General features: G+C 71.9%; 52 protein-coding genes and 1 pseudogene (1 of these 53 only partly in view). 32 read left to right on the top strand and 21 right to left on the bottom strand.

Going from position 1 to position 57,171, the window contains the following annotated elements; translation table 11 throughout:
- Positions 1-198 precede the first annotated feature (198 nt).
- Together ACH4XV_RS43935 and ACH4XV_RS43940 are read left to right on the top strand one after the other, a co-directional pair.
- A complete protein-coding gene (locus ACH4XV_RS43935; protein ID WP_395799431.1) occupies positions 199-939 on the top strand; it encodes a DUF6544 family protein in 741 nt (246 codons plus the stop codon).
- Between the two features lie 95 nt (positions 940-1,034).
- Positions 1,035-1,520, top strand: coding sequence for a pyridoxamine 5'-phosphate oxidase family protein (locus ACH4XV_RS43940; RefSeq protein ID WP_395799433.1), 486 nt, complete (start codon positions 1,035-1,037; stop codon positions 1,518-1,520).
- Between the two features lie 26 nt (positions 1,521-1,546).
- Here the strand turns inward: ACH4XV_RS43940 and ACH4XV_RS43945 are convergent, their stop codons facing one another.
- Both ACH4XV_RS43945 and ACH4XV_RS43950 read right to left on the bottom strand, forming a co-directional pair.
- Entirely contained in the window at positions 1,547-2,815 is a 1,269-nt protein-coding gene (locus ACH4XV_RS43945) for an APC family permease (protein WP_395799435.1), read from the bottom strand.
- 164 nt (positions 2,816-2,979) lie between these two features.
- Positions 2,980-5,697 carry a GNAT family N-acetyltransferase gene (locus tag ACH4XV_RS43950; protein WP_395799437.1) on the bottom strand — a complete coding sequence of 906 codons (2,718 nt, stop codon included), beginning with the start codon at positions 5,695-5,697 and terminating at the stop codon, positions 2,980-2,982.
- A gap of 192 nt (positions 5,698-5,889) precedes the next feature.
- Here ACH4XV_RS43950 and ACH4XV_RS43955 point away from each other — a divergent pair, with 192 nt between their 5' ends.
- Positions 5,890-6,798 (top strand): universal stress protein, encoded by a 909-nt coding sequence (locus ACH4XV_RS43955; RefSeq protein WP_395799439.1) that lies wholly within the window; start codon positions 5,890-5,892, stop codon positions 6,796-6,798.
- Between the two features lie 83 nt (positions 6,799-6,881).
- Positions 6,882-7,841 carry a universal stress protein gene (locus tag ACH4XV_RS43960; RefSeq protein ID WP_395799441.1) on the top strand — a complete coding sequence of 320 codons (960 nt, stop codon included), beginning with the start codon at positions 6,882-6,884 and terminating at the stop codon, positions 7,839-7,841.
- 293 nt (positions 7,842-8,134) lie between these two features.
- Here ACH4XV_RS43960 and ACH4XV_RS43965 read toward each other — a convergent pair whose 3' ends face one another.
- From ACH4XV_RS43965 to ACH4XV_RS43975, 3 genes are all read right to left on the bottom strand, one after another.
- Positions 8,135-10,357, bottom strand: coding sequence for a catalase (locus ACH4XV_RS43965; RefSeq protein WP_395799442.1), 2,223 nt, complete (start codon positions 10,355-10,357; stop codon positions 8,135-8,137).
- 105 nt (positions 10,358-10,462) lie between these two features.
- The gene (locus ACH4XV_RS43970; RefSeq protein ID WP_395799444.1) at positions 10,463-11,017 is read right to left on the bottom strand and encodes an isochorismatase family cysteine hydrolase; all 555 of its coding nucleotides are present in this window, start codon (positions 11,015-11,017) and stop codon (positions 10,463-10,465) included.
- 376 nt (positions 11,018-11,393) lie between these two features.
- Positions 11,394-11,864: an ArsI/CadI family heavy metal resistance metalloenzyme gene (locus tag ACH4XV_RS43975; RefSeq protein WP_395799446.1), complete on the bottom strand. Its 471-nt coding sequence runs from the start codon at positions 11,862-11,864 to the stop codon at positions 11,394-11,396.
- An 82-nt stretch (positions 11,865-11,946) separates the two neighbouring features.
- Here ACH4XV_RS43975 and ACH4XV_RS43980 point away from each other — a divergent pair, with 82 nt between their 5' ends.
- The 6 genes from ACH4XV_RS43980 (at position 11,947) to ACH4XV_RS44005 (ending at position 19,338) form a co-directional block, all read left to right on the top strand.
- Complete coding sequence (locus ACH4XV_RS43980; protein WP_395799448.1) at positions 11,947-12,357, top strand: ArsR/SmtB family transcription factor; 411 nt, start codon at positions 11,947-11,949, stop codon at positions 12,355-12,357.
- A complete protein-coding gene (gene arsB / locus ACH4XV_RS43985) occupies positions 12,354-13,457 on the top strand; it encodes an ACR3 family arsenite efflux transporter (RefSeq protein WP_395799450.1) in 1,104 nt (367 codons plus the stop codon). Before ACH4XV_RS43980 ends, arsB begins: the two co-directional genes overlap by 4 nt.
- Positions 13,450-13,866: an arsenate reductase ArsC gene (locus ACH4XV_RS43990; protein WP_395799451.1), complete on the top strand. Its 417-nt coding sequence runs from the start codon at positions 13,450-13,452 to the stop codon at positions 13,864-13,866. The genes arsB and ACH4XV_RS43990 overlap by 8 nt, the downstream gene beginning before the upstream one ends.
- 151 nt (positions 13,867-14,017) lie before the next feature.
- Complete coding sequence (locus ACH4XV_RS43995) at positions 14,018-15,073, top strand: hypothetical protein (RefSeq protein ID WP_395799453.1); 1,056 nt, start codon at positions 14,018-14,020, stop codon at positions 15,071-15,073.
- A 189-nt stretch (positions 15,074-15,262) separates the two neighbouring features.
- Positions 15,263-16,420 carry an epoxide hydrolase family protein gene (locus ACH4XV_RS44000; RefSeq protein WP_395799455.1) on the top strand — a complete coding sequence of 386 codons (1,158 nt, stop codon included), beginning with the start codon at positions 15,263-15,265 and terminating at the stop codon, positions 16,418-16,420.
- 185 nt (positions 16,421-16,605) lie between these two features.
- Positions 16,606-19,338, top strand: a complete 2,733-nt coding sequence (locus tag ACH4XV_RS44005) for a M28 family peptidase (protein ID WP_395799457.1) — start codon at positions 16,606-16,608, stop codon at positions 19,336-19,338.
- A 239-nt stretch (positions 19,339-19,577) separates the two neighbouring features.
- Here the strand turns inward: ACH4XV_RS44005 and ACH4XV_RS44010 are convergent, their stop codons facing one another.
- Positions 19,578-19,748, bottom strand: coding sequence for a hypothetical protein (locus ACH4XV_RS44010; protein ID WP_380036644.1), 171 nt, complete (start codon positions 19,746-19,748; stop codon positions 19,578-19,580).
- A gap of 234 nt (positions 19,749-19,982) precedes the next feature.
- On the opposite strand from ACH4XV_RS44010, the gene ACH4XV_RS44015 reads away from it, so the two are divergent.
- The 5 genes from ACH4XV_RS44015 to ACH4XV_RS44035 all read left to right on the top strand — a co-directional run bounded on the left by ACH4XV_RS44015 (position 19,983) and on the right by ACH4XV_RS44035 (position 22,988).
- The gene (locus tag ACH4XV_RS44015; protein WP_395799459.1) at positions 19,983-20,177 is read left to right on the top strand and encodes a hypothetical protein; all 195 of its coding nucleotides are present in this window, start codon (positions 19,983-19,985) and stop codon (positions 20,175-20,177) included.
- A 155-nt stretch (positions 20,178-20,332) separates the two neighbouring features.
- The gene (locus ACH4XV_RS44020; RefSeq protein WP_395799461.1) at positions 20,333-20,695 is read left to right on the top strand and encodes an ArsR/SmtB family transcription factor; all 363 of its coding nucleotides are present in this window, start codon (positions 20,333-20,335) and stop codon (positions 20,693-20,695) included.
- A 230-nt stretch (positions 20,696-20,925) separates the two neighbouring features.
- Positions 20,926-22,569 (top strand): SulP family inorganic anion transporter, encoded by a 1,644-nt coding sequence (locus tag ACH4XV_RS44025; protein WP_395799581.1) that lies wholly within the window; start codon positions 20,926-20,928, stop codon positions 22,567-22,569.
- A complete protein-coding gene (locus ACH4XV_RS44030) occupies positions 22,563-22,889 on the top strand; it encodes a hypothetical protein (protein ID WP_395799463.1) in 327 nt (108 codons plus the stop codon). Before ACH4XV_RS44025 ends, ACH4XV_RS44030 begins: the two co-directional genes overlap by 7 nt.
- A gap of 21 nt (positions 22,890-22,910) precedes the next feature.
- Positions 22,911-22,988 (top strand): PhnA domain-containing protein, encoded by a 78-nt coding sequence (locus ACH4XV_RS44035; RefSeq protein ID WP_395799583.1) that lies wholly within the window; start codon positions 22,911-22,913, stop codon positions 22,986-22,988.
- 31 nt (positions 22,989-23,019) lie between these two features.
- Here ACH4XV_RS44035 and ACH4XV_RS44040 read toward each other — a convergent pair whose 3' ends face one another.
- Positions 23,020-23,322: a hypothetical protein gene (locus ACH4XV_RS44040; protein ID WP_395799465.1), complete on the bottom strand. Its 303-nt coding sequence runs from the start codon at positions 23,320-23,322 to the stop codon at positions 23,020-23,022.
- A 209-nt stretch (positions 23,323-23,531) separates the two neighbouring features.
- On the opposite strand from ACH4XV_RS44040, the gene ACH4XV_RS44045 reads away from it, so the two are divergent.
- Together ACH4XV_RS44045 and ACH4XV_RS44050 are read left to right on the top strand one after the other, a co-directional pair.
- Positions 23,532-24,578 carry an LLM class flavin-dependent oxidoreductase gene (locus ACH4XV_RS44045; protein ID WP_395799467.1) on the top strand — a complete coding sequence of 349 codons (1,047 nt, stop codon included), beginning with the start codon at positions 23,532-23,534 and terminating at the stop codon, positions 24,576-24,578.
- 282 nt (positions 24,579-24,860) lie between these two features.
- The gene (locus tag ACH4XV_RS44050) at positions 24,861-25,481 is read left to right on the top strand and encodes an ATP-binding cassette domain-containing protein (RefSeq protein WP_395799469.1); all 621 of its coding nucleotides are present in this window, start codon (positions 24,861-24,863) and stop codon (positions 25,479-25,481) included.
- A 102-nt stretch (positions 25,482-25,583) separates the two neighbouring features.
- Here the strand turns inward: ACH4XV_RS44050 and ACH4XV_RS44055 are convergent, their stop codons facing one another.
- Together ACH4XV_RS44055 and ACH4XV_RS44060 are read right to left on the bottom strand one after the other, a co-directional pair.
- Positions 25,584-26,804 carry a HEAT repeat domain-containing protein gene (locus ACH4XV_RS44055; RefSeq protein ID WP_395799471.1) on the bottom strand — a complete coding sequence of 407 codons (1,221 nt, stop codon included), beginning with the start codon at positions 26,802-26,804 and terminating at the stop codon, positions 25,584-25,586.
- A 188-nt stretch (positions 26,805-26,992) separates the two neighbouring features.
- The gene (locus ACH4XV_RS44060) at positions 26,993-27,736 is read right to left on the bottom strand and encodes a hypothetical protein (RefSeq protein WP_395799473.1); all 744 of its coding nucleotides are present in this window, start codon (positions 27,734-27,736) and stop codon (positions 26,993-26,995) included.
- A 236-nt stretch (positions 27,737-27,972) separates the two neighbouring features.
- Here ACH4XV_RS44060 and ACH4XV_RS44065 point away from each other — a divergent pair, with 236 nt between their 5' ends.
- On the top strand, positions 27,973-29,316 hold the full coding sequence (locus ACH4XV_RS44065; RefSeq protein WP_395799475.1) for a glycoside hydrolase family 18 protein: 1,344 nt from the start codon (positions 27,973-27,975) through the stop codon (positions 29,314-29,316).
- A gap of 97 nt (positions 29,317-29,413) precedes the next feature.
- On the opposite strand, the gene ACH4XV_RS44070 is transcribed toward ACH4XV_RS44065, so the two are convergent.
- A complete protein-coding gene (locus ACH4XV_RS44070) occupies positions 29,414-31,438 on the bottom strand; it encodes a WD40/YVTN/BNR-like repeat-containing protein (RefSeq protein WP_395799477.1) in 2,025 nt (674 codons plus the stop codon).
- Positions 31,439-31,553: 115 nt separating this feature from the next.
- On the opposite strand from ACH4XV_RS44070, the gene ACH4XV_RS44075 reads away from it, so the two are divergent.
- Entirely contained in the window at positions 31,554-32,528 is a 975-nt protein-coding gene (locus tag ACH4XV_RS44075) for a helix-turn-helix domain-containing protein (RefSeq protein WP_395799479.1), read from the top strand.
- 68 nt (positions 32,529-32,596) lie between these two features.
- Here ACH4XV_RS44075 and ACH4XV_RS44080 read toward each other — a convergent pair whose 3' ends face one another.
- Positions 32,597-34,141 carry an MFS transporter gene (locus tag ACH4XV_RS44080; protein ID WP_395799481.1) on the bottom strand — a complete coding sequence of 515 codons (1,545 nt, stop codon included), beginning with the start codon at positions 34,139-34,141 and terminating at the stop codon, positions 32,597-32,599.
- 220 nt (positions 34,142-34,361) lie between these two features.
- Positions 34,362-35,774: an amidase gene (locus tag ACH4XV_RS44085; protein WP_395799483.1), complete on the bottom strand. Its 1,413-nt coding sequence runs from the start codon at positions 35,772-35,774 to the stop codon at positions 34,362-34,364.
- Positions 35,775-35,850: 76 nt separating this feature from the next.
- Between ACH4XV_RS44085 and ACH4XV_RS44090 the strand changes: the two genes are divergently transcribed.
- Positions 35,851-36,579, top strand: coding sequence for a TetR/AcrR family transcriptional regulator (locus tag ACH4XV_RS44090; RefSeq protein WP_395799485.1), 729 nt, complete (start codon positions 35,851-35,853; stop codon positions 36,577-36,579).
- Positions 36,576-37,436: an alpha/beta fold hydrolase gene (locus ACH4XV_RS44095; RefSeq protein WP_395799486.1), complete on the top strand. Its 861-nt coding sequence runs from the start codon at positions 36,576-36,578 to the stop codon at positions 37,434-37,436. Before ACH4XV_RS44090 ends, ACH4XV_RS44095 begins: the two co-directional genes overlap by 4 nt.
- A gap of 126 nt (positions 37,437-37,562) precedes the next feature.
- On the opposite strand, the gene ACH4XV_RS44100 is transcribed toward ACH4XV_RS44095, so the two are convergent.
- Positions 37,563-38,774, bottom strand: a complete 1,212-nt coding sequence (locus ACH4XV_RS44100) for an MFS transporter (RefSeq protein WP_395799487.1) — start codon at positions 38,772-38,774, stop codon at positions 37,563-37,565.
- A gap of 78 nt (positions 38,775-38,852) precedes the next feature.
- On the opposite strand from ACH4XV_RS44100, the gene ACH4XV_RS44105 reads away from it, so the two are divergent.
- Positions 38,853-39,422 carry a CGNR zinc finger domain-containing protein gene (locus ACH4XV_RS44105; protein ID WP_395799488.1) on the top strand — a complete coding sequence of 190 codons (570 nt, stop codon included), beginning with the start codon at positions 38,853-38,855 and terminating at the stop codon, positions 39,420-39,422.
- A gap of 93 nt (positions 39,423-39,515) precedes the next feature.
- On the opposite strand, the gene ACH4XV_RS44110 is transcribed toward ACH4XV_RS44105, so the two are convergent.
- Positions 39,516-40,247, bottom strand: a complete 732-nt coding sequence (locus ACH4XV_RS44110; RefSeq protein ID WP_395799490.1) for a response regulator — start codon at positions 40,245-40,247, stop codon at positions 39,516-39,518.
- The gene (locus tag ACH4XV_RS44115) at positions 40,244-41,461 is read right to left on the bottom strand and encodes a sensor histidine kinase (RefSeq protein ID WP_395799492.1); all 1,218 of its coding nucleotides are present in this window, start codon (positions 41,459-41,461) and stop codon (positions 40,244-40,246) included. The genes ACH4XV_RS44110 and ACH4XV_RS44115 overlap by 4 nt, the downstream gene beginning before the upstream one ends.
- Before the next feature lie 384 nt (positions 41,462-41,845).
- Between ACH4XV_RS44115 and ACH4XV_RS44120 the strand changes: the two genes are divergently transcribed.
- The 3 genes from ACH4XV_RS44120 (at position 41,846) to ACH4XV_RS44130 (ending at position 45,700) form a co-directional block, all read left to right on the top strand.
- Positions 41,846-44,410: an ABC transporter permease gene (locus ACH4XV_RS44120; RefSeq protein WP_395799494.1), complete on the top strand. Its 2,565-nt coding sequence runs from the start codon at positions 41,846-41,848 to the stop codon at positions 44,408-44,410.
- Between the two features lie 87 nt (positions 44,411-44,497).
- Positions 44,498-45,187, top strand: coding sequence for a hypothetical protein (locus ACH4XV_RS44125; RefSeq protein WP_395799496.1), 690 nt, complete (start codon positions 44,498-44,500; stop codon positions 45,185-45,187).
- A 228-nt stretch (positions 45,188-45,415) separates the two neighbouring features.
- Entirely contained in the window at positions 45,416-45,700 is a 285-nt protein-coding gene (locus ACH4XV_RS44130; protein WP_395799497.1) for a hypothetical protein, read from the top strand.
- Here the strand turns inward: ACH4XV_RS44130 and ACH4XV_RS44135 are convergent.
- The 3 genes from ACH4XV_RS44135 to ACH4XV_RS44145 all read right to left on the bottom strand — a co-directional run bounded on the left by ACH4XV_RS44135 (position 45,679) and on the right by ACH4XV_RS44145 (position 48,600).
- The gene (locus ACH4XV_RS44135) at positions 45,679-46,008 is read right to left on the bottom strand and encodes a hypothetical protein (protein WP_395799499.1); all 330 of its coding nucleotides are present in this window, start codon (positions 46,006-46,008) and stop codon (positions 45,679-45,681) included. The two genes, ACH4XV_RS44130 and ACH4XV_RS44135, sit on opposite strands and share 22 nt — an antisense overlap.
- A gap of 761 nt (positions 46,009-46,769) precedes the next feature.
- Complete coding sequence (locus ACH4XV_RS44140) at positions 46,770-47,696, bottom strand: VOC family protein (RefSeq protein WP_395799501.1); 927 nt, start codon at positions 47,694-47,696, stop codon at positions 46,770-46,772.
- A gap of 64 nt (positions 47,697-47,760) precedes the next feature.
- Positions 47,761-48,600, bottom strand: coding sequence for a fumarylacetoacetate hydrolase family protein (locus ACH4XV_RS44145; RefSeq protein ID WP_395799503.1), 840 nt, complete (start codon positions 48,598-48,600; stop codon positions 47,761-47,763).
- A 162-nt stretch (positions 48,601-48,762) separates the two neighbouring features.
- Between ACH4XV_RS44145 and ACH4XV_RS44150 the strand changes: the two genes are divergently transcribed.
- The 3 genes from ACH4XV_RS44150 (at position 48,763) to ACH4XV_RS44160 (ending at position 51,632) form a co-directional block, all read left to right on the top strand.
- Positions 48,763-49,623: a FadR/GntR family transcriptional regulator gene (locus tag ACH4XV_RS44150; RefSeq protein WP_395799505.1), complete on the top strand. Its 861-nt coding sequence runs from the start codon at positions 48,763-48,765 to the stop codon at positions 49,621-49,623.
- A 234-nt stretch (positions 49,624-49,857) separates the two neighbouring features.
- Positions 49,858-50,502, top strand: a complete 645-nt coding sequence (locus ACH4XV_RS44155) for an ankyrin repeat domain-containing protein (protein ID WP_395799507.1) — start codon at positions 49,858-49,860, stop codon at positions 50,500-50,502.
- Positions 50,499-51,632, top strand: a complete 1,134-nt coding sequence (locus ACH4XV_RS44160) for a hypothetical protein (RefSeq protein WP_395799509.1) — start codon at positions 50,499-50,501, stop codon at positions 51,630-51,632. Before ACH4XV_RS44155 ends, ACH4XV_RS44160 begins: the two co-directional genes overlap by 4 nt.
- Here the strand turns inward: ACH4XV_RS44160 and ACH4XV_RS44165 are convergent.
- Complete coding sequence (locus ACH4XV_RS44165; RefSeq protein ID WP_395799511.1) at positions 51,588-52,061, bottom strand: winged helix-turn-helix transcriptional regulator; 474 nt, start codon at positions 52,059-52,061, stop codon at positions 51,588-51,590. The genes ACH4XV_RS44160 and ACH4XV_RS44165 overlap by 45 nt on opposite strands.
- Positions 52,062-52,182: 121 nt before the next feature.
- On the opposite strand from ACH4XV_RS44165, the gene ACH4XV_RS44170 reads away from it, so the two are divergent.
- A complete protein-coding gene (locus tag ACH4XV_RS44170; protein ID WP_395799513.1) occupies positions 52,183-53,100 on the top strand; it encodes an alcohol dehydrogenase catalytic domain-containing protein in 918 nt (305 codons plus the stop codon).
- 247 nt (positions 53,101-53,347) lie between these two features.
- Positions 53,348-53,521 carry a hypothetical protein gene (locus tag ACH4XV_RS44175; protein ID WP_395799515.1) on the top strand — a complete coding sequence of 58 codons (174 nt, stop codon included), beginning with the start codon at positions 53,348-53,350 and terminating at the stop codon, positions 53,519-53,521.
- 351 nt (positions 53,522-53,872) lie between these two features.
- Here ACH4XV_RS44175 and ACH4XV_RS44180 read toward each other — a convergent pair.
- A pseudogene (locus ACH4XV_RS44180) lies at positions 53,873-54,810 on the bottom strand (NADP-dependent oxidoreductase).
- A gap of 117 nt (positions 54,811-54,927) precedes the next feature.
- On the opposite strand from ACH4XV_RS44180, the gene ACH4XV_RS44185 reads away from it, so the two are divergent.
- Positions 54,928-55,986: a GlxA family transcriptional regulator gene (locus ACH4XV_RS44185; RefSeq protein WP_395799517.1), complete on the top strand. Its 1,059-nt coding sequence runs from the start codon at positions 54,928-54,930 to the stop codon at positions 55,984-55,986.
- A gap of 99 nt (positions 55,987-56,085) precedes the next feature.
- On the opposite strand, the gene ACH4XV_RS44190 is transcribed toward ACH4XV_RS44185, so the two are convergent.
- Positions 56,086-56,211, bottom strand: a complete 126-nt coding sequence (locus tag ACH4XV_RS44190; protein WP_395799519.1) for a hypothetical protein — start codon at positions 56,209-56,211, stop codon at positions 56,086-56,088.
- A 304-nt stretch (positions 56,212-56,515) separates the two neighbouring features.
- Between ACH4XV_RS44190 and ACH4XV_RS44195 the strand changes: the two genes are divergently transcribed.
- On the top strand, positions 56,516-57,171 hold the 5' portion of the coding sequence (locus ACH4XV_RS44195; protein WP_395799521.1) for an NADPH-dependent F420 reductase. Its footprint extends 22 nt past the window's final position; only the first 656 of its 678 coding nucleotides appear in the window; the start codon lies at positions 56,516-56,518; the stop codon falls past the right edge of the window.

Raw genomic sequence — 57,171 nt, forward strand, 5'->3', positions numbered from 1 at the left:
CGCCGTCGCCGCCGGCAGCCGACTCGGCCTCGGTGCCCTGTGGGCCCGCCTGCCGATCGTCCGCGACCACCGCTGGCTGCTCTGATCGCCACCGCGATCACCACGGGCCTCGGCCGGGTACCGTCCGCGTGACGGGCCCGGCCGAGCCACGTGCGGCCCCGACCCCGAAGCCCTGCGCACCGACAGGAGCCCGACACCATGGACACCCCACCCCGGGAACCCGAGCCCCGAGCCGTGACCAACGCCCCCGTGCACGGCGAACCCGCGAGCGAGCCGCCCGAGCCGATCCGGCGGTGGCTCGCCCACGCGGTGTCACCCGGCTCACCAACCTCGACGGCGACCTCGGTGGAGTTGTGCGCGCACGGCCGGATCCGGGTGGGACGCCGCCGGTGCCCCTTCGAGTCCCGGCAGATCCTGACTCCGCCCACGGCGTTCCGCTGGGAGGCGGATGTACGCGGACCTGCGGGGATCCGGATCCGCGGCTTCGACCGCCTGGAAGCGGACGGCGGCGCGATGCGGTGGCGTCTGTTCGGTGTTGTGCCGTTCGTCGGCGCGTCCGGTATCGACGTGACGCGCAGCGCGGCCGGGCGCCTGGCCGGCGAATTCGTCTTCGTACCCACCTTCGCGCTGCACCGCGACGTGCGTTGGCAGCCGGTGGACGACACCCGAGCCGTCGCCCGTTTCGCCGTCGCCGGTTACGCGCAGGAGGTGACGGTGGCAGTGACACCCTCCGGCGCCCTGGCATCGGTCTCTCTGCCCCGCTGGGGCAACCCGGACGGCCGTCGCCACCGCGAACACCGCTTCACCGCCACCTTCGACGGCGAAACCGCGCACGGCGGATTCCTCCTGCCGACTGGAATCCACGCCGGTTGGGACGACAGCGACGCGTTCATCCACTACGACATCGACGCGGCGGGCTTCCGCCACGCCGAGCCGTGAAGACACCCCGTCACGCATGGTGAGCGCGACCCGTTTCCTTGGCACAGGGCCGTTCGGCCCTGTTGGAGGACTCGATCGGGTTCGAGAGTGGAGGGATGAGCGAAGAACTCGTGACGACTCGTCCCCTCGACCGCCGGGAGACGCTGGAGTTGATGGCCGGCGCACGGGTGGGACGTGTCGTCGTCAGCGAGGGCGCTCTTCCGGCCGTGCACTTGGTGGCCTTCGCCTTCGACGGGGATTCGGTGGTCTTCCGCGCCCCCGCCGACTCCACCCTGGCGAAGGCCGTGGTGGACACGGTGGTCGCGTTCCAGGCCGATCACATCGACCCGACGACGCTCACCGGCTGGACGGGCACCATCACCGGCCACGCCTCCCGCGCCCTGGACCCCGCGGCCGTCGCGCCCGTCGCACGTCCCGAACTCCCGCTGTCGGAGGCCGAGCCCGGGGAGAACCGGGCGTGGTTCTCGATCACTTCCGAGTTCGTCACCGGCCTGCTGGTGCGGCACACCACGGGCCCCGGCTCGCCGTCGGGACAGGCGACGGCGACCGGCCCGACGCCGCCTCCTCCTTCGGGCGCATGAGTCCGTCCACCCGACACCGCGATCCGTCAGGCCCTACGGCCGACCGCTCTGCGGATGCCGTAGGCCGCGGCGCCGGCCGCGATCACGGCGGCCCCGGCGAATACCGAGGCAAGCGGCAGGGCGAAGGCAAGGACCAGGCAGCCCGACGTACCGACGATCGGCACGATCCGGGCCGGGCGGCCCTCCTCGGGGGCGAGGGTCCAGGCGGCGGCGTTGGCGATCGCGTAGTAGGCCAACACGCCGAACGACGAGAAGCCGATCGCGCCACGCACGTCCGTCGTGGCGGCCAGGACCGCGACCACGCAGCCGACGACCAGCTCGGCCCGGTGCGGGACGTGGAAGCGCGGATGCACGGCGGCCAGGGCGTGCGGCAGATGCCGGTCGCGGGCCATCGCCAGGGTGGTCCGGGAGACGCCCAGGATCAGCGCGAGCAGCGAGCCGAGGGCGGCGACGGCGGCGCCGACCCGGACCACGGGCGCCAGGCCCGGGACACCCGCCGCGCCAACCGCCTCGACCAGCGGTGCGGCGGCGTCGGAGAGCCGGTCCGGGCCCAGTACCAACAGGACGGAGACGGCGACCGCCGCGTACACCACGAGAGTGATGGCCAGCGCCATCGGGATCGCGCGGGGGATGGTCCGCTTCGGATCCCGGACCTCTTCGCCCAGCGTGGCGATGCGCGCGTACCCGGCGAACGCGAAGAACAACAGTCCGGCGGCCTGCAACACCCCGCCCGCTGAGGCGTCCGCCCCGACGTCCAGCCGCGCCGCGACCACCGACCCCGACGTCAGGCACACCACGACCACGGTGACGAGCACCGCCAGGACGACCGCGACCACCGCCCGGGTCAGCAGCGCGGACTTCTGCACGCCCGCGTAGTTCACCGCCGTCAGCACCACCACCGCGGCAACGGCGACCGCGTGCGTCTGGTCGGGCCACACGTACGAGCCGACCGTCAGCGCCATCGCCGCGCACGAGGCGGTCTTGCCGACCACGAAGCCCCACCCGGCCAGGTATCCCCAGAAGTCGCCGAGCCGCTCGCGCCCGTACACGTACGTGCCGCCCGACTGCGGGTAGCGGGCCGCCAGCCGCGCCGAGGACGTCGCGTTGCAGTACGCCACCACCGCCGCCAGCGCCAGGCCGAGCAACAGGCCGGAGCCGGCCGCCGACGCGGCCGGGGCCAGGGACGCGAAGATCCCGGCCCCGATCATCGAGCCCAGCCCGATCACCACGGCGTCGAACACGCCCAGATGCCGCTTCAGCTCACCCCCGCCGACGGCCGCCGCAGACGTACTCATCGCTCACTCCTCCACGACGACGGCCGCAGCGAGCCGATGGGACGGGCACTTCGACAGCGGTGCACGATATCGGAAGGGGATGTCGCACGGATGACGACGAGGGGAACCGCCGGGGCCGGACGGGCGCCGGCGGTGCCTTCACCGTTCCCGGGCAATGCTCCGATTCAGCGCAGGCGTCGCAGGTAAGGGTCGTGTCCGGGTCGCGGCGCGAGGCGGATGCGGGCGTCGAGGACGGTGACGCCGTCGGGGCGGGCGACCAGCGGGTTCAGGTCGGCCTCCACGAGTTGCGGCACGTCGTCCGCGAGTCGGGACAGGCGGTGCAGGACGTCCTCGATCCCGGCCGTGTCGACGGGCGCCGCCCCCCGGTGGCCGTAGAGCAGCGGTGCCCCGCGCGAGCCCGCGAGCAGCGTGTGCGCGTCCAGGTCGGTCAGCGGGGTGAGCCGGGCGCCGTGGTCGGCCAGTACGTCGGTGGCCACGCCGCCGAGGCCGAACAGCACCAGTGGGCCGAGCACTTCGTCCTGGGTGACCCCGGCGATCAGTTCGACGCCGGAGGCGGCCATGGGCTGGATGACCACGCTCTCCATCAGGGCGCCGATGCGATCGGCGAGGTCGGTGAAGGCCGCACGCACCGCGTCGTCGCCGACCAGGCGCAGCCGGACCCCGCCGACGTCGCTCTTGTGCACGATGTGCGGGCCGTACGCCTTGAGCACGACCGCGCCGTCGGCGCCGAGCGGGGCGAGTTCGCGGGCGAGCGCGACCGCCTCGTCGGCGTCGAACGCCTGCCGCCAGGGGCTGACCTCGATGCCGTAGGCGCCCAGCAGGCGGGCGCACTCGCGAGGCGGCAGCCATCCTCCGTCGGGCTCGCGCGTCAGATGGTCGGCGACGAGCGCGCGGGCCGCGCCGCGGTCGACGTCGGGCAGCGGCGGTACCGTGCCGCGCGGCCGGGTCAGCCACATCGAGCGCTCGTAGGCGTGGGCGAGCGCGACGGCGGCGGTGCGCGCGTCGTTGTAAACCGGCACCGTCCCGCCCACGGCGGGCAACAGCTCGACGGCCGCCCCGCGTTCCGGGGCGATCACCACGACGGGCCGCGCACGCACCGCGGGACCCTCCAGGAGATCGCCCAGCGGGTCGCCGAGGGCGGTCGGCGCGAGGGCCAGGACGACCGCGTCCACGTGGCCGGCCGCCAGGACTCGGTCCACGCAGCGGCGCAGCGTCTCGCCGTCGACGGTGGCGGTGGTGTCGACGGGGTTGGCGCACGCGGCGCCGGCGGGCAGGAGGGCGCGCAGGTCGGCTTCGAGGTCGGGGCCGAAGCGCGGTACGGCCAGCCCTGCGTCCACGCAGGCGTCGGCCGCCAGCACCCCCGCGCCGCCCGCGTTGCCGATCACCGCGACCGAGGCGCCGTCGGGCAGGGGTTGCGCGTGCAGCAGGGCCGCGACGGCGACCAGGTCGCCAAGGGTCTGTGCGGCGGTCACGCCGGCCTGGCGGAACAGCGCGCCGCGCGCCACGGTCGGGGTGACCGCGGCGGCGGTGTGCGACCCGGCGGCGCGGCGGCCGGCGGCGGAGCGTCCCGCGTCCACGGTGAGCACCGGCTTGGCGCGGCCGACGGTGCGCGCGATCCGGGAGAACTTGCGCGGGTTGCCGAAGGATTCCAGGTGCAGGATCGCCATCGTGGTGCGCGGGTCGGCCTGCCACCACTGGAGCATGTCGTTGCCGCTGACGTCGTACTTGTCACCGAGTGACGCGAACGTGGAAACGCCGATCCCCAGGCGGTTGAACTGCTCGATCAAGGCGATCCCGACACCGCCGGACTGCACCGCCACCCCGGCGCCGCCGCGCGTGGGGACGGTCCAGCCGAAGGTCGCGTTCAGGGCGGTCGCCGGGTCGGTCTGCGCGATGCCCAGGCAGTTCGGGCCGACCATGCGCATCCCGTGCCGCCGGATGGAGGCGTGTACGCGCGCGGCCTGCTCCGGCGTACCGCCCGAGGTCACCACGACGACGGCCCGCACGCCGACCCGTCCACAGTCCTCGACCAGGTCGGGGACGCGGTCGGCGGGGACGGCCACCACGACCAGGTCGGGCACCTCGGGGAGCAGATCCGGTGTCGGGAACGCCAACACCCCGTCCACCTCGGTCGCCGTGGGATGCAACACCGCCAACGATCCGGCGTAACCGGCCGCCATCACGTTGCGCAGCAGCGCCCGGCCGACCGAGTCGACCCGTCGCCCCGCGCCCGCGATCACCACTGATCGAGGCGCGAACAGCGGCACCAGACTGGCCACATCCGCCAACGCCTCGCGCCGCGCCACGGCCGTCAGATAACGCTCGACCGTCGGGACATCCCCCTCCAACGGGATCTCGCAGCTCAGCACACCGGACACGAGCCGATTCCGCACCGGCATGCCCATGTCCTCCAGGACCCGCAACATCGGCCGGTTCCACGGCAGCAGGTCCGCCACCAGCGTGCGCACGCCGTCCGCGCGGGCCATCGTCACCACGTGCTCGATCAGCAGCGTGCCGATCCCCCGGCCGTGCCACGCGTCGGCCACGGCCAGCGCGAGTTCCGCCTCCCCGGAGCCGTCGGCACCGGAGCCGGGGCCGTCGGCGCCGTTGTACTCGACGACCCCGACCACCTCGTCCCCGTCGGGCGTGAGCGCGATCAGCGCGCCGCAACCTTCCCGGTCGGGTGTGGTCACCCGCTCGGCGGTCTCGCGCGCCGCCGACTCCGACGCCCCGAAGAACCGCAGGTACAGACTCTCCGCCGACATCGCGCGGTGCATCGCCGACACCCGGTCCCGGTCCTCGGGTCCCGGACGCCGCAGCAGCACCGTCTCGCCGTCGGCGGCCAGCGCCCAGATCGCGTGCGGTGTACCGACCTCGTGCATGGTCCCGTTCCCTTCGGCCCGGGCGCGTTTCGCGCCGCTCGCTGCCAGCCTCGCGCCGATCCCACATGCCGGGCAGGGCCGTCCGGTCCGGGGACTCGGGCCCAATGGCCCTGCCCGGGTCCGGGCAGGACGGGCAGTGTTCGAGGCACGGGCCGACAGGCGATCGTTCGGCCCCGGGAGAAGGAGTCGACCGTGACCACGCACGTGGGAGCAACACCGATCGTCGTCGGCGTCGAACACACCGACGCCGGCCGCCTCGCCGTCGTCTGGGCCGCCGACGAGGCCGCCCGACGCGGTCTACCGCTGCGCCTGGTGCACGCACTCGACTGGCCGATCGGCGTCGAGCGCCACCCCGAGCCGAACCCACACCGCCTGACCTGGGGCGAACGTTTCCGCGCGACCGGCACCCGGGCCCTGGACGAAGCCCGCGAAACGGCCGCGACCCGCCACCCTCGACTGAACACCGAGTCGGTCCTGGCCGACGGATCGCCCGTGGCCGTGTTGCGTGAGCACTCCCGGGACGCGGCGATGGTCGTACTCGGCTCGCGCCGGCTGTCCGCGGCCACGGAGATGTTGACCACCGGCGGAATCGCGGTACCGGTCACCGCGCACGCGACCTGCCCGGTGGTCGTGGTCCGAGAGCCCGAGCACACGAGCGGCGAGCCGCCGACCATCGTGGTCGCGGTGGACGGGGCGCCGCACTCCGAACCGGCCGTCGCGTACGCCTTCGACGAGGCCGCCCGGCGCGGCGCCACGATCGTGGCGGTCAATGTCCGCCAGTTTTCCGGCGGGTTGTTGGCCGGGATGCGGATGCGCGAGGAGATGCAGGAGGGCCGACTGCGGCTCGCCGAGACGCTCGCGGGGTGGACGGAGAAGTACCCGAGCGTGCCGGTACACCGCGAGGTCGCCGTCGGACACCCGGTCGCGGTCCTGCGCGAGGCCGCCGAGCACGCCCTGTGCCTGGTCGTCGGCACGCGCGGACGCGGCGGCTTCGCGGGCCTGCTGCTCGGCTCGGTCGGTCAGGGCCTGATCCACCACGCCCGCTGCCCGCTGGTCATCGTCCCCACCTCGGCGGACGAGACATCCACCGACCACGACTGAGCCCTCGCCGAACCGGGCATCGGCGCACGGTCGGCCCCGACGCCCCACCCCCGTTTCCCACCCCTTCGAAGGGATTCCCCACCATGACCCAGGAATCGACCTCCCGTCCGGCTCCGCTCCAGGGGCACGTCGTCGTCGGCTTCGACGGCTCCCCCGGCGCCGAACGAGCCGTGGACCTGGCCGCCGAGGAGGCCGCCCGCCGAGACACCACCCTCGAAGTGCTGCACGCCCTGGAATGGATCGAAGTCGCCGGCGGCGACGACCGCTTCGGGCAACAACTGCGCGAGAACGCCCGCGCCATCGTCGACCGGGGCGCCGACCGCGCACGCGCCGGACACGGCGACCTGCGGGTGCTCGCCACGGTCGAACTCGCCAACGCCATCGACGCGTTGGAGGCCGCGAGCGACCGCGCCGCCCTGCTCGTCGTCGGCAGCCGGGGCATGGGCGGCTTCGCCGGCCTCCTGATGGGCTCGGTCAGCCTGCCCGTCTCGGCGGCGGCCCGCTGCCCGATCCTGGTCGTCCACCCCGACCACGACACCGCCGCCGACCGCCCCGCCAAGCCGATCGTGGTCGGCGTCTCCGCCGACGACTGCGGCCCCGCCCTCGAAGCCGCCTTCGCCCAAGCGCACGCCCGGAACCTACCGCTGCGCGCCGTGCACGCGTGGCGCTACCCGGCCTCGCTGGCCGGCGGCCTGGCGTTCGCCCCGGCCGTGTCGATCATCGACGACTGGCGCACGATGGCGGAGACCACCCTGACCACCGCCGTCAAGCCCTTCCGCGAAAAGTACCCGGACGTCCCCGTCACCGAGGACGTCGTCCTGGACACCACCGCCCACGCCCTGATCACCGCAAGCGCCGACGCCGACCTCCTGGTCCTCGCCGCTCACCGCAACACCGGCCGCTTCGGCCCGAACCTGGGTCGAGCCATCCACACAGCCCTACACCACGCCCACTCCCCCATCCTCCTCGTCCCCACCCAAACCCACCCCACCCCCGACTCCACCAGGCCCCCACACCCCGACGCCCCTCGCCGGCACGCGTAGCTCTCAGGTGTCGTATCCGGTGGCGATGCCGCGCCATACCTTGACCGCGCTACCCGACCGCGCCGCGCCGGACCCCGCCTTCGTTCCCGACCAGCGGCGTCTTCCACGAGGTGACGGCCACCCTGGACCGCGACATCGCGAACCGACTCGTCACCGGCGCCGGGAGCGCGGCGTGATCCGGTTACCGGGGACACCGAATTCCTCGTCATGCTCGACCGAGGGTGGGAGGGGTCGCGGATCGTATGCCCTGCCGCAGACGATCCGCGAACCCGGATGGTGACCGGGACCGGTGCTCAGAGTTGTCCGGTGCTCGGGAAGCGTTCCCAGACCCGGTGCGTGGCCAGCAGCCGAGCCGTCGCGTCGACCACGGCCGCCGGATCGTTCTCGACGAGGACACCCGGGGTGTCGACGGGGATGCCCGCCGCGGCGAGCGCTTCGCCGCCCGTGGACCAGCCGCCGACGACCTTGGCGTGCCGGTACGCCTCGGCGAGGATCAGCGCTACGCGCGGGTCCAGCACGCCCGTTCCGGAGCCCGCCTTGGCGTCGCGGGCGCCGTACGCGTCGGCCGCCGGCGCGGGTGCGCTCGCGAGCAGCACCGCGTCGAACTCCACCGAGCGGGCGGCGGCGAACGTACGCTGCACCGGGACCGGTTCGTCCGAGGAGCCGCCGAGCACGCCACCGGTCGGCGCGATGATCAGCGGGACCATGTCCGCCTCGGCGATCGCGTCGCGCGCCGTGCGCAGAGCGCCGAGGTCGCTGCCCTCGTCCGCGACGATGCCGACGACGCGGCCGGCCACCGGCCAGGTTCCGCCGACCTGGGACAGCGCGGGGCTGGGCCGTACGGACGCCGGCGGCTTCGTCGGCGCCGGTGCGGGCAGTCCCAGCCCGGCGGCGACCGCTTCGCACAGATGCTCGTCCACATTGGCCAACACGCCCAGCACCCGCTCGCGCACGGCGTTCTCGTAACACTTGGCGAGCTCGAACGTGTAGGCGCCGACCACATGTTCGCGCTCGACGTCGCTCAAGCTCAGCCAAAAGAGCCGCGCCTGGCCGAAGTGGTCGTCGAAGGACGCCGGTGCCTCGCGTACCTTCGTGGCGGCCGGTACCGCCACCGGGGTCTCCACGTACGCTCCCGCGTCTGCGCCGGCCAGGAACGGGCAGCCCCCGTCGAGCGAGTTCGGGCGATACGGCGCGACGCCCGTGTGTACCGCGTCCTGATGGAACCCGTCGCGCTGCATGTCGTTGATCGGCGCGTGCGTGCGGTTGATCGGGATCTGCGCGAAGTTGGGGCCGCCCAGACGGGTGATCTGGGTGTCCAGGTAAGAGAACAGCCGACCGGCCAGCAACGGATCGTCGGTCAGGTCGATCCCGGGGACGAGATGACCCGGATGGAAGGCGACCTGCTCGGTCTCGGCGAAGAAGTTCTTCGGGTTGGCGTTCAGGGTGAGCAGCCCGATCGGCTGTACCGGCGCCAGTTCCTCCGGCACGATCTTGGTGGGATCCAGCAGATCGATGCCCTCGAACGTCTGCTCCGGCGTGTCGGGGAAGGTCTGGATGCCGAATTCCCACTGCGGAAAAGCGCCCGCCTCGATCGCGTCCGCCAGATCGCGCCGATGGAAGTCCGGGTCCATACCGTTGATCAGCTGCGCCTCCTCCCACACCAGTGAGTGCACGCCCGCCTTGGGCTTCCAGTGGAATTTCACCAGGGTGGTCGACCCGTCGGCGGCGACCAGTCGGAAGGTGTGGACGCCGAAGCCCTCCATGGTCCGGAAGGAGCGGGGGATGCCCCGATCGGACATGTTCCAGATGGTGTGGTGGGTGGCCTCGGTGTGCAACGAGACGAAGTCCCAGAACGTGTCGTGCGCGCTCTGCGCCTGGGGGATCTCCCGATCCGGATGCGGTTTCCCCGCGTGGATGACGTCGGGGAACTTGATGGCGTCCTGGATGAAGAACACCGGGATGTTGTTGCCGACCAGGTCGAAGACACCCTCGGAGGTGTAGAACTTGGTCGCGAACCCCCGGGTGTCGCGCACGGTGTCCGCCGAGCCGCGCGAGCCGAGCACGGTGGAGAAGCGTACGAACACCGGCGTCTCCACCCCTTCGGCGAGGAACGCCGCCTTGGTGACCGATGTCGCCGTGCCGTAGCCGCGAAAGACGCCGTGCGCCGCCGCGCCGCGCGCGTGCACCACCCGCTCGGGAATGCGCTCGTGATCGAAATGGGTGATTTTCTCGCGCAGATGGTGGTCCTGGAGCAGTACCGGGCCGCGCGGCCCCGCCTTGAGCGAGTGGTCCGAGTCGGGTACGCGCAATCCCTGGGCGGTGGTCAGGAACGCGCCCGCCTGAGCCCGAGTGGACTGATCGGCGCCGGTGGCCTGTCCCGTGGGGCTCTGGGTGGCTGGCCCGTCCTGATCGGGCTTGGGGGGAAGCGGGTCGTGCGGGTCGGTCGGTTCCGCCACCGATGGCGCGCGGCTGCCGGGACGTCCGGGAATCTGCGGGGCGGGGTCGGACTTGCTCATCATTCCTCCGGGCACAGCGATTGCTGGGACCGTTGCCGCTTGCCCGTCCACGCGCGGGTGATACATCCGACGGGACGCGGGTTCCCCGGATTCCCTCATTCGTCGTCACCCGAGGCCCGGAAGCCGGAAGCCGATGTCCTCGGCCGGGAGGATGCGGGCGCCCATGTTGCGCTCCATCATGCGCAGCGCCGCGTCGGCGAGGTCCTCGTGGATGTGGGCGACGGCGTCCCGTGCCACGGTCACCTCGAAATGCCGGATGTGCGCGTCCAGTGCCGAGTAGAGCACGCACTGCTCGGTGACCTGCCCCGTGAGCACGATGTGCCGTACGCCCTTTTGCGTGAGCAGGTATTCGAGCGGGGTCTGGTAGAAGATCGAATGGCGGGCCTTGACCACGAACATCGACAGGTCGTCGGGACGGATCGACTCGACGAGGTCGGCACGCGGACCGTTCAAGGCCGCCCGGACGATCTCCCCGTGATCCGAGCGCCAGCGGCCGAAGTTCTCGTTCACGTAGATGACGTCCGCCCCGTCCCGTCGTGCCCGGTCCAGCAGCAGGCGCAGCGCGGGCAACACGCGGCGTACGGAGGGTGCCAGAACGTCGGCGTCCTCGTGCTCGTACGTATTGATCATGTCGATGACGACGAGGGCAACGTGGTTCACGGTGACTCGATCGTGGATTCGGGGAGCGGTGCCGAACGACTCCCTGGTGGCCGTATTGGCCTGCGCGTACCCCGAAGTGTCACCGCACAAGCGCCGGGCAGCGGGCGTGAGGGGCACCGTCGCCCGGCCGGAGTCGACGGGTGCGACTCCTCGGGGTTCGACGCGTTGTTACGGCTGCGTCGGCGCGCATCGGCGGCCGGCGGGCGCTTGTTCCTGGCATCCCCGCCACCTCGGATGGTCCGGCTTCTGGCGACGAGCCACCCGGACATCGTCTTCGCCGTGCACAGCGACGTCGACGACGCTCGGGCCGCGTACACCTGCGGGGAACACGAACAGACCTCGCACTGAGCCGGAAGGCCCTCTCTCTGCTTCGCCGTCAGCCGCCGCAGACGCAGGCCGCGGCGGATGCCGGATCGGCCTCGGGCCCACCGGCACAACAGGCGTCGGCGCCCGGGAGGGCGGGATTCTTGCCCATCCGGTCGGCGTCGGCCTTGACGACGTAGACCTCCCACGGCTCCTTGCCGGGGCCGTGGACCCACACCTTGTCCTGGAGGGCGTAGCAGCAGGAGGTGTCGTTTTCCTCGAATGTGGCGAGTCCGGCGTCCTTGAGGCGGGTGGTGGCGGCGGTGACGTCTTCGGTGGATTCGACCTCGACGCCGAGGTGGTCCAGACGGGTGTCCTGGCCGGCCTCGCCCTCGATCAGGACGAGCTTCAACGGCGGGTCGGTGACGGCGAAGTTCGCGTAGCCGGGTCGGCGCTTGGCGGGCCCGACGCCGAACAGCTCGGAGTAGAAGGCCACCGACGCCTCGAGGTCGGCGACGTTGAGCGCGAGTTGCACACGGGACATGACAGTGGTCTCCCCATCGGCTTGTATCGATGTCAATCGATACAAGCTTGCGCGTTGCATCGAAGAACGTCAACATAGAGGAATGTCGAAACAGAAACTCGTGGTGCTCGGCCGGGACGCCGACGGATGTTGCCCGGCCCTGCTGACCGCTCAGCTGGACGAGGAGCAGGCCGTCGATCTGGCGCGGGTGTTCAAGGCGTTGGGCGACCCGGTGCGGCTGCGCTTGCTGTCGATGATCGCCTCCCGCGCGGGCGGGGAGGTCTGCGTGTGCGACCTCACCCCGGCGTTCGACCTGTCCCAGCCGACGATCTCCCACCACCTCAAGCTGCTGAAGCAGGCCGGGCTGATCGCCTCCGAACGGCGCGGGACCTGGGTGTACTACCGGCTCCTGCCCGCCACGACCGACCGCCTCGCGGCGATCCTCACCCGCCCCGCCGGCGACCCCCTCCCCACCCCCATCCCCGCCCCCGCCCCCGCTCCGGTCGACGCGTGAGCGCCCCGGCCGCGAACCCTGCGGGGCCGGTGGCGGGGCGGTTGTCGTTCCTCGACCGCTTCCTGGCGGTGTGGATCCTGATCGCGATGGCCGCCGGCCTCGGCCTGGGCCGACTCGTCCCCGGCCTGGGTGACGCGCTCGCGAAGGTGACGGTCACCGGGGTCTCGCTGCCGATCGCGCTCGGCCTGCTCGTGATGATGTACCCGGTGCTCGCCAAGGTGCGCTGGGACCGGCTCGACACCGTCACCCGCGACCGCCGACTGCTCGTGCCGTCCCTGGTCCTGAACTGGATCGTCGGCCCGGCGCTGATGTTCGCCCTCGCGTGGCTGATGCTGCCCGATCTACCCGAGTACCGCACCGGCCTGATCGTCGTCGGCCTGGCCCGCTGCATCGCCATGGTGATCATCTGGAACGACCTCGCCTGCGGCGACCGCGAGGCCGCCGCCGTTCTGGTCGCGCTCAACTCGGTGTTCCAGGTGATCGCATTCGCCGCACTCGGCTGGTTCTACCTCGACGTGCTGCCCGGACGGCTCGGCCTGGAACGCACCGACCTGGACGTGTCCGTATGGGAAATCGCCCGCAGTGTGCTGATCTTCCTCGGCATCCCGCTCCTGGCCGGGTTCCTCACCCGCCGCCTCGGCGAGAAGACCCGGGGCCGGACCTGGTACGAGACGACGCTGATCCCCAGGATCGGCCCGTTCGCCCTGTACGGACTCCTGTTCACCATCGTCGTGCTCTTCGCCCTCCAGGGCGACGCCGTCACCTCCAAGCCGCTCGACGTCGCCCGGATCGCCCTGCCCCTGCTCGCCTACTTCGCGCTGATGTGGGGCGGATCCATGGCCGTCGCACGCGCCGTCGGCCTGGACCACGCGCGGGCCACGACACTGGCGTTCACCGCCGCGGGCAACAACTTCGAACTCGCCATCGCGGTCGCCATCGCCACCTTCGGCGCCGACTCCGGACAGGCCCTCGCCGGAGTCGTCGGCCCCCTCATCGAAGTGCCGGTGCTGATCGGCCTCGTGTACGTCGCCCTCGCCGCCCGCCGCCACTTCCCCCAACCCACCGCGACCGTAGCCCCGGAAGGTCCCGCCCGTGTCTGAACCCGCCACGCCCTCCGTGCTGTTCGTGTGCGTCCACAACGCCGGACGGTCCCAGATGGCCGCCGCATGGCTCACCCACCTCGCCGACGGCCGGGTCGAGGTATGCTCCGCCGGATCCGCACCCGCCGGCGCCGTGAACCCGGCCGCCGTCGCGGCAATGACGGAGGTCGGCATCGACATGTCCGCCGAGACGCCGAAGATCCTGACGACGGAGGCGGTACGCGCGTCCGACGTGGTGATCACGATGGGCTGCGGCGACACCTGCCCGATCCTCCCCGGCAGGCGCTACCTCGACTGGAAGCTCGACGACCCGGCAGGACAGGGCGTCGAGGCCGTACGGCCGATCCGCGACGAAATCGAACGACGCGTCCGGGCGCTGCTCGCCGAACTCGGCATCGAGGCGGCCTGACCGGCGCCGCCGCCGTGTACGGCACTCCGACGAATCGCCCTCCCTGCGTTCGGGCTTCGCCAGGCCACATCAACCGGGGACTGCCCGAGCCGGTCCCGGCCGTGTACCCGGTTCGCCGATCTTCCGCGTCGGGCTCGGGCAGGCTTGTCACGTGACCTACTTCGTGCACGTCGACGTCGTCCCCCCGAGCGGGCACCCGCCTCTGGACAACCTGCAGCGGGCGGGCATAGCAAGCCTGCTCGCCGAACCCCTGGAACGCCTGGAGGGCGTCGACGGCCCCGACGACATGCGCATCGACCTCGACGATTTCCGCGTCGGCTCGCATCCCGAAGGCGCCCTGGTGCTCATGGAACTGAACGCCCCCGCACTGGAGTTCGCCGAGACGGCGGCCCGTGGGGTGGTCGAGGAGATCCTGGAGAACACCGAAGGCCTGGAGGAGTGGGCGGTTGCCTCGTGCGAGGTCAAATTGCACGACGCGCTCGCGCGCAAGAGCCTCGCCGCCGCCGACGGCCCCGACGCGCCGCCCGCAGACCCGGCAGAGCGCGCCCTGCTCCACCGCCGCCCCGTGCCGGACCCGAACGTGGGAGCGCCGACCGACGGGGAAGTCGAGAGATATCGCAGGCGACTTCGGAGCCTGGCCCCACGTCTGACCTGTTTCACCGCAGCCCGATTCGCTCACACCGCCTCGGCCCCGCTCCCCCACGCCACCGTCGAACTGGCGGCAGGCGCCCTCGTCTACGCCATCGATCTGCTCACCGACGAACTCTTCGGCGACCTGGTGAGCCTGGCCGAGGACGAAGTGGCCGACCACGTCGGGGACTCCGACGCGGACTTCTTCATTCTGGACGAACTTCCGCCCGCCTTCGCCGAGCAGTACACCGAGCTGTTCGTCCGCCGATTCATCATCGCCGCCGCCGGTGTGACCCAACGCCTGACCTCGACCACGTGGCACCCGCCGGCCACCACGGCCGAGGCATTGGCCCTGCACCTCCTCCTCCAGGAAGCCATCCCCGTCCTCGACCTCCACGGCCTGTACGACCACGACATCAAGAGCGCGTACGCCGCGTTCAAAGAGGCGGTTCTGGGGGACCTCGACCCGGAATGGCTCTACGAGGAAGACCTGTTCGACGAACAGGGCTCGGTCACCGACTGGTTCAAAACCTTCGGATCCGACACACGGGTCCACTTCTACACCCTCGGCAACTGACGAACGCGGAACGAAGAAGCCGCCCGCCACCCCACATCACGCACCCGCCGTGGTCGCCGGCGAAAACGATGTGGCGTAGGTATGCCTGCGGGTCAGGCATGAACCGGCGCCGGGGGTCGACGATTTGAACGTAGCCTCGGACGGGGCCGGCCACGCCTCGGACGACACATGAACCACCAAAGGACACACGTGAGCACAGAGCGCTACCACATCTCGGTCCCCGGCCATGTGCTCGACGACCTGCGCGAGCGGCTGCTACGCACCCGGTTCACCACCGCGACGAACCCGGTGTACTGGGCGGCCGGGGTCGATCCCGGCGCCCTGCGCGAGCTGGTGGCGTACTGGGCGGACGGCTTCGACTGGCGGGCGGCCGAGGCTCGGCTGAACGCGTACCCGCACTTCCGCGCCGAAATCGGCGGGCGCAAGGTGCACTTCGTGCACATGCGCGGCAAGGGCCCGGCCGGTGGACCAACCCCCTTGCCGCTGGTGCTCAGCCACGGATGGCCGAGCAGCTTCGTGGAGATGTTGCGGATCGCCGAGCTGCTGACCGACCCGGGCGCACACGGCGCAGACCCGGCGGACGCGTTCGACGTGGTGATCCCGTCGCTGCCCGGGTTCGCCTTCTCCGAGCCGCCGAGCGGCCCGTTCACGCGGCGCGCGGTCGCCGAGACGTGGCACGCGCTGATGACCGACGTACTCGGCTACCCTCGCTTCGGTGCCGAGGGCGGCGACATCGGCAGTGGGATTACGCAGTGGCTCGGCGCGCTGTTCCCGGACGAGGTGGCCGGCGTACTCGTCACCTCCTCGGTGGTCCCGACCGACTTCGGCGCGGCGCCGCCGACGCCCGAGGAGCAGCAATTCCTGGACGCGCTGGCCGTGTACGACGCCGCCGACGGCGGCTACAGCGCGATCATGTCCACCCGCCCGGACACCGTCGCGGCCGCGCTGATGGACTCCCCGGCGGGACTGCTGGCGTGGATCGTGGACAAGTACCGCGACTGGAGCGACTGCGGCGGCGACGTGACGACGCGCTGGGACCGCGACACGCTGCTGACGGTGGCGACGCTGTACTGGGCGACCGAGTCGATCGGCACGTCGTTCCGCGAGTACCACGACTGGCCGCACGACCGGCCGCTACCGCCGATCACCGTGCCCGGGGCCGTGACGCTGAGCAACGAACCGGCGTTCCGCGGCATGCCCCGCGGCCTCGCCGAACGGACCTTCACCGACCTGCGGCAATGGCACACCCCTGAGCGCGGCGGACACTTCATGGCCCACGAGGAACCCGAACAACTGGCCCGCGACCTGCGAGACTTCTTCCGACCGTTGCGGGTCCGGTACCGGTAGGACTTCGCCGGTTTCCCGGAATTTGCCGGTTCGGTCGGATCCCTTCGCCCGGCATGGCCGCCTGTGTGAGTGTTTCGCTTGCTCGGGCACGAACCCCGTCCTGCCCGGTCGTTCGCGGCTCACGAGATGCCCGCGACAGCAGGTCGGTGTCGTGGTCGAGGTCTGCCTTCCATCAAGGAGCCTCGATGAATCGAAGAGTGACCACCACCACCGGGACCGTCCTCGCCTTACTCGCCGGCCTCACCGTCGGCGCGGCGGCCCAGTCGGCCGCGGCCGAACCGCCCGCGCCGCCCGGCTCTCAGGCGCTCGCCGTCTCCGCCGCCGACCGGGCCGCCGCAAGCGGCCTGGACGTCCTGGCCAAGGGACCCGACGAGCAGTACGAACGGCAGTCGGTGACGCCGTGGGTCGACGATCTGTACTCCGTCGCCTACGAGCGCACCTACCGCGGTCTGCCGGTCGTCGGCGGCGACGCCGTCGTCCTCGCCGACGGCAGGGGCCGCGTCCGCGCGACCCAGTCCGCGAGCGACGCACAGATATCGACCCCGGTTCACCCGATCGTGACGGCCGACGCCGCGGAGACCACCTCCAGGGCCCAACTCGCGTCGGTGGACCGGGTCGAGTCGCATCGCCTGGTCGTCCGGGTCAGGGACGATCGGAGCAATCTCGCCTGGGAGACCGTGCTCGTCGGCCGCACCGCGACCGCGCCCAGCAGGCTGCACGTCTTCGTCGACGCGAGCACGGGCACGGTGCTCGACAAGGTCGACGACGTCAGGGCCGGCACCGGCAACAGCCAGTGGAACGGCCCGAACATCCCCATCGACACCACCAAGTCCGGTGCCAGGTATTCGCTGCGCGACCCGGGCCGACCCGGCCTGTCCTGCGCGGACTACTCCACCGGGACGGTCTTCTCCAAGTCCACCGACTCCTGGGGCAACGGCCAGGCGTCGAGCAAGGAAACCGGCTGCGCCGACGTCATGTTCGCGGCCCAAAAAGAGTGGAACATGCTCCGCGACTGGCTCGGTCGCAACGGCCACAACGGCAGCGGCGGCAGTTGGCCGGTCAAGGTCGGCCTGAACGACGTCAACGCCTACTGGGACGGCTCGTCCGTCTCGATCGGGCACAACCAGGCGAACAAGTGGATCGCCTCGATGGACGTCGTGGGCCACGAATTCGGCCACGGCATCGACCAGTTCACCCCCGGCGGCGCCAACGGTGAAGCCGGACTCGGCGAGGGCACCGGCGACATCATGGGCGCGCTGACCGAGGCGTACACGAACGAATCCTCGCCCTACGACACCCCCGACTACACCGTCGGCGAAACGGTCGACCTGGTCGGCCAGGGGCCCATCCGCTACATGTACAAGCCGTCCACCAACGGCGACCCGAACTGCTACAGCTCCTCGATTCCCAACACCGAGGAACACGCGGCGGCCGGACCGCTCAACCACTGGTTCTACCTGCTCGCCGAGGGCACCAACCCGGGCGGCGGCAAGCCGACCAGCCCGACCTGCAACAACACCACCCTCACCGGCGTGGGCATCCAGAAGGCCGGCAAGGTCTTCTACGGCGGCATGTTGCTCAAGACCAGCGGCATGACCTACAAGAAGTACCGCACCGCGACCCTGAAATCGGCGAAAGCCCTCGACCCCACCTGCGGTCTGTTCAACAAGACCAAGGCCGCGTGGAACGCCATCAGCGTGCCCGCCCAGTCCGGTGACCCCACCTGCACCGCGGGTTCCGGCCTGGACGACTTCTCGGTCGCCTTCACCTCGCCCTCGGGCATCGTGACACCGGGCGATTCGATCACGACCGCGGTGAGCACGGCCGTGACCGGGGGCGCGGCGCAGAACGTCACGCTGTCCACGAGCGGTCTGCCCACCGGTGTGACCGCGACCATCACCCCGGCGTCCACCGAGGCGGGCGGCTCGACGCTGACCCTGTCGGCGGGTTCGACCGCGCCGGCGGGCACCTACCCCGTGACCGTCACCGGTAGCGGCCCCGCCGCCACCCACACCGCCCGGTACACCCTCACCGTCACGGGTCCCGGCAACCGGAGCCTGGCGCCGCCCGACATCGACGTGGCGAACGTCCAGGCGCATCTGGCGCAGCTCAACTCGATCGCGAACCAGAACGGCGGCAACCGCCGTGCGGGCAGCGCCGGTTACACCGCGTCCGTGGCCTACGTGAAGGGCAAGCTCCAGGCCGCCGGCTTCACCGTGTCCGAGCAGGTGTGCACCTCCTGCCGATACCGTTCCAACAACCTGATCGCCGACTGGCCCGGCGGCCCCGCCAACCAGGTCGTCATGTTCGGCGCCCACCTGGACGGCGTCAGTGCCGGTCCCGGCATCAACGACAACGGCTCGGGCTCGGCCACCCTCCTGGAGAATGCCCTCGCACTGGCCCGGGCCAACCCCACGCTCACCAAGCACGTGCGCTTCGGCTGGTGGGCCGGCGAGGAACAGGGCCTCCAGGGCTCGCAGTTCTACGTCAGCCAACTCACCTCGACCCAGCGCGCCGCGATCCGGGGCTACTACAACTTCGACATGGTCGCCTCACGCAACGCGGGCTACTTCGTCAACAACATCAACTCGGCCACCGCCGCGCCCCTGAAGGCGTACTGGGACACGCTGAACCTGCGTCCCGAGGAGAACGTCGAGGGCCAGGGCCGCTCCGACGACTACTCCTTCCAGCGGGCCGGCATCCCCACCTCCGGCTACGCGGCCGGCGCCAGTGCCACCAAGACCTCGGCGCAGGCGGCCAAGTGGGGCGGCCGAGCCGGCGCGTCCTACGACGCGTGCTACCACTCCGCGTGTGACACCACGAGCAACATCGACGCCACGGTCCTCAACCGCAGCGCCGACGGCGTGGCCTACACGATCTGGAAGACCGCGGTCGCCGTCACCACGCCCACCACGTAACCCTCGACGATCCCCGGTACCGGCCGCCCTGAAGCACGCCGGTACCGGGGATCGCCACGTCTGGCGATTCGGGCTGTCGCCGAACCTCGCAGCCTCGGTCGGTGACGGCTGTGAGCGGCCGGCCGAGGCGGTGCGCGGCAGCGGCTGGGCCGCGCCGGTCGCGGGCGTGCCTCGGTCGGTATGGATCCAGGGGCCGGGGTTCAAAAGCCGGGTTCAGCGGCCGGGTTCGGGGCCCGGGTTCAGGGGTGGTCGGGCAGGTCGATGCCGTGTTGTTCGGCGAGTCGTTCCAGGGCGTCCAGGCGTGCCTGCCAGACCTCCGTGCCGTATGCGTCCTCGTCCCGACGGGCCTGATCGAGCTTGTCGCGGGCCTCTTCGATGCCGCCGGTCAGTTCGTGGATGAATTCCCCCACGGCGTGCCTCCTGGAGTGGTGGGCGGGGCAAGTGCGGCGGCGGTGTTGTCGACGTTCGCGAACGCGTTCGGTGTACGCCCCTCCATGTCCTGACACTTGCCGCAGTTGCCAATCTTATCAATTGCTAAGCTATCGTCTTCGTCGGGCATCAGGTCTCGTTGTGCCGAGCCGGCACGGAAGCGACCCGAGAGGGAGGTGGACGCGGATGCCAGGAAGCTGGGGGGATCTGTTCAGGTGCGCCGTGTGGACGCGGGCTCGCGAAACGGCCGCACGATCGAGATCGGCGCGACGTTCGGACCGGTGTGCGGCGCGGAGCGGTACGGGCTGCGGATCGTCGCGCCGCGGCGCCGCGCGTACGTGCTGCCGGCCACGGGGCCGGTGACCGCCCCCGCCTTGCGCGAACTCGACGCGCCCGGACCCTTCCCATGACCAAGTACGCGAGTACACGCGCGCACGCGCACTAAAGCACAGACGCGAGGACCATCCGTGCCCACCCCACACCCACCCGAGCCGCCCGGCCGCCACGCGGCGACCACCGCGGCCGCACCCCCTCGCACCGTGACTCCCGGGAAGGACGTGGAACGGTGAGCACCCCCCTGTACGAACTGAAGGCCGAGTTCTTCAAGACGCTCGGGCACCCGGCCCGCATCCGCGTCCTGGAACTGCTCAGCGAACGCGAGCACTCCGTCGCCGAGATGCTCCCCGAAGTCGGCATCGAGGCGTCGCGGCTGTCCCAGCAGCTGGCCGTGCTGCGCCGCGCCAACCTGGTGGTGGTCAGCCGTCGGGAGGGGTCGACGGTCTACTACACCCTCACCAGCCCCCAGGTGAGCGAACTGCTCACGGTCGCGCGCGGCATCCTGACCGGGCTGCTCACCGAACAGATGGAACTCCTCCAGGACCTGCGCGCGACCACGCGCGAGGTCTCCCCCGGGCCGCCCCGGGGCTGAGTCGGACCGCATCCGGAGCCGCCCACCCGCACGACGGCCGCCGGGAACGAACGCCCGGCCACGGGTGGCCCGCGGGCATCGGCACGGCGCACCTTCCAGGAACGAGGTTCCGCACCATGAACGACCGGCGGCAGGCACCCCACACCGCGCGGGACACCCCTCCTCCCCCGGTCGGGACACGGGCCGCCGGCCGGCTCGCCCTCCTGCCCCGACGCGGCGACCTGCGCAGCATGCGCCGCTCCCCCGGACGCGACCTGATCGCGGGCCTGACCGTCGCGGTGGTCGCGCTGCCGCTGGCACTGGCGTTCGGCGTGGCCTCGGGACTGGGCGCCCAGGCCGGGCTGGTCACCGCGATCGTGGCCGGCGCCCTGGCCGCCGTCTTCGGCGGGTCCAACCTCCAGGTCTCAGGCCCGACCGGGGCGATGACCGTCGTCCTTGTTCCGGTCGTCGCCGCGCACGGTACCGACGGCGTCCTGATGGTCGGCCTCCTCGCCGGGCTGATCCTCGTCCTGTCGGCCGTGCTCCGGCTCGGCCGGCTCGCCGCGTTCCTGCCGGCGCCCGTGATCGAGGGGTTCACCGCCGGTATCGCCGTGGTGATAGCCCTCCAGCAGGTCCCCGCCGCGCTCGGCATAGCCCACGCCGACGGCGACAAGGTCTGGCAGAGCGCCGCCGACGCCGCCTTCCGCTGGCTCGACCGACCCACCGCCGCCGCGCCGGTCACGGCCCTGGCGGTCGCCGCCGTGATGCTGCTGGGGGCACGATGGCGTCCGGCGATCCCGTTCTCCCTGGTCGCCGTGGCCGCGGCGACAGCCCTGGCGTGGTCCGCGGACCTGCCGCTGACGCCTATCGGGGACCTGCCCGCGGGGCTGCCCGCACCCTCGCTGGGGTTCCTGGACACCTCGCTCCTGGTCTCCCTGCTGCCCTCGGCCGCGGCGGTCGCGGCGCTGGCCGCGCTGGAGAGCCTGCTCTCGGCGACCGTGGCCGACGGCATGACGGTGGGGCAACGGCACGACCCCGACCGGGAGTTGTTCGGCCAGGGCGTGGCCAACCTCGCCGTACCGCTGTTCGGCGGCGTCCCCGCCACCGCGGCCATCGCCCGCACCGCCGTGAACGTACGCGCCGGCGCGACGTCACGCCTGGCCGCCCTGACCCACGCCGTCGCGCTGGCCGTCATCGTGTTCACCGCCGCCTCCCTCGTCGCCCACATCCCGCTGGCCGCCCTCGCCGGTGTCCTCCTGGCGACCTGCGTGCGCATGGTGGAGGTCTCCGCGCTCCGCGCCCTGGCCCGCTCCACCCGCCCCGACGCCCTCGTCCTCGCCCTGACCTTCGTCGTCACCGTCGCCCTGGACCTGGTCACCGCCGTCGCGGTGGGCATCGGCGTCGCCGTGATCCTGGCCCTGCGCTCCGTCGCGCGCACCGCCCGCCTCGAACAGGTCCCGCTGGACGCGAGCGACCACACCGACGAGGAACGCGCCCTCCTCGAAGCGCACATCGTGGCCTATCGCCTCGACGGACCCCTGTTCTTCGCCGCGGCCCACCGCTTCCTGCTGGAGTTGTCCGAGGTCACCGACGTGCGGGTGGTCATCCTGCGGATGTCTCGCGTCACCGCCTTGGACGCGACCGGCGCCGGGGTCCTGGGCGACGCCGTCGACAAACTCGAACAGCGTGGCATCACCGTCCTGCTCTCCGGGATCAAGCCCGCCCACGACGACATCCTCGCCACCCTGGGGGTGGCCGAGCACCTGCGCCGCGACCGGCGGATCCTGCCCGACACCCCGGCCGCCATCGAGTACGCGCGGACCCTGATCGGGCAACCCCACGACCGGCCCGCCCCGCTCGGCGCCGACCCCGTCACGCGGACGCTGCCGTGCTGAACCGCGATCCCGCCGGCCGCGACCACCCGAACGCCAACCCCGCCTTCAGCGCGCGCATCCACGCATCGCCCGCCGCCACCGACATCGTCGAGGGCATCCTCGCCGACGCCCCCCATCCCGAGCGATCGGATCGGAGAATCGCCATGCCTCCCGACGACACCAACGCGGAGCGCCCCACCCCGCCACGCCCCGTCGGGAGACGGCAGACCCAGAAGGAGATGGAGCGAGGCATCATCGTCTGGCTCCTCGTATTCACCTTCGGAACGCACCTGATCGGCGGCGGAATCTGGCTCTACATCCACTTCAGCGGTCGCGGCTGACCGCCCCCGCGTCGCCCCCTCGTGAACCACGACATCGATTGCAGGATCGACGGATTCGGACCCATGCAACTCAAGTCCGCCGTCGTCAAGAAGGCCTGAACTCGACCCCGCACCAAGATCGCGGCCCCGCTCAGCTCTCGAATTCGCGGACGCGCAGCACGTCGAGGTTGCGGAACGTGGGCGGCCCGTCGCACAGCTCGGCCAACCGGGCCGCGAACTCGGCCGTCTCGGGGCGGTTGGAGTTCTCCATCGCCAGGTCGTGCGACGGGAATTCCACGATGTTCAGATACACGTTCTCCTGGTCCAGGTCGCGGGTCTGCGCAGCGCGCGTCGCGATGCGGTGACCCTCGTTCTTGGCGACCCAGGCGTCCAGGGCGGCGTCGAACTCGTCGATGCGGGTCGTCCGGTATTCGATGATCTGGATGAATGTCATTGCTCCGGCCCTCGGCGTTCGTAGTGACGGGCGGGCCGCCGGCCGCTGGACAGCGGCCCCTGCCACCTTCCAGGGTCCCGCCGGCGCTCCGGACTCGCAAAGCCGCGCCTTGAGGTCGCCCGAGGCTCCGGTCCGCCAGGGTCGGCGTGTAGCCGCAGGCCGACAGGGAACGATCCCAGCCGGTGGCACCCGAAGGCGAGAGGGATCGTATGCGGATCGGCATCATCACGACCGCACGCCCGGGTCTGGAGCACCTGGCCACCCGCGCGGAGGAACTCGGATTCAGTAGTTTCTGGGTATACGACTCGCCGTTGGTCCACGGTGATCCGTTCGTCGGCCTCGCGCTCTGCGCCACGTCGACCAACCGAATCAAACTCGGTATCGGCGTCACCTCACCGACGCTGCGCTCCGCGCCCGCCGCGGCGGCGGCGCTCGGCAGTCTCAACGCCCTCGCTCCCGGCCGCATCGTCTGCGGCGTCGGCACCGGCAACACCGCGCGCCGCACGCTGGGCATGCGGCCGGCGAAGACGGTCGAACTGGAGTCGTTCACCGCTGCCTTGCAGGATCTCACCGCGGGCCGCGAGTCGGACCATCACGAGGGGAGCCGGTCGAGCAGGGTGCGCTTCCTGCACGTCGAGGGCTACGTCGACACCGAGCACCCGGTGGAGTTCGTCGTGGCCGCGTTCGGCCCGAAGGTTGCCGCCGTCGCCGGCCGCCTGGGTACGGGAATGATCTCCTTCGCGCTGCACGCCCCCGAGGCCTGGTCCGCGCTCGGCCGGGCCCGCCGGGCAGCGGCACGGGCCGCGGGCAACAGCGAGCAGGCACATGCGTACCTCGTCTCCTCCCTGTACATCCTCGCCGACGGCGAGGACCGGTACGGCGATGCCGTCAAGGACGCGATGGGGCACATCGCGGTGAGCGCACTGCTCCTCGCCGTGGAGGACCCGGCCTTCCGCGCGGCCCTGCCGCAGGAGGAGTCCGCGGCTGTCGACCGTCTGCTCCACCTGCGCGGTACCACCGCCACCGACCCCAACCGCCACCACACGCTCTACCACAACTATCTCGGCCGACTCTCCCCCGAGGAACGTGATCTCGTCCTGCCGTCACTGGTGGACAGGTTCGGTCTGATCGGTACCAGGGACGAACTCGGAGAGCGGATCGACGCGCTGGAGAAGTCGGGCGTCGACGAACTCGTGATCCAGCCCGTGGTGAACCCCGAGGCGGAAATGGCCGAACTCGCCCGGCTCCTGCCCTGACGCCGCACAGCCCGATCACAGCGGCGCTGTCCCGAACATCGTCCGGACAAGACCCGACCAGGCCCGACGGTGTTCCGCTTGTCCGAACGCCGTCAAACGGCGCCTCGAAAGGGTGAACTCTGGGGTCACGATGCCACGGGCGACGGCGCCGACGGCCGGCCCGAAATCCCGGCGCCCTGGCCGCTGTCCGCTCTCCGGCGGCTCGCTGCCAGTCCTCCTCGAAGGCGTCTCCGCCCAAAACCCCGTTGCCGTCGACGCATCGCACCGCCCACGGTGGACGCCGTGATCCGATCCTCCCGACGTCGTCGTGACCCGGCCGCCGCCAACATCCGCATCGGCCGCCCCACGACGCAAGGGCACACCACCGACGGCGCCGCCGCGACCGTGCCCGGCCCACGGGCATACCCCGACACCGCCCCGGAGCGCCCGGATCCCGCGCTCGAAGCCGCCGCCCGATACGCCGAGGCCGACCGCGTCATCGACGAACTCCCGAGGAAATGGCACACCCTCCTCGACCGCTCCTACGTCGGCGGAGTGGCCCTGTCCGGCGGACAATGGCAACGCATCCTCCTGGGGCGCGGCGTCTACCGCGAAGCCGACCTGATCATCGCCGACGAACCCACCTCCGCCCCCGACGCCAGGGCCGAAATCGCCGCGTTCGAACGCATCCGCGCCCTCGCCGACTCCGGACGCACCGTCGTCCTCATCACCCACCGCCTCGCCGGCACCCGCCTCGCCGACCACATCTACGTCCTCGACCACGGCGCCCTCTTCGAACACGGCACCCACCACGAACTCCTCGCCCACGAAGGCCGCTACGCCACCATGTACCGCATGCAAGCCAACCAATACGAAACCGGGCACAACGGCAGCGGACACACCACGGCTCAGCCACCCGAATAACTGCGTGAAGCGGCTGGTGACGGTGCGACGCTCAGAAGACCGTCCGGCGCGGCGGTCCGCAGGCGCGGCGAGCAGGATCATCCGGGGCTGCGGCTTCGGTGTTCAGTGGTGCGAGGCGCGGTGTCGGTACACGTCGTAGAGCAGCCAGTAGTAGGGAGCCTCCACGTCGGCGGGGGCCAAGCCGCGCAGGATCTCGTCGCCACGCGGGTCGTCGCGCAGGGCGAGCCGGGCCGCCGCCTCCACACGTACGTCCCGGTCCGGATCGACGAGACAGGCGGCGAGCAGGTCGGAGACGTCCCCGGTGTCCGGTGGGGCGAGTGCAAGGGACAAACAGGCCGCTCGGCGAACCCCCGCGTTCGTGTCCCCGAGGCACTCCGTCCCGGCGGCGAGCGCGTCCGGCTCTGCCCTCTCGATCGCGCGACCAAGTCCCTCGACCGCCCGCTTCCTGACCTCGGCATCGAGATGGCGGGTAAGCTCGGGGAGGGCCTCTTCGGCCCGTGGATCCATGGCCTCGACCAGTCCGGCGGTGAGCACCCGGGCCACGCAATGATCGGGCTCGTGCGTCACCCGGGGCAGAAACACATCGACGAGCGGCCGGTCGTACGGTGCGTCCTCGCTCTTGTCGAAGAGGTTCGTGCAGCGGAGCACGTCCGCGCCGAAGTAACGCTCCAACGGATCCGACCGGTCGCACAGAGCGGCGGCGGCGTCCCAGACGGCGGAGTCGTGACGCTCCACGAGCGCGTACATCGCCGCCCACCACACCTCGTGGTCGACGTCGGGCTCGGCCAGGACGCGCGACAGTAGCTCGTCGAAGGACGGACGGATGCCGTAACACGGCTCCAGCGCGGTGAGGATCGCGGTGTGTCCATTCCTGATCGTCAGCCCTCCCGACGACAGTTCCTCGCAGGAGGTCCCGGACTCCGACCGTCGCAGGGTTCTGCGCTCGACCGAACCCGACCCGCTTCTGCGGCGCAACTCCGTTTCGACGCCGGTCTCGTGCCAGTACCGGGCCAACGCCAACGCGTCGCGTCCTTCCGCGTCCGCGACCCACAGCTTCGCCCCGTAGCCGACGAGTCTTTCCGCGATCTCGCAGGCGCCTCGATCGATCGCGCGCAACAACGCGGTGCGGCCGTCGGGCGCCGGTTCGTCCAGCCGGGCGCACGGGAGCAGGGCGTCGACGACCGGAAGGTCGAACGTGTCCACAGCCAGGCACAACGCGGGGGTGCCGTACTCGTCCACGGCGTCGGGATCGGCGCCCGCGTCCAACAACCTGGTCGCCAGCCTCGCATTCCCACTCCGTACCGCCGCGATGAGTGACTCCACGCCCCCGCCTCCCATCCGCTGCCGCTCGGTATACAACGTCATCGCCCCGCAGCCCATAGATGCGAAACCGCAACGAGGGTAGCCGGGTCGGGTCGGCCGTTGGCGGGCGGTGAACGGCGGTCGCGTCTCGTGGTGTGGGTGGATGCGGCAAGGCCCGGATGGCGGACGAACCGGCATGAGTCGCGTTGTCAGGCCGCGTCCCGGCGCCCGTCGGGCGCGGATCGTGGGCGCGGGGCCGGGTGGGGGGTGGGCGGCGGCGTCAGGGTGTCGCGGCGGGCGAGGGCCGTGATGTGGGCCGCCGCCGCACGCAGTGCGGTGCCGACGAAGGCCCCTCGCACGCCCACGTGTTGCACCAGGGGGCCGGCCAGGGCCGAGCCCGACGCGCCCCCCGCGGCGCCGGCGCCGACGAGCCAGGTGTACGCCTCGGTCGGGCAATCGTGGGGCGCGAGGTGGTCGAGCATGAAGTACGCCGAGATCATCCGGGGCGCGTACGCGGCGCCCACGAACAACAGAAGTACGCCGAGGTGCAGAGCAGTTCTCGCCAACGCCGGCGGAACCACGCTCGCGGCAAAGGCACCCGAGAGCCATACGTAGCGGCGGTCGACGCCTGATGCCCACGTGCGCGCGCCGTACCAGAGACCACCGACCATGCTGCCGCCGGCCATGACGGCCAGGAGCAGTCCGGCCGTCGCGCTCCCGGCACCGGCCACGAACGCGGGCACCTCGATGTACAACATCCCGATCACCGCCCCGGCGGCGGCGAGGGTCAGCACCAGAGTGCGCATCCCCGGCACGCTCAACGCGCCGAGGGCTCCGGGGGCGTGAGCGGCACGACCCCTGACCGAGCGCGACGGCCCGGCGATGGCGAAGACGGTCGTGCCGATCAGCGCCGCGATTTCGGCGAGGATCAAAACGGCACGACGACGACGCACGGGCGAAAGCGGAACCCTGGAGGCAACGACACCGACCGTACCCGGGACGGACCTCGGACACCAGGGGCCCAAGGTGGCCTGCGCGGCCACCGCGCGGTGTCCGGACGGACGGATCGCGGTTTTGCATCGTGCGTCGATCCGAACGAATCCCTTGTCCGGGTGCACCGAATGGACTAGACCTCTGCTACGCCTGCCCCCTGGCGTATGGACGCACCACCGGAACCAGGAGATCGTGTATGCCCGTTCGTCCCTCCGGTCTGCTCGCGGCCGTCACCGCCGCCGTGCTGCTGGCCACCGCCACCACCACCGCGCACGCCGCGAACGCCGCCGGCCACGAGTCCCAGGGCCCGAAGCCGAAGGGCCAGCGGATCGGCTACTTCACCCAGTGGGGCGCCGACAGCTCCGCCAAACGGGTTCAGGAGACCGGCCAAGCCGCGAAGCTGACCGTCATCAACTACGCCTTCGGCAACGTCTCCGCCGAGGGGACCTGTTTCGAGGCCAACATCGAGGGCCAGGGATACGCCTACGACGACTACCAACGTCCGTTCACCGCAGCCCAGTCGGTGGACGGCGTGGCCGACGCGCCCCATCAGGCGCTCAAGGGCCACTTCAACCAACTGCGCAAACTGAAGGGCGAGAACCGGCAGCTCAGGACCGTCATCTCGCTCGGCGGCTGGGCCTGGTCCAAGTACTTCTCCGACGCGGCCGCCACCGACGAGTCCCGCAAGAAGTTCGTCTCCTCCTGCGTCGACCTCTACATCAAGGGCAACGTACCGAGGCTCGACGGCGCCCCGGAAGGCGGCCCCGGCACCGCCGAGGGTGTCTTCGACGGCATCGACGTCGACTGGGAGTATCCGGGTGGCGGCGGCGCGGAGGGCAACGTCTCCCGTCCCGAGGACGGCCGCAACTTCACCCTGCTGATGGCCGAGTTCCGCAAACAACTCGACGAGTACGCCGCGCAGCGCGCCAAGGCGCAGGCCCACGGCAAGCCCCGGCACTACCTGCTGACCGCCGCCCTGCCGGCCAGTTCCGTGGTCGCCGACCGCCTCGAGATCCCCGCGGTCTCCGCCTCGGTCGACTACATCAACCTCATGACCTACGACCTCCACGGCAGTTGGGAGGCCAAGGGCCCCGCCAACCACCACGCCAACCTGTACTCCGACCCCACCGACCCCGACGTCCGCCAACGCAGCGCCGACAAGGCCGTCGACCACTACGCCCAACTCGGCCTGCCGTCCGGGAAGACGGTCCTGGGCGTCCCGTTCTACGGCCACGGATGGACCGGCGTTCCGGCGGGCGATCGCAACGGCCTCTACCAGAAGGCCGGCGGCACCGCACCGGACCTCACCTACAAGGAACTCGGTGCCCGCCCCGGCAGGACCTACGTCGACCGTGTCCACGGCGCCTCGTGGAAGTACGACGGTGACACCTTCTACAGCTTCGACAACTCCGAAGTCCTCACCGCCAAGGCCCGCTACACGCGCCACAACGACCTGGCAGGCGTGATGATCTGGGCCTTGGACGGCGACGATTCACGAGGCAGCGCCGTCGCCGCACTGGACCGCGGCCTGCGCCGCTGACGCGCGTCGGAAACCGCAGTGCTCGGTGCCCCTGGATGACACCAACGCGCCGCCCCTGCCGGGGAGTTCGGGCAGGGGAGGCGCGTTCGGAAGGTGGTTACACCGCCAGTCGGTGCACGCTTCCGTAGGTCGTGCCCGCGAACAGCCACCGGCCGTCGGGCGATACGGTCAGCGACGATACCGACGGCTCCGGCAGGTTCTTCGTGATCGAACCCCAGGTCCGGCCGCCGTCGTTGCTGCGGAGCACTCCGAGGGCCGGGGAATGGTATTCGTGCGAGCCCGCGAACACCGTCGAGCCGTCCGGGGTGAACGCCAGCGAACTCAGGTAACCGCTCAGGTCGCCGGCCGCCTTCGTCAGGTTCTTCCCGTCGTCGGTGGTCACGTACAACGCGTCCCTGGCGGCGATGACCGCGTGGCCCGGGGTGCGCGGGTTCAGCGCGATCGCGCTCACCCAGCCGTCGAGGAGCTTGGTCAGGGTGACGCCGCCGTCGGTGGTGCGGAACAGCCCGTTCGGGCCGCCGAACCAGGCGCTGTCGGGGTCGACCGGGTCGACCGCGACGCTGGTGAAGCCGTTCAGGTCGTCGTGCCCGTTCTGGACCAGGGACTCGCCGCCGTCGTTGCTGGTGTACACGGCCGACGGCGAGTGGGTGGCGATGTACAGCCGCTTCGGGTCACCCGGGCTGACCGCGATGCCGAGTGCCTTGCCCGGTACGGCCGTCTGCGTGATCGTCCACCGCACGCCCGCGTCGGTCGACTTCTCCAGGTAGAAGCAGGGTTGATCGAAGGTGCAGGTGTTGCGTACCCGGTACACCGTCGAGGGGGTCGACGGATCGGTGGCCAGGCCGTCGATCCGATTGCCGATGGTGTGCGGCGCCGAGCCGGAGAAGCCCCATTCCTGGTATCCGCGCGGCAGCCGGCTCTTCAGGGGCGCGGACGACTGGTAGGTGCCGGTCATGGTGCCCGCGACGATCGCCGGGCCCGACTTGCCCCGGGCGACGGTCAGCGACAGCACCTCGGAGCCGGGCACCCCGATCCGGCGGAAGGACTGGTGGTCGTCGGTGGTGTAGATGCCCGCGCCGGCCGAGATGACATCGGTGCCGGGCCGTCCGGGGAACGTGCCGATGCTCTCGTACAGGTCGATGCGGGCCAGGCCCGCCTCGGGACGCCAGGTGCGGCCGTTGTCGCGGCTGCCCCACTGCTGCATCTCGCCGGTGGACTGGTTGACCTGGATGTGCAGCCGGCCCGAGCCGTCCACGACCGCGGCCAGGACCACCACGTCGGTGCCCCACGGCCCGCGCAGCGCCCGCCAGTGCGCACCCCGGTCGGTGGAGACCTGCGCGACCGCCAGGTCGCCCCGGGCGACCAGGGTGCCACCGGTACCGCTGAACTGATCGACGCCCGCGCCGGTCGAACCGGGGCGGGGCAGCTTCACCGGGGTCCGCGCGCCTCGGCGCAGGACCCAGACGTCGGCGCCGGCGGTGAAGTACAGGTCGCCGTCGGTGAACTTCGGGTTCCGCGCGTCGGCGGGGGCACCGGCCAGCAGTTGCCAGGTGTTGCCGTTGTCGGTGGTGACGCGCACACCGTCGGCGCCCGTTACGTACAGCCGCGCGCCGGTCGGGTCGAACACGACGCCGCTGACCCCGCCCGGGGCGTCCAATACTTGAGTGAACGTTTTGCCGGCGTCGGTGCTGCGCAGCACGTACCCGCGCCAGTGCTCCTTCTCCACGCCGCCCGCGAACACCACGTCGGGCCGGAGCGGGCCGGCCGCGATGCCGCCGGCGTCCGTGGCGTCCACGGGCAGTTCCGTGCTCTGCTGCCAGGTGGTGCCCCGGTCGTCGGATCGGAAGACGACGTTGCCGATCGGGCTCTGTACGTAGGCCCGTTCGGGCCGGGCGGGGGTGAACGCCAGTTTGCCGCCGCTGCCGTTCGGGCCGACCTGCCGCCATTCGTTGCCCCGGGTGGCCAGGGTCGTCGGCGGGTCGGCGGAGTCCGCGGGTTCCGCTCCGGCGGGCACCGTACCGAACGCGCCGAACACGGTGCCGAAGGCCACCGTGGCGATCAGGAGTAGTCGGCGCCGGGACACCTTCGCTGAACTCGACCGTGAATGTTGTGCGTTGAACATGCCGTCTCCCATGGGGCCGGTGGTGTGCTCTTTGTAGTCGCGGCTCCCGACGGTCGGCCAGGTGTGGCCGCCGGCCGGTTGCGGCCGGCGCCGGAATCGGCCATGCTCGCTCGCCATGGAAAATGACGAGTTGGTGTTCGGCGCCGTCGGGGTCGCGCCGTTCGACGAGCGGGTCTATCGCACCGTTTTGGCCGGACCGCCGGTCACTGTGCGCGACTTGGCGGAGCGCACCGGCTCGGGCGCAGAGCGGCTGCAGTCGGCCCTCGCCCGCCTGCGGGGCCACGGTCTGGTCAGTCGGCTCTCGGGCCGCCCCACCCGGTGGGCGGCCGTCAGCCCCACCGCCGCTCTCGCCGCCTTGGTCCGCAACGCGCACGCCGACCTCGGCCGGGTCACCGAGACGGCCGCCGAACTCGAGGCCGTCTACCGCGCGCTCGGCGAGACCGCCCGTCCCGGCGAGGGCGTCGAACTGCTGACCAGCGCCGACGAACTCGGCCGGTGGTTCGCCCGGCTCCAGCAGGAGGCCACCGAGGAGATCATGAGCCTGGACCGGCCGCCGTACGTCCTGGCCCACGGCAACCCGCTCCAACACACCCTGCTGGGCCGCGGGGTTCGGTACCGCACGATCTACGCCCCCGAGTCGTTCGAGATACCCGGGAACCTGGACGTCGTGTCCGGCCTGTCGCAGGCCGGCGAAGAGGCCCGGGTCCTCGCCGACGTCCCGCTGAAGATGTCCGTCGCCGATCGCCGGATCGCCCTGCTGCCCCTGCACCTCGACCCGCCCATCACCCGCAGCGTGGTCATCCGGGGCACCACCCTCGTCGACGCCCTGGTCACCCTGTTCGAAGGGCTCTGGACCCAGGCCGTCCCCCTCACCGCCGCCGGCTCCGAGTCGGCGGACGACCCGCTCGACACGGAGGACAGACGGATCCTGAACCTGCTGCTGTCCGGTCTCAAGGACGAGACGATCGCCCGGCAACTGGGCATCAGCACGCGGAGCCTGCGCCGGCGAATGCGGGTGCTCCTCGACGAGTTGGGCGCGGAGAACCGTTTCCAGGCCGGCGTACAGGCGGTGCGGCGCGGCTGGGTGTAGCGGCGCTCACACCGGCGGTTGGGGCGGCTCCCGGCTCCCGGCACCCCGACCGCGCCGGGACGGGCGCGCTACGCCGGTGGGCCGTCCGGGAGCGAGGACGGGGCCGCGGCGGGCACTCGTACCCGCGATCGGGTCGGGCGCGCCGGGGCGTCGCGGGGGAAGGCGAACACGAGGCCGACGGCGGCCACCGCGATGGCCATGGCCGTCAGATATGCGATCCGGAAGCCGTCGTCGGAGGGCGGTCCGCCCGGAACGAGTATCGGGTTGTGGGTCATGATCAGTGCGGCCACCTGGGTCCCGACCGCCCCGCCGAGCGCCCGGGCGACGGTGGTCAAGGCGGTGGCGACACCGAGCTGTTCGGGCGCCACGGCCGAGGCCGCGACGACGAAGATCGCCGTCGAGCCGGCCGCCGCGCCGATCCCGGTCAGCACCAGTCCGCACACGATCTGCCATGGCTCGTGGTGATACGCCGGCGTCAGCGCGCCGGCGGCGAGCGACACCATGCCCACGCCGGCAACGACCCGGCTGCCCACGTGTCGGGCCGCGAGGCCGGCGAGCGGTGAACTCAGCACCGCCGCGGCCAGAGCCGCACAGAGGTAGTAGCCGATCTCGGAGGCATTCGCACCGAGCCCCAGGCCCGTGGCCTTCGGCAGGGCCAGCAGTTGCGGGACGAGGTAGACGACCATGCTGTAGATCCAGCCCTGTGCCACGCCGACGCTCACCGGGCCCCAAATACCCCGTCGGCGGAGCAGCGCCGGAGCCACCATCGCATGCTCGACCCGGTTCTCCACGTACACCCATCCGACGAGGACCACGACCGAGGACGCCACCAGGGCCAGGCTCGTCGCGGCGCCCCAGCCGTCCTTGGGTGCCCGGTCGAGCCAGATGAACAGCAGCGCCAGGCCGACGGCGAGGGTGGCCGCACCGGGCCAGTCGACCCGGGAGGGGCCCGCCTTACCGCCCGGCCGCGCCTTCCCGCCCGGCCGCGCCATTTCGGACGCCGGCGTCCGCAGCCCGGCGGCGGTCAGGTGGAACAGCACGCCTCCGGCCGCTGCGCACAGTGTCGGGAGGGCGTACATCCAGGCCCGGGACAGCGAATTCGCGATCGGTCCGGCGAACAGCACGCCCGCGCAGTTGCCCGCCGTGATCGCCGCCATGAACGTGCCCATCGGCGCCTTCAGCCGATCGGGCGCGTACAGCGAACGCAACACCACGAAGCCGATCGGGATGACTCCCGTGCCGGTGCCCATCAGGATCTGGCCGACCAGGAACATCGTGTAGGAGTGCGCCGCGGCCGATACGAGGCCACCGCAGGTGACCAGCAACAGCACGCCCGCCATGGTCCGGCGCGGACCGTGCAGATCGGCGAGGCTGCCGGCCAGGGGGGTCGAGATGGCGGCGCTGACGGTCAGCGCGACCGCCCACGTCGCGGCCTTGGCGGGCCTGATGTCCAGATCGCTCTGCAACATCGGCAACGCCGGGAGGATCAGGCTCTCCAGCGCCGCGACGGCCATCGCCGTGACGGCCAACGCGAGGAACAGGAGGGTGGCGCGTCTTCCGGGTGGGGTGTCACCCGTTTCGGCGGAGCCGGAGGTGGTGGCGGAGCGTTTCATGGCGTGGGTCTCATTTCTCTGGGCACGATTCACCCGGGATTCGCGCAGAATCCGCGCGGGTGTCCGAGCGAAATCCACGCGAGTATTCGGATACGCCGAATCGACCCGCGTGGCTGCGTGGCTGCGCGGGCGCGCGGGCGCATGGGACCAGAACGTGGGGTCGTTCGCGGATTATCGGGAGTCTTGCGCCCTGTTCGATATTCGACGGTCGATAATCGATTCAGATGTTCGGGTAGCGCTCCACCCACGGGGCGGCCTCTTCGACCTCCGCCGCCAGTCGCAACAGAATGTCGTCCCGCCCCCACCCCGCGGTGAACATCACACCGATCGGCATGCCTCGCGCGCTCCACTCCACGGGCAGGCTCAGGGCGGGAAAGCCGGTCGCGTTGGCGAGGACGGTATTGCCGGTGAAGGCCGTCATCGCGGCGAGTTCGCCCGCCGGGTCGGCGTCGTCGCGCAGTTCGCCGAGGGTCTGTGTCGGGCGGGTGATCGTCGGGGTGATCACGATGTCCACGTCGGCGTGGTCGAGCGTCCACGCGCGGGCCCGCGCCTGCAACGTGCCGAGTGCCGCGGCCAGTTCGGCCGCCGTGGTCCGGGTCGCGATCGCGCGCAGATGCCGGACGATCGGGCGCAGCAGGGGCTCCGCGCCCGGCGGTAGCGGCAGGCCGCCGGCGAGGGACGCGAAGGCCAGGGTGAACGACTCGGTGAACAGCGGGTCCTCGGCCTGGTCGCGACGCACCACGGTGTGCCCGAGGGATTCGAGCAGCAGCCCGGTACGAGTGGTCGCCTCCGCCGACTCGGCGGCCACCGGGCCACCGGAGATCGACCCGTGTGCGACCGCGATCCGCAGGCGTGGCAGCGGCCCGTCGCAGGCCGCCCGGTAACCGCCCGCCGAAGGCGCCGGGGGATGCACGGTGTTCGCGCCGGGCCTCGAGGCCAGGACGTCCAGGAGCGCGGCCGTGTCGCGTACGGTCCTGGCCAGTGGTCCGCGCGCCGACAGGCCCATGTTGTCGCCGCGGTCGGGGCCGGTGGTGATCAGGCCCCGGCTCGGCTTGAGGCCGATCACGCCGCAGACGCTCGCCGGGGACCGCAACGACCCGGCGGTGTCGCTGCCCTGCGCGAACGGCAACAATCGTGCGCCCACCGACGCCGCCGCGCCGCCGCTGCTGCCGGCGGCGCCGCACGCGAGATCGAACGGGCTGCGCGCGGGCGGGGCGATGTCGGGTTCGGTGTAGCAGGCGGCGCCGAACTCGGGCACCGTGGTCTTGCCGATGTCGATGAGGCCGCCGGCCCGCAGGATGGTGACGATCTCGCCGTCCGCGTCCGGAATCCAGTTTTGGAACACCCTGCTGCCCAAGGTCGTGCGAATTCCGCGCGTCTCTTCGAGGTCCTTGATGCCGACGGGCACTCCGAAGAGCGCGGGCAGCGGCTCGTCGCGCCTGTCGCGCAGGGTTCGTTCGGCTCGGCGTGCCGATTCCCTGGCGTGCGTGTCGGCGATCGTGGTGAATGCCCCGACCGAGTCCGCCTCGGCGGCGCGCCGAAGGAAATGGTCCACGACGTCCACCGGGGAGGTTTCTCCGGAGGCGATGACGGAACCGAGGTCCAGGGCCGATAGTTCGTGCAATTCAGGCATGCGCAGCGCACCTCGCTTGGCGTTTCGTTACGCGTATTGTTAGGGTGTTCTCATGGAATCGTCAATGCCGAGTTCGATGAGTGCAGCAGGTGCGTCGGGTCCACCGGAGGGGCTACCGGATGGGTCACCGGAAGGTTCGGCGGGTGGCGCGCCGGAGGCGGCGAAGCCGGGTCGGCCCAAGGCCGTATCGCTGGAGGCGATCCTGAGCGCCGCGACCGAGATCGCCGACGACCGTGGACTGGACGCCGTGTCGTTTCGCGTGTTGGGTGACCGGCTGGGCGTGTCGCCCATGGCGATCCATCGCACGACCGGCGGCATCGAGGCCCTGCGCCACACGATGGTCTCGGAGGTGGTCGGCCGGGTGACCCGATCGATCGTGTGGCCCGACGACTGGCAGGGCGTCGTGCGGGTCTTCGCCGAGGAACTGCGCGCGTTGCTGATGCGCCACCCGCTGGTCCTGGAGGCACACCGCAGGGCCGCCCTCGACGCACCGGGCGCGGACGCGGTCGCACACCGCGTCGCGGGCGCGTTGCGTACGGCGGGGCTGGACGAGGAGCGCGCAGCGTACGCGTACGCGGCCGTCCACGACTTCGTCACGGGGCATGTCGCGATCCGACTCGGTCGAGGCGAACTCGAACACTACGACGCGTCGCCCGAGCGGCAGGTGGCGTCGGTCTTCGCCCGGTACCACGACTACGCCGAACGTTTCCGGCAGGGCCTCGAACTCCTGATCACCGGAATCGAGTCCACGATCGCCGAGGGACGACCGGCGGGCCCGGCGGGACGCCCGCGGGGGCGGGCGTGAGCATATCCGCGCCGCCGACCCGATTCGCCCCGGCGCCCGGCGGGCGGCGCATCGCCTACTGCGTGTACGGCGACCCCACCGGCGTCCCCACGATCGTCGCGCACGGCACACCGGGCAGCCGCTTCCAGGCCCACACGCTCGACGCCTCGGCGGCCGCGGCCGGAGTCCGGTTGATCTGCCCCGACCGGCCGGGGTTCGGGGAGACCGACCCCGTCGACATCGACGGTTTCCACGCGTGGGACGGCGACTTCACCGCCCTGCTCGACGCGCTCGAACTCGACCGGGCCTCGCTGATCGGCATCTCGGGCGGCGCCGGCTACGCGCTCGCCGTCGCGCAGCGCGTGCCCGATCGGGTCGAACGCCTGGTCGTGGCCTGCGGAATGGTCCCGGGCGCCCCCGCCGCCGCCACCCGGGGCCGGCTCCCCGTGGTGACCCTCGCCTACTGGCTGGCCCGGCGCGTGCCGGGCGTGTTGGGCGTACTCCTCACCCGGCGGGCATCGGCCCCGACGGATCCGGCGAAACCACCGGCCGGGCTGCCGGAGTCCGACCGGCTCGCCCTGAACGACCCGGCGACCCGCGCGTCGACGGCACGCGACGCCGAGGCGGCACTGTGCCAGGGGCCCGGAGCGGCCGTCGCCGACATGCGCCGCTACCACCGGGCGCTGCCCGACCCGCTCGGTACGATCACCGCACCGACCACGATCGTGCACGGCGACCTCGACGCGAACGTACCGGTGGGCGTGGCCCGTTGGCTCCACGCACGGCTTCCGGACGCCGAACTCCGCATCCTCCCCGAGGCCGGCCACCTCTTCGCCCTCACCGACCCCACCCCCCTGTGGCGCGCCCTCCTCGATTGACACCCGGCGGCACTCGCCCGCCGACCGCGCGTCGTACGCGTGCGGCGGTGGCGGTGGAGGACGTGGGTCCTTCGCCGCCACCGCCATCGATCGGTGTGCCGGGCACCTCGCGGGCCGGTTGTCCCCCTACGCGGTGTCGGGTGCTCTGGGGCGCGTCGGCGCCGAGGGGTTGTGGCGGGCGGGGAGTTGCGGTGTCGTGCGGAGGTGTGTCGCGGCGAGGAGGAGGCAGAGGACGGCCATCGTGGACCACAGTGTGGTCGTTCCCGTGCGGGCGAGTAGTTGGGTGCCACAGATGGGGGCGAGGGTCGCGGCGATGCCCCAGCTGGTACCGAAGACGGCCAGGTATCGGCCGCTTCCGGTCGGTGGCGCCAGGTCGGTGACGAGTGCGTAGACCCGGCCCATGATCAGCAGGTCGCCGAGGCTGCCCACCGCCGCCGCGACGAGCAGCGCCGGCAGGGTGTGGGCGAGGGCGTAGCCGGTCAGCCCCGCCGCCAGGAGGGCATGGGCGAGGGCGAGCGCGGCGGGCGTGGTGAGCCGGGCCGTCCAGGGCAGCCGGATCAGCGGTTGGGCGAGCACGGTGGTGGCCGCCGTGGCGGTGAACACCAGGCCGGCGTCGGCGGCGGGCAGGCCCTGTCGGGGGAGGGCGAGCGGGAGGATGGTCACCGTCTGCTGGTGGATCAGGGCGTACGCGGTGCCGGTGGCCAGGACCCTCAGCAGGGCTCGGTCCCGCAGCGGTCGTACGGCGGTGTCGTCCCGGTCCGTCGCGGGCGGCGTCGGGCGGTCGTGGGGAAGGGCCAACCGGATCAGCAGCGCGCAGCCCAGGCACGTCGCGGCGTCGGCGACGAAGAGCCATCGCAGATCCCAGTGCCCGAGGAGGGCGGCGAGCAGTCCGGCGCCCATGCCGCCCGCCGAGAGCGCGGCGCCGAACAGGCTGAACGCGCGCACCCGTTGCCGCTCCGGCACGGACTCGCCGATGATCGCCTGGCTCGGCGGTTCGTACAGCTCGAAGGCCAACCCGAGCAGCACCGCCCAGACGATGGCCCAGGTCAAGGACCCGGAGCCGGCGAGCGCCAACTGCGCCACCGCGCATCCGCAGAGCCCGAGCACGATGGTCGTGCGCCGACCGATGCGGTCGGCCAGCACTCCCCCCACCAGCCGCGAGGGGATCGTCGCGATCCCGAAGGCGGCGCCGACCAGCCCGGCGGTGGTCACGCTCGTCCCGTGGTCGGCGCTGACGAGCGCGGTGAGAAAGGGCAGGGAGAAGGCTCCGAGCCGGTTGACCACCCGAGCGAGCAGCAGAAGACGCACGGTGCGGGGCAGGGGTTCGGCGCGCGGCACGACACCTCCCTCCAGTCACTGATCAATCGTCTATTGTCAGTGACGCAGACCGTAGGCGACCGAAAGGTAACTGGTCAAGTGCTGTTCGACAGTCACATGCGTACCCTGCTCGAAGCCTCGGTGGCGCTCGTCAACGCGTTGACCGACGGCCAGGCACGCGGCCGTCGCTACCCCGCCCCCGAGGGCGCCGAACGGATCGGCGCGGTCCGGGCCGCACTCTCCGCCGGGGCGGACCTGGGCCCCGCCGAGGCCGACCGGCTGGCCGACACCGCGCGCGCCCTACGAGCGGTATTCGAAGCCGCAGTCGCCGACCGCCTCGACGACGCGGCCCGCGTCCTCAACACGCTGCTCCTGGAAACCGGCGCCCGCCCCCAGCTCGACCGGGCTCCCGGCGAGCCGTGGCAGGTGCACTTCCACGGCGCCGACGACTCCTACGCCATCGGCTGGAGCGCCGGCTGCGCCACCGGCCTCGCCATGGCCCTCGGCGGCGACTACGCCGGCCGCCTCGGTCTCTGCGGAGCCCCACGCTGCGACCGCGTCTACGTCGACACGTCCCGCAACGCCGCCCGCCAATTCTGCTCCACGGCCTGCCAAAACCGAGTCAAAGCAGCAACCTTCCGCGCCCGCCGCACCACCAACCACACCTGAACCCGGAACCGCCGCGCCAAACCGCCTCCGCGGCGGCAAGGCGGCCCGATCCCAGGGCGGTCGCGATCAATGGGCACGGGTGAGCAAGTGCCGTCAACGCCCCGGCCCCGCATCCGGCGTGGGTCCGGGGCAGTGCGCCGGGACCGGCCTAGGACGCGCCGTCGGCTTCTGGTTCATCAGGCCCGATTCGTAAGCCGCGATGACCAGTTGGGCTCGGTCTCGGGCGTCGAGTTTGGTGAGCAGGCGGCTGACGTGGGTCTTGGCGGTGGACAGGGACAGGTGTAGGTAGGCGGCGATCTCGGCGTTGGACAGGCCGCGGGCGACCTGGCGCAGGACCTCGCGTTCGCGGTCGGTGACGGCGGCCAGGCGGGTCGGGGCGAGGACGGCCGCCATCGGGCGTTGGGCGAACTCCTCGATCAGGCGCCGGGTCACCCCCGGCGAGAGCAGGCCCTCCCCCGCCGCGACCACCCGGATCGCGGCGAGCAGATCGGCCGGCGGGGTGTCCTTGACCAGGAAACCGCTCGCCCCCGCCCGCAGCGCCGCGAACACGTATTCGTCGAGGTCGAACGTGGTCAGCACGAGTACCCGCGTATCCACCGGTTCGGGCCCCGACAACGCCAGGCGGGTGGCCTCGATGCCGTCGACCTCCGGCATCTGGATGTCCATCAGGACCACGTCGGGGCGCTCCCGGCGGATCAGTTCCAGCGCCTGCGCGCCGTTGGCGGCCTCGCCCACCACGGTGAGGCCGGGGTCGGAGTCGACGAGTACCCGGAAGCCGGCACGCACGAGCGCCTGATCGTCGGCGACCACCACGCGAATGCTCATGCGCCGACCCCCAGCGGCAGCCGGGCCGCGACCCGATAGCCGCCGCGCGGACCCGGTCCCGCCTGGAAGTCGCCGTCGTACAGGCCGACCCGTTCGCGCATGCCGATCAGTCCGTGACCCTGCGCCCGGTCGAGGCCCTGGAGGTCGCCGGCGCCCCGACCGGCCGGCCCCGAGCCGTCGTCGGTGATCTCGATCCTGATGTCGGTGTCGCCGTAGTGGATGAACACGTTGCCACGATCGGTGTCGGCGTGCTTGACCACGTTGGTCAACGCCTCCTGAATGATGCGATACGCCGCGCGATCCATGCCCGACGGCAACTCGCGCGGGGTACCGTCGATGCGGACGTCGACCCGCAGCCCGGCCCGACCGGTCTTCTCCACCAGCCCGGGTACGTCCGCCAGACCAGGCGCCGAGTGGAAGCCGTCCCGTCCCCCGACCGGCGGCGCCTCCTCGCGCAACACCCCCAACAGCGCGCGCAATTCGCGCAGCGCCGCCCGGCTGGTCGTCTCGATCGCGGCGAGCGCCTTGGCGGCCTCGTCGGGCCGGGCCGCGATCACATGGTGGCCGACCCCCGCCTGTACCGCTATCACGCTCATGCTGTGCGCCACCACGTCGTGCATCTCCCGGGCGATCCGCAGCCGTTCCTCGACCAGCGTGCGCCGGGCCCGGTCCGTCTCGTCCCGGGCCCGGCGTTCCGCCTGTTCACGCAGGCCCGCGTTGTAGGCGCGTTGCCTGCCCATCGTCCGGCCGACGGTCCAGAAGGCGAGCAGTGCGCCCACCTGGCCAAGGATCCAACTGCTCCACGACGACCAACCGCGGTCGGCGGAGCTCCCGACCAACGGCGCGAGCGCGACCAGGACGCTGCCGGCGCCGAGCAAGGCGACGGAACGCCACAGGGGTTCGACCAGGCCGACCACGTAGACGACCAGCACCAGCGCGATCAACGGCGACTTCGGGAACCCGTACGCCGCCAGTACCGCATAGCCGACGCACGCGAGTACGAAGGCCGACGCGGCATGTCGCCGGCGCAGCGCCACCGCGGCGGCGAGCGCGATGGCCAGGACGGCGAAGAGCGGCACCGGCACGCGATGCTCGTGCAATCGTCCGAGGCTCGGGCAGATCAACGCGGCCGAGACCACCGCCGCCACCACGTCGAGCCAGGCGAGGTGACGCGGTGTCAGGCGTTGGGTCAAGGGCGGGCGGGACTCTTCCACGCCCCGACGCTAGCCCTCCGGGAACGGCTCGGGCGTCAGCCCTGGGACGGATCACCCGGCGTCCGTCGCGCGACCGACGCGGCCGGCACCCGGCGTCCGTCGGAACGTGTGCGGACCGACGTTCCCGGGCCCGACGCGCGACACCCCCTCGGCGCGACAGCGTTGCGGCCACCGCGGTGCACGGCGATCCGGCCCGATCCGAGGCCGCTCCCCCACCCCCTCCCCCCTCACGCCGCCCACACCCGATCCCCCACACCCCATCCCGTCCGATCCCGTCGGACGACATTGGAGCGAGGACACCCATGACCCACCGAAAGCTCGACCCGCCACCCGCCCGGCCGCCGGCCGGATCGCCGTCGGTCCGCACCGGACGGGGCTGAGGCGATGCTGAAGGCAACCCTGCGCGGGTTCCTCGCGCAGCGCGGGCGCATGGTGCTGTCCGGCCTTGCCGTGCTGCTGTCGGTCGCGTTCGTCGCCGGCACGCTCGTCCTCGCCGACACGGTGACCCGGGCCGCGGCCGAGTTTTCGGCGGCCGGCGCGGCCGACGTGACGGTGCAGGCGCCGACCCCGGACAGCGCGGCCGGCCTGCGCGGCGCGGCCCCGGGCGGGCCGCCGACGCTGCCGGCCGACGTGGTCGCGTCGGTGCGCCGCGTGCCGGGCGTGCGCGACGCACGCGCCGCGATCACGGTGGACAACGTCGCGCTGGTGGCCGCCGGCAATCGCCGGGTCGAGGGCGCGGCGGGCGGACCGACGACCGCCGCCAACTGGTCGCCCGACGCGCGCTCACCGGTACGCCTGGCCCAGGGTCGGGAACCACACGGCCCGAGCGAGCTCGTCATGGACGCCGACTCGGCCCGGCGCGCGCACGTGCGTCTCGGCGATCGGGTACGGGTCGTCGCCGTCCCGGGGAGCTTCGAGGCGGCGGTGGTCGGCATAGTCGCGTATCGCACCGTCGACCCCGGGCACACGTCGGTTTTCCTGGACACGGCCGTCGCGAGCACGCGCCTGCTGGGCGTCCCCGGCGTGGTGACGTCGGTACGGGTGGACGCGGGGGCGGGCGTCACCGACGACGAGTTGGCCCGGCGGATCGAGCGAGCGCCGGGGCTCGGTACGGATGCCGTGGTGCGTACTCGGGCCCGGGTCGCGGACGCGGAGACGGCGGAGACCGCCTCCGGCGTCGAGTTCGTGCGGTCCGCGATGCTCGGCTTCGCCGGGGTCTCGCTGCTCGTGGCCGGCTTCCTGATCGTCAACACGTTCTCGATGCTGGTGGCCCGCCGAACCCGCGAGTGCGGTTTGCTGCGGGCGTTGGGCGCGAGCCGTGCCCAGGTGCGCCGCTCGGTGTACGTCGAGGCGCTGCTGTTGGCGTCGATCGCGTCGGTCCTGGGGCTGGCCGCGGGCATCGGCCTGGCCGCCGGGCTCCGGGGCGCGATCGGCGACGCGGGGGTGGGTCCGGCGGACGCACCGCTCGTGATCACGGTGCGGACGCCGGTTGCCGCCCTGCTGGTCGGCGTGCTCGGCACGCTGCTCGCCGCGGCGGTGCCCGCGGCACGGGCGAGCCGGGTCCCGCCGATGGCGGCGTTGCGCGAGGCCGCCGTCGGAGCGGGGTCGGGGTCGGGTCGGCCCGCCCGGCGGCGCGCCGTGGTCGGTGCGGTCCTGGTCACTCTCGGGGTGGCGGCGGCGGTGGCCGGCGGGCCGCCGGCGATCGTGGGCATCGTGCTCGGCCTGGTTGCCTTCGTGGTGCTGGGGCCGACCCTGGTCCGTACCGTGCTCCCGCCGATCGCGCGGGTCCTGGTGCGCTCCGGGGCGGTCGGGCGGCTCGGGCGCGGCAACCTGATGCGTGACCCGCGGCGGACCGGGGCCACCGCCGCCGCGCTGACCATCGGCGTGGCGGTGGTCGCGGCGACGGCGGTGGTCGCCGCGTCCGCGAGCGGTTCGACGGACGCGCGGATCGATCGCACGCTGGCCGGCGACATCACCGTCCGGAGCGACAAGGGCGGTGCGCCGTTGACCGCCGAAGTATCCGACGCGGTCCGGCGCGCGCCGGGCGTGGGTCGGGTGGTTCGGCTGCGCGAGGCCCGGATCGAGGTGCTCGCCGACGGGCGCGCCGACCACGGGTGGGTGCAGGGCGCGGATCCCGAACTCCCGTCGGTACTGCGCCGGCGCTCGGTGTCGGGAGCACCGGCACCCGCGCCGGCGCCGGGCACGATCAGCCTGGGCGCCGGATACGCCCGCGACTTCCACCTGTCGATCGGCAGCGCGGTGCTCCTGCGCGGCCCGACGGGGACGGAACTGACGGTGACCGTGGCCGCGTTGCGCGAACCCGATCCCGCCGGGCAGTCCATCGGCCGCCGGGACGCGCCGCTGGTGGCCCTGGAGACGCTCACCGCGCTTGCTCCGGGTGCGCAGGACGCGATGATCTTCGTCGACGGCGCGCCGGGCACCGACCGAGCGAAGCTCAAGGCCGCGCTGAAGACCGCGCTCGCGCCGTTCCCGCAGGCGTCGGCACGCGACCGCGACGAATACAAGCGGCTTGTGCGCGGCGGGATCGACGGCGTGCTCGACCTGGTCTACGCACTGCTCGGTCTGGCCGTGTTGATCGCCGCGCTGGGCGTGGTCAACACGCTCACCCTCTCGGTTGTCGAACGCACCCGGGAAATCGGGCTGTTGCGCGCGCTCGGCACCTCACGCGGGCAGATCCGGCGGATGGTCCGCGCCGAGTCGTTGGCGCTGTCGGTGTACGGCACGCTGCTCGGCCTGCTGCTGGGGGTCGGCTGGGGCGTCGTGGCGCAGCGCGGACTCGCGGACCGGGGCCTGGAGGTACTGGCGGTGCCGTGGGCAACCCTGGCCGCCCTGGTCGCGGGGGCCGGCGTGGTGGGCGTGCTCGCCGCGGTGCTGCCGGCTCGTCGGGCGGCCGGTACGGCGGTGCTGACCGCCATCGCGACGGAGTAGGGGACCCGGTCCGGGGGTCGGGCCCGATCGAGGGAAATCGAAGAGATTGATTCACCGGGAAGAGATTCCCGATAGGGAGGAACCACTGTGCTGCACCGACGACTTCGCCTCGCCTGCCCGGTCTGCGCGGGCCTCGTGCTGGTGGCGGCGGCCTGCGGTACGTCCGGCTCGCCGAACCACACCACCACCCGCACCGCCCACTACGAGGTCGGCGGCCCCGTCCGCAGCGTGGTCGTCGCCGGCGCGGCAGGCGACGTCCGGGTCGGTCGGACCGAGTCCGCGAGCGTCGTGGTCACCGAGACCAAGCGCTTCGGTTCGGCCGAACCCGTCACCGAACACACCGTCACGGACGCGACGTTGACCCTGCGGCAGTCCGTCCGCGACGGGGCCCGAGTGTCGTACGAGGTGGTCGTTCCCCCGGGGGTCGCGGTCCAGGCGGTGACGTCGTCGGGCCGCATCACCCTCGTCGGGTTGTCCGGCGACGTGTCCGCGCACACCACCGGTGGTTCGATCGAGGGCAAGGAGTTGACCGCGGGCACCGTCACCGCGAAGGCCGACGAGGACGCGATCGACCTGTCCTTCGCGAGCCCGCCGGCCCGCGTCGACGCCGACGGCGACACCGCCCGCGTCCGGCTGCCGGCCGGCGTCGGATACGTGGTCGACGCGACCAGCGACCGCGGCGCGGTCCAGGTCGAGGTCCCGCGGGACGCCGCCGCGCCGTATCACGTGAAGGTGCGCACGCGGTCCGGCGACGCGAGCGTCCTGCGGGCATCGTGAGCACCGGACTCGGACGGCGCATCGGTCGGACGTCCGGCGCTCCGGCCACCACCCGGCCGTACCGAGGCGAGCACGAGGTGGGCGCCGCAAAAATCCACGGCCGCCATGAGCCGGGGGCGGCCGATAGGGGCATCCGTGCTTATGTGACGCAGGTCACATCTTTTGGGTCATACCGATAGCCGCCACAGACCGTGTACGGCATGTCCACACATCGTGCTTCGAAGGGACATGATCATGCGTCTCCGCAACTTCGTACTCGGTCTCGCCACCGGTGGCGCCATCCTCACCGGCACCGTGCTGGGGGCGGTTCCCGCCCAGGCCGCCCCCGCGACGGTCGCCTGCACCCATCCGTGCCACCCGCCGGCCAGCCCCGGCTACACCTACATCACCGACTACTACTGGGCCAGTGCGTGCAACGACACCGGCAACCAGGGGATCAACGCCCATCGCTGGTCGAGCTACCAGTGCACCGGCGGGGGCCAGTTCGAGAACTACGAACTGTGGGTGAAGTAGCCCTCGAATCCCTCGAGGCCCACGATCCCGGAACGGGCCGGCCGGGCCGTGCCACGGGCATTCCCGCGCCGTCCCCACCGCCACCACACGCGGCGGGGACGGCGCAGGAGCGTCCAGAGGGCATGTGGTCGGTCCGGGCGGTGGGCGAACCGGCCGGGCCACCGTGGGGGCGGCGCCTGGCGGAGGTCGCGCTCGGCGGTGATGCCGGCGGTCCGTCCCTCCGTGATCCGTAGCGCGAGCCACACGTCGCGGCGCAGCGTGCGGTGGGTGACCACGTCCCCGCCGAGCGTCGGTACGAGTCGCGACATCCTCCTGGACGCCGTCGTTGTTCCAGTGCCTGCCCTGGAGGGAGTCGACGTCGAGCACATAGACGAACTCGGCCCCGAACACGGCGATGAACGCGTCGAAGTCCGGGATGCCGATCCGCGCCCTGCCCAGCACCTCGGCGTCGCGCACCAGCACGCGTGCGCGGTTCGACGACCGGTGAAGGCACGCCGTGGTGGGCCGGTTCCAACGCGGTGGCGAGTCCGACCGGGCCGCCGCCGGCGATCAGGACCGGAACGTGTGTGGTCATACCGTCTGCCTTGTCTGCACGAGCGCGGGAGGGGTTCATGGGGTCGGCGGCAGGGGATCCGCAGGCATGGCCGCGTGCTGTCGCGTCCTGCGGACGAGGTGGTCCCAGCCGGCTTTCAGCCGGCCGTCCGACCAGCACTGTCGGCGTTTGACCCGGGCCTCGTCGGGGTCGGAGAAGTCGCGGATCGGACCGGCTGCCATCGCGGTCGACTCACGCCAGGACGAGCATGCCCGATCGTGTTCGTGTCGCCACAGGCGCGGCGAGGGCCGGGGTCACGGGTTCTCCTTCGCGAAGGTCTCGCCGCCGTGCCGGGTCGTCCCGGCACGGTCGCACCGGATTCATCGCCGTCATGATCCCCGCCGTGCTCGGCGCGGCCGTCGCGGCACTGCTGCCCGACGTCTCCACTCCGGCCGAAGGTGCCCGCCCGCCGTCGAGCGCGGGTCCTGCGCGCCGCCGCCGACGCGCAGGACGGTAACCTCCTCCCGGTCGCGGGGGCTACCTCGATTCGCTGTGGATGCCGGTCATCAATGCGGCCAGGTCCTCGGGGGCCAGGAAGGAAGGCGGGGGTGGCGGGCCCCAGTTGAACAGGCCCTTGGCTCCCTCCAGGACCTCCGGTGTCCACAGCTGGTCGTCGACCACGCAGTCCATGTCGGAGTAGTACTCGCTGAAGTTGCCCGCCGGGTCCTTGAGATACCAGAAGAAGTTCGACCCGGCGTGGTGCCGCCCCAGGCCCCACACGTGGCGCTCGGGGTGCTCCTCCAGCATGGCGGCGGCGCCGCGGCCGACCTCGTCGATGTCGTCGACCTGCCACGAGGAATGGTGCAGGAACGCGACCGGCGCGGCCAGGACCAGGATGTTGTGGTGGTCGGTGGAACAGCGCAGGAACGCCCCGTGGTCCCTGATGTAGTCCGATGCCTTGAAGCCGAGCCCGTCACGGAAGAAGGCGGTGGTGGCGTCGAGGTCGGTGGTGCCGACGACGGCGTGTCCGAGCTTGCGGGGGCGCACCGGATCGGTACGCAGGACGCCGGGTGCGCGGGAGTCCGTGCGCTCGATGCGGCCGGGACCGTTGTAGGCGGTGGCCGCGACCGGTTCCTGCGTCGGGCGTGGGGCGACTTCCAGGATGGCGCGCACGGCCGTGGGCGTGTCGTAGGCGGTCAGTGCCCCGTCGGCGATGTGGCAGTCGACGCCGAGCCGCTTCAGGCGGGACGCGCTCGCCGCCAGGTCGTCGGGGCTGTCGGCGCCGACCCTGACCTCCACCAGACGGCGGGTCGGCGCGTGCACGATCCTGAGCTGGCGTCCGGCGTCCCGGGTGGTGAACCAGCCCTCTCCGTCCGGGGCGAGGCCGAAGTCCGTGTAGTAGGCGGCGGTCTCGGCGACGTTGGGGACCCCCATGGTGATGGAGGTCAGTCGGTGCAGTGCCACGAGAGGACTCCTATGTCCGTCTGTCCGTCTGTCCGTCTGTCCGTCTGTCCGTCGACGCTCGGTCTCAGGCCACGAAGGTCTGGCGCAGTTCACCGATCCCTTCGATGGTGCTGACGAGTTCGTCGCCCGCGGCCAACCAGCGCTGCGGGTTCCGGCCGAGGCCGACGCCTGCGGGGGTGCCGGTGAAGATCACGTCGCCCGGCAGGAGCGGCAGCACGGCGGAGAGACGGGCGACCAGTGTGGGCACGGAGAAGATCAGGTCACGGGTGCGGCCCTTTTGGACCTGTTCCCCGTTGATCGCACAACGCAGTTCGAGGTCGTCGGGGTTGTCCAACTCGTCCGGTGTCACCAGCCACGGGCCCATGGGCGCGAACCCGGGATACGACTTGCCGAGGCTGAACTGCGGTGCCGGACCCGCCAGTTGGATCACCCGCTCGGAGATGTCCTGGCCGACGGTCAGCCCGGCGACGTGGCTCCAGGCGTCCTCCTCGCGGACACCGTGAGCGCGACGTCCGATGACCGCGACCAGTTCGACCTCCCAGTCGGTGTGGCCGTCCGCCGGCAACTTCACCTCGGTGACGGGTCCGCTGATGCTGGTGGCGAACTTGGTGAAGACCGGCGGGAGTTGCTCGGGCACGGCGAACCCCGACTCGGCGGCGTGGTCCCGGTAGTTCAGGCCGATCGCCAATGTCTGCCGCGGCGCCGGGGCCGGCGCGCCCAGTTCGCCGTGCTCGAACGCCACGCCGGCGGGGAGGTCGCCGGCGGCCCAGGTACGAAATTCCTCCCACCGCTCGTAGACGGCCTGGGGGTCGGCGGAGAAGCGGCCGTTGCTGCTCCGTTCGACGTCGACGGCCTTGCCGTCGACGATCAGGGCCAGTCGGCCGGAGAGGTTGGCGATGCGCATGACGGGTCTCCCGGAGGAATGGGGTGGGGCGGGTCACTCGCGCCCCACCCAATAATTAAGCATGATGATTATTCAGATTTTGCGGCGGCTGGAGCCACACCGTCAAGAGCTAGGGCAGAATGAACATGGTGAATACAGTGGTCCGATACAGAGGGAGTGGACGTGCCAGTCGATCCGGACGCACTCGCGCCGACCAGGAAGCCGGGAGCCACCTCTCGTGACAGCCCCACCGCGCTCGGCCCGCGCCCGGGCGGCGGCTCGTCGGGCGCTCGAAGCACCGGGAGATCTCCCCGACAGGCGGGCTCGGGGCGCGCCGAACGGGCGGCGCAGCAGGTCACGGAGTTGATCGAGACCGCGCCCCCCGGTTCCCGGCTCGGTACGAAGGAGGAACTGCGCACTCTCTGCGAGGTGTCCGTCGGCACCTTCAACGAGGCCCTACGACTCCTCCAGGCCCGGGGTCTGGTCAATGTGAGACCCGGCCCGGGCGGGGGGCTCTTCAGCGCCGAGCAGTCTCCCATGGTCCGTCTCGGCAACTCCGTCCTGGCACTCGACGCGCGGCAGAACGACGTCGCCGAGGCGGTGCGCATCCGTGACGCACTGGACCCGCTGCTCATCGAGGACGCGCTCTGGTACGCCTCCCCCGCCGAGATCGCCGCGCTGCGCCCCCACATCACCGCCATGGAAAGCGCCGTGGGCGACGCCGACCCGGTCGCGTTCGTACACGCCAACTGGCGCCTGCACGCCGCGATCGCCGCGATCAGCCCGAACGCCTTGCTCGGTTCGCTGTACACGCACCTACTGGAACTGATCGAGACACACACCCTGTCGGTACTGCCGACCGGCGATCAACCCCTGGGCGAGTACATCGCCGACCGCCACGCACTGCATCGCGACCTGGTGGACGCCCTGGACCGACGCGACCGCGACGAGGCCCTTCGACTCATCCACGAACACAACACCACCCACGACGCCGCTCCCGCGTATGCGGCGCCCCCGGGCTCGACCTCGCGCCGGCAGCCCTGAGCCTGTTCTCCGCCACGGATTCGGGCCTGGTCACCGTCCTTGGCTCCGATGACGGGACGGACCCGCGCGTCATCGGGCTCCGCCGCCGTCGAGGAGGTCGTGGCGGGGGTCGGCCGATCGGATGACTTCGGTGTCGACCGGTCGTCGACGTGGGATCGGCCGAGTCGGCGACGGCGGGTCGGGGGGTCGGGCGCAGGATGGAAGGTGCCGTGCCGCCCCGTGAAGGAGTCCGTCATGACCGAACGTCCCCTGTCCCCGGCCGACCGGGCCCTGTCGGATGCCGCCGGCCGCGGTGATCTCGACGGTGTACGTGCCGCGCTCGCGGCGGGCGCCGATCCGGCGGCGCGGGACGACGTCGGCCGCACGGCGCTGTTGTGCGCCGCGCTCGCCGATCACGTCGCCGTTGCCGAGTTGTTGGTCGAGGCCGGGGCGGACGTCAATGCCCGGGACGAGCGACTGGACAGTCCGTGGCTCGTCACGGGGGTCACCGGCAGCGTGGCGATGATGCGTGCGCTGCTGGTCGGCGGGCCGGACGTCACGCTTCGGAACCGGTTCGGCGGGGTGTCGGTGATTCCGGCCGCCGAGCGTGGGCACGTCGGGTACGTCCGCGCCGTGCTCGCCGAGACCGCCATCGACGTCGACCATGTCAACGACCTCGGCTGGACCGCCCTGCTGGAGGCCGTCATCCTCGGCGACGGCGGGCCGGCGCATCGTGAGGTGGTGGACGTCCTGCTCGCCCACGGCGCCGATCCGCTGCTGCCGGACGGCGACGGCGTCACCGCGCGGGCCCATGCCGAGCGTCGCGGCTTCCGGGAGATCGCCGCCGCCCTGCGGGCCGCGGAGCGACGCACCGACGACGCGCGCCGGGACGGGGCGTGACCGCCCGGGACGGCGCCGCGCGGGCCGGCGTCCTCGCCGTGTTGGCCGCCGCCGTGCTCGCCGGCTGCGGTGGGCCCGGCCCCTCCCGCGCTCCGGGGTCTGCCGCGACCTCTGCCGCCTCGGCCCCGGCCGCTCCGGGTTCGCCCGCCACGACCCTGCTCGTCACCGACTTCGGCGCCGACACCGTCACCTTCGTCGACCCGTCCCGCACCGGCCGCGCCGCCGACCTCGGCTCGGTCCGGGTCGGCACCGCGCCGTACGGGCTCGTGATCGCCCCCGACGGCACCGCGTGGGTGGCCACCGCCGAGGGCGTCGCCGTGGTCGACACCCGCACCCGCGCACTGGTCGCGCGGATCCCGTACACGACCCGGACCGGCCGCGTCACCACCGGCGAGTATCGGGGCGGCGGCATGGGCATCGCTCTCTCCCCCGACGGCACCCGGATCTACGTCGGCGTCAACGTGCCCGGCGGGGACAGCGCGCTGGAAGTCGTCGACACCGCAACCCGCACCGTCACCCGGGTCGTTCCGGTCGGCCGCCGTCCCTTCGACGTGGACGTCTCCGCCGACGGCCGCCACGTCTACGTCACCGACCACGACTCCTTCGACGTGCGCACGGTCGACACCGACACCTGGGCCACGCGCCGGATCGAGGTGGCCCCGTACGGCACCCGGGGCGGCCTCGGCTCCTGGCTCAAGCCGCACTACACCGCCGTCCGCCCGTCCGACGGCGCCCTGCTGCTCCCCTTCGAGGGCGAGCGGCTCGCGGTCGTCGACCCGGCGACCGGCCGGATCACCGTCGAGCCGATGACGGCCAATGCGCACCAGCACGGCGTCACCGTCGCCCCCGACGGCACGCTGTACGTCGTCGCCACCGGCCCGATCGACTCCGACGCCGACGCCGGGCCGTCGCTCACCGTCCGCGCCCCCGGCGGAGCCGAACGCGTCGTCCCGCTCGACGGGCCCCACGAGAGCGTCACCCTCTCGCCCGACGGCCGCACCGCCTACGTCTCCGGCGGCTTCACCCGCGACGGCGGCTGGAATGGCCTCACCCTGGTCGACACCATCACCGGCACGACCACGCGCCTACCCGTGGGCCGACTCCCGCTCGCCGTCGCGGTCCTCCCGTGATGCCCGAGCCTCACGGTGGGCCAGTACTTCGCCCATGTGCGCTTCGGCCCACTGCTTGAGGTCGGCCATGACGCGGTTCAGGGACAAGCCGAGGTCGGTCAGTTCGTAGGTGACGGTGACCGGCACCGTGGGTGTGACCGTACGCGTGACCAACCCGTCGACCTCCAGGGAGCGCAGGGTCTGGGTGAGCATCTTCTGGCTGGCGCCCGCGAGTCGGCGGGACAGTTCGGAAAAGCGCATCGACCGAGGCCCGTCTCCGTGGTCGACCCCGGGACGGTGCGGGCCGTCGCTGCCGAGCGCCGCGAGGATCAACGCGACCCACTTGTCGGAGATCCGGTCGAGCAGTTGGCGACTGGGGCAGCCCGCCATGAACGCGTTGTAACTCGTCTTCGCCTCGGCCCGTTGCTGGGCCGCCGTCCGCGTCGACATCGATCGCACCTTCCTCACCCGAGGGGGGCATAGGCACTTTCGAGTGCCTGCTTCCGCCGAAAGGTTAACGAAACCAACATGGAGCGCGTAAACGATCACTCCTCCGCAAGGGAACAGAGCCATGAATGCCGCCACTTTCCGCACCGCCGTCGTCCGCGTTCCGAACGGGCCCGACTCGATCGAGATCATCGACGTGCCCGTTGCCGAGCCCGGCCCCGGCCGCATCCGCGTCGCCATCGCCGCGGCGACGGTCAACCCCACCGACCTCGGCGTCGCGGCCGGCTTCTTCCACACGATCGGACTGGTCAAGCAGCCCGAACACACCGGACTGGGATGGGACTTCGCCGGCGTCGTGGATGCGGTCGGGCCGGGGGTGGACCTGGCCGTCGGCACCCGGGTGGCCGGCCTTGTGGTCGGCTTCGACCGCGACTACGGCACCTACGCCGAGCAGATCGTGGTGGCGGCGGCCGACGTTGCCCCGGTCCCCGACGAGTTGGACCTGGTCGCCGCGGCCACGGTCCCCCTCAACGGATCGGCCGCCGCGCATGCCGTCGACCTGCTCGGCGACGCGCCCGCCGGCGCCGGCCGCCTGCTGGTGACCGGCGCCGCGGGGGCGGTCGGGGCGAACGTCGCCGTCCTCGCCCGGGAACACGGTTGGCAGGTGACCGGCCTCGCCCGTGCCGGCGACGAGGAGTTCGTCCGCGGCCTCGGCGCCGACTTCACCACGCACGCCGAGCCGGGATGGGACGCGGTCGTCGACCCCGCGCAACTCAACGACCAAGCCCTCGCGTTGGTCCGCGACGGCGGCGCCTACGTCGGCCTGCGACCCGGCCTCGAACCCGCCACCGAGCGCGGGATCTCGGTCACCTCCGTGTTCACCGCCTCCGACCGCGCCCGTCTCGCCGACCTCCTCACCCGCGCCGCCGGCGGCGAACTCCCGACCCGCGTCCACGCCGTCGTCCCGCTGGACAAAGCCGCCGAGGCCCACCGGGCCACGGCCGAGAGCGGCCTCCGGGGCCGCTACGTCATCCGGCCCTGACGGGCCCTTGGCCCTTGGCCGGCCACGGCATCGGCGAATGCGCCGCTGTCGTGGTGGCCGAGGACCAGGAGGCGGCCGGCGGCCGAACAGGGCTGCCATGCGGAGGTGTTGCGGGGCTTCGACGACACGATCGCGCTGTACCGGGATCACGTCGACGCACCGGCCTGGGCAACCCATGCCGCTCCCGGGAGCCGATTCGGCGGCGCGTTCCGCTCCATGCGCGGTGATCGCGGGCATGCTGTGCGCCATGACTCACATCGCCCGTCGCATGTTCGAGCTCCTGGAACCGGTCTGCCTGGTCACCTTCTTCGCCGACGAGTGCAACGAGGAGTTCGCCGCGCTCGGCCACCGCACCTACTGGGACGGCTACTTCGCGAGCCGAGCCGCGCCGTTGGGGCGGGTGCCGGCGGAGGTCGAGTAGATCGCGCTGGATCTGGTGAGCGATAGAGCGGCGCACCGAGGCCCATGAGGTGGTGGCGGTGGCGGCGGTGACCTTCGCGGGAAGGTCGAGACCGCGACCGATCTCGTCGTACGCGGCCTGGTAACCGCCGGACAGTTCTGCCCGGTACAGCCTCATTCGTGGCAACCGCGGCGGCATTCCTCCGCAGATGACCCGTGCCACGCCCCCGAAGCGCGCCGCGGACGCGAACCGTTCACATGAGCCGGTATCGCCCACGGCGCCCCGGTGCCCCGCGGAGGCGCGGTGCCTCGGTTGCGGCGCGGGCCGGATCGCTCCCCGGTGGTCGGGGCGGGCGATCCGGCCGGAACGGCGCTACGGCACGGTCAGGACGACCTTGCCGGTCACCCGGCCCGTGTCGCCCAGCATGTGGCCCTTGGCGGCCTCGGCGAGGGGGAATACGGCCTCCACGACGGGGCGCAGCGATCCGGCGTCGATCATGGCGGCGATCGCACGCATGCCTTCCTGGTCGGCTTCGACGAGCATCGGCCGTACCCGGACGCCCGCCGCGGCGCGCGCCGCCCGGTAGGCCAGGTCGTCGGGCAGTTGGGTCAGGGCGATCGACACGAGTTGCCCGCCCGGCGCGAGTACGCTCAGCGACCGCGCGGCGGTGTCGCCGCCGAGGGCGTCCAGCACGATGTCGACGGGTTCGATCGTGGTGAAGTCCCGGGTCCGGTAGTCGATCATCTCGTCGGCGCCGAGCGAGCGGACCACGTCGTGCTTGGCGGCGCTCGCCGTCCCGATGACGTGGGCGCCGCGCGCCTTGGCGATCTGTACCGCGAAATGGCCCACCCCGCCGGCGGCCGCGTGCACCAGCACCCGCTGACCGGGCCGTACGGCGGCGGTGTCGACGAGGGCCTGCCACGCGGTGAGCGCCGCCAGCGGCACGGCCGCGGCCTGCGTGTGGTCGAGGCTTGTCGGCTTGGCGGCCATCGCCCGCGCGGGGGCCACGACGTACTCGGCGAAGGCCCCGGCCCCGGACGGGTACGGCAGCATGCCGAACACCTCGTCGCCCGGCTCGTGCAGCGTCACCCCGATGCCGCCGCCTCGACCGTGCCCGAGACGTCCCAGCCCAGCACCAGCGGAAGCCGGCCCAGGAAGCCGGCGAATTGGCGGTGCTTCCAGTCCGTCGGGTTCATGCCGGCCGCGTGTACCCGCACCAGGATCTCGGAGGGGCCCGGCACCGGCCGGGGGGATTCGATCTCGTGTACGACGTCGGGCCCGCCGTACACGTCCTGGCTCATCGCCTTCATGGTGCTCTTCGCTTCCTGTGCGGTGGTGGCTTCCGTGCTTGTCATGGGACCCAGCATGTCCGCGATGCGACCAGGCAAAACAGTGGCCCGAAGGTCAGCATGTGCAATGATCGGGCCATGGCCATCGTCGGGGCATCGCCCACTTCCGCCGCACTCGGGTCGGACTCCGAGCCGTTCCCGTGCATCCCCGCGCCGGTCTCGGACGAGCCCGCGCCGATTCCGCACCGCGTCGTGGTGCTGGCCGTCGACGGCGTGATCCCGTTCGAGCTGAGTCTCGCCGCGCGCCTGTTCGGCGCCGCGACGGACGCCGCGAACCGGCCGCTGTACGACGTCGTGACCTGCTCGATCGACGGACGCCCCGTGCGCACCGCGGCGGACTTCACGATCACCGTCGAACACGACGCCGCGGTGCTCGCGAGCGCGGGCACGGTCGTCATCCCGGCGTCCGAACGATTCGCGGAGATCGTCGACGGCGCCGCGATGCCCGCGCCGCTGGCCCGTGCGCTGCGCCTGATCCCGCCCGACGCCCGCATCGTCTCGATCTGCATCGCGACCTACGTACTGGCCGCCGCGGGCCTGCTCGACGGCCACCCGGCAACCACGCACTGGCGGCACGCGGAGCGCCTGGGCCACCTGTATCCGCAGGTCAGTGTGACCTCCGACGTGCTCTACGTGGACGCCGGCCGGGTCCTGACCTCGGCGGGCGCGGCCTCCGGGATCGACCTGCTCATGCATCTGATCCGAGTCGACCACGGCAGCGCGGTCGCCAACCTGGTCGCGCGCCGCTGCGTGGTGCCACCACAGCGCGAGGGCGGTCAGGCGCAGTACGTCGAACGTCCCGTACCCCCGACCGCCGACACCGGCACATCCGCGACCCGGGCCTGGGCCCTGGAACGGCTGCACGAACCGCTGTCGCTGGAAGACCTCGCCCGGCACGCGGGCATGAGCCGCCGCACCTTCACCCGCCGCTTCCGAGCCGAGGTGGGCCAAAGCCCCGGCCAATGGCTCATCCGGCAACGCGTGGACCTGGCCCGGGAGTTGCTGGAAACCAGCGACCTACCGGTATCCCGAATCGCCGAACGCGCCGGCTTCGGCACCGACGTCTCCCTACGCCAGCACCTACACACCGCTATCGGCGTCTCCCCGGGCACATACCGCCGAACCTTCCGAACCTGACCCCTCCGCTGAGCGTGGCCCGGAAACCGATGCGTCCGCACGCGCCGAACGACCGCTATCCGGGCGCCCAAACCTGGACGGGGACCAGGACCATCGACCTCACGGACCTGCGCCGGATCCGGAGCGCACGCCGGTGTCCCAGCCCGCCCCCGTCGCGGCCGGGATGGTGATGCCGGGCCTGCGGCGCAGCGACGACCACGCGTTCGTCGAGGTGATGCGGAACATCCGGCCCGGCTCCCCGCCTCCCCGACGTCGCGGTTCAGACAGCGCACGATACGTACCCTGGCCGCTAACGCCGTGCGCCGACGACTTGCGAGTCCGACCACGGCATCCGAACGCAAGGCCGAGTAGTCGTCGGTGGGCGGGCTCCGGGGGTCCGGCCGGTAAAGGTACCGAATAGTGCGTACTTCCGCCCCGGGCGGTCGCGATCTACGGTCGCATGGATCAAATCGGTCGAACGAAACCGGCCGACCACCGCTCCGTCTGCTGCCGTGGTCGGTCGGCGTTTTTGTACGAGAGGGAACAGCACATGAGGATCGGCGTACTGGGCACGGGCGAGGTCGGACGACGGCTCGCCGGCAAGCTCGCGTCACTGGGGCATCACGTCACGCTCGGCTCCAGGACGGCGGACAACGCCGAGGCCAGGCAGTGGGCGGCGGACAACGGCGGCGCACACGGCACCTTCGCCGACGCGGCCGGCGCCGGCGAACTCGTGGTGAACGCGACCGGCGGCCTGGTTTCGGAGGCCGTGCTGGAGGCGGCGGGGGCCGACAATCTGCGCGGCAAGATCCTCGTCGACGTGTCCAACGCGCTGGACTTCTCCGAGGGCTTCCCGCCCAAGGTCTTCACCCCGGACGGCGGCAGCCTCGCCGAGCACCTGCAGAAGGCGTTCCCGGAAACCCGGGTCGTCAAGACCCTCAACACGATGAACAACACGGTCATGGTCGAGCCGGGCCTGGTCCCGGGCCACCACAACGTGTTCCTCAGCGGCGACGACGAGGCCGCCAAGGCCGAAGTGGCAACCCTGCTGGGCTCCTTCGGCTGGACCCCCGCCCAGATCATCGACCTCGGCGACCTGTCCAGTGCACGCGCGACGGAACTCCTGATGCCTCTGTGGCTACGCCTGTACGGGGTCCTGGGCCCGGTCGACTTCAACATCGCGGTCGCCATCGCCCCCGCAGCCGA

This window comes from Embleya sp. NPDC020630 (genome assembly GCF_044334985.1).
GTDB lineage: Bacteria > Actinomycetota > Actinomycetes > Streptomycetales > Streptomycetaceae > Embleya.

Coding starts and splice junctions, on each gene's coding strand:
- ACH4XV_RS44005 (WP_395799457.1), top strand. CDS start 16,606: ATGAATCGAAGAGTGACCACCACCACCGGGACCGTCCTCGCCTTACTC.
- ACH4XV_RS43940 (WP_395799433.1), top strand. CDS start 1,035: ATGAGCGAAGAACTCGTGACGACTCGTCCCCTCGACCGCCGGGAGACG.
- ACH4XV_RS44190 (WP_395799519.1), bottom strand. CDS start 56,211: ATGTTCCGCATCACCTCGACGAACGCGTGGTCGTCGCTGCGCCGCAGG.
- ACH4XV_RS43960 (WP_395799441.1), top strand. CDS start 6,882: ATGACCCAGGAATCGACCTCCCGTCCGGCTCCGCTCCAGGGGCACGTC.
- ACH4XV_RS44175 (WP_395799515.1), top strand. CDS start 53,348: ATGACTCACATCGCCCGTCGCATGTTCGAGCTCCTGGAACCGGTCTGC.
- ACH4XV_RS44065 (WP_395799475.1), top strand. CDS start 27,973: ATGCCCGTTCGTCCCTCCGGTCTGCTCGCGGCCGTCACCGCCGCCGTG.
- ACH4XV_RS44155 (WP_395799507.1), top strand. CDS start 49,858: ATGACCGAACGTCCCCTGTCCCCGGCCGACCGGGCCCTGTCGGATGCC.
- ACH4XV_RS43945 (WP_395799435.1), bottom strand. CDS start 2,815: ATGAGTACGTCTGCGGCGGCCGTCGGCGGGGGTGAGCTGAAGCGGCAT.
- ACH4XV_RS44080 (WP_395799481.1), bottom strand. CDS start 34,141: ATGAAACGCTCCGCCACCACCTCCGGCTCCGCCGAAACGGGTGACACC.
- ACH4XV_RS44085 (WP_395799483.1), bottom strand. CDS start 35,774: ATGCCTGAATTGCACGAACTATCGGCCCTGGACCTCGGTTCCGTCATC.
- ACH4XV_RS44045 (WP_395799467.1), top strand. CDS start 23,532: ATGCGGATCGGCATCATCACGACCGCACGCCCGGGTCTGGAGCACCTG.
- ACH4XV_RS44075 (WP_395799479.1), top strand. CDS start 31,554: ATGGAAAATGACGAGTTGGTGTTCGGCGCCGTCGGGGTCGCGCCGTTC.
- ACH4XV_RS43950 (WP_395799437.1), bottom strand. CDS start 5,697: ATGCACGAGGTCGGTACACCGCACGCGATCTGGGCGCTGGCCGCCGAC.
- ACH4XV_RS44110 (WP_395799490.1), bottom strand. CDS start 40,247: ATGAGCATTCGCGTGGTGGTCGCCGACGATCAGGCGCTCGTGCGTGCC.
- ACH4XV_RS44040 (WP_395799465.1), bottom strand. CDS start 23,322: ATGACATTCATCCAGATCATCGAATACCGGACGACCCGCATCGACGAG.
- ACH4XV_RS43935 (WP_395799431.1), top strand. CDS start 199: ATGGACACCCCACCCCGGGAACCCGAGCCCCGAGCCGTGACCAACGCC.
- ACH4XV_RS43965 (WP_395799442.1), bottom strand. CDS start 10,357: ATGAGCAAGTCCGACCCCGCCCCGCAGATTCCCGGACGTCCCGGCAGC.
- ACH4XV_RS43975 (WP_395799446.1), bottom strand. CDS start 11,864: ATGTCCCGTGTGCAACTCGCGCTCAACGTCGCCGACCTCGAGGCGTCG.
- ACH4XV_RS44130 (WP_395799497.1), top strand. CDS start 45,416: ATGATCATGCGTCTCCGCAACTTCGTACTCGGTCTCGCCACCGGTGGC.
- ACH4XV_RS44070 (WP_395799477.1), bottom strand. CDS start 31,438: ATGTTCAACGCACAACATTCACGGTCGAGTTCAGCGAAGGTGTCCCGG.
- ACH4XV_RS44135 (WP_395799499.1), bottom strand. CDS start 46,008: ATGTCGCGACTCGTACCGACGCTCGGCGGGGACGTGGTCACCCACCGC.
- ACH4XV_RS44185 (WP_395799517.1), top strand. CDS start 54,928: ATGGCCATCGTCGGGGCATCGCCCACTTCCGCCGCACTCGGGTCGGAC.
- ACH4XV_RS44025 (WP_395799581.1), top strand. CDS start 20,926: ATGCGCCGCTCCCCCGGACGCGACCTGATCGCGGGCCTGACCGTCGCG.
- ACH4XV_RS44170 (WP_395799513.1), top strand. CDS start 52,183: ATGAATGCCGCCACTTTCCGCACCGCCGTCGTCCGCGTTCCGAACGGG.
- ACH4XV_RS44090 (WP_395799485.1), top strand. CDS start 35,851: ATGAGTGCAGCAGGTGCGTCGGGTCCACCGGAGGGGCTACCGGATGGG.
- ACH4XV_RS44165 (WP_395799511.1), bottom strand. CDS start 52,061: ATGTCGACGCGGACGGCGGCCCAGCAACGGGCCGAGGCGAAGACGAGT.
- ACH4XV_RS44145 (WP_395799503.1), bottom strand. CDS start 48,600: ATGCGCATCGCCAACCTCTCCGGCCGACTGGCCCTGATCGTCGACGGC.
- ACH4XV_RS44120 (WP_395799494.1), top strand. CDS start 41,846: ATGCTGAAGGCAACCCTGCGCGGGTTCCTCGCGCAGCGCGGGCGCATG.
- ACH4XV_RS43980 (WP_395799448.1), top strand. CDS start 11,947: ATGTCGAAACAGAAACTCGTGGTGCTCGGCCGGGACGCCGACGGATGT.